41 protein-coding genes, 3 tRNA genes and 1 other RNA gene (1 of these 45 running past the window's edge) are annotated in these 57671 nt (G+C 36.4%); 32 read left to right on the top strand and 13 right to left on the bottom strand.

Features of this window, described 5'->3' with window-relative positions:
• Positions 1–217, top strand: a 217-nt coding sequence (locus tag KO524_RS11295; protein ID WP_219294129.1) for a T9SS type A sorting domain-containing protein, incomplete at its 5' end; no start/stop codon positions are given.
• A 270-nt stretch (positions 218–487) separates the two neighbouring features.
• On the opposite strand, the gene KO524_RS11300 is transcribed toward KO524_RS11295, so the two are convergent.
• Positions 488–1567 (bottom strand): glutaminyl-peptide cyclotransferase, encoded by a 1080-nt coding sequence (locus tag KO524_RS11300; RefSeq protein ID WP_219294131.1) that lies wholly within the window; start codon positions 1565–1567, stop codon positions 488–490.
• An 87-nt stretch (positions 1568–1654) separates the two neighbouring features.
• On the opposite strand from KO524_RS11300, the gene ffs reads away from it, so the two are divergent.
• From ffs to KO524_RS11320, 4 genes are all read left to right on the top strand, one after another.
• Positions 1655–1753, top strand: an RNA gene (gene ffs, locus KO524_RS11305) — signal recognition particle sRNA small type.
• A gap of 248 nt (positions 1754–2001) precedes the next feature.
• The gene (locus KO524_RS11310; protein WP_219294133.1) at positions 2002–7050 is read left to right on the top strand and encodes a translocation/assembly module TamB domain-containing protein; all 5049 of its coding nucleotides are present in this window, start codon (positions 2002–2004) and stop codon (positions 7048–7050) included.
• Positions 7043–9343, top strand: a complete 2301-nt coding sequence (locus KO524_RS11315; protein ID WP_219294135.1) for a BamA/TamA family outer membrane protein — start codon at positions 7043–7045, stop codon at positions 9341–9343. Before KO524_RS11310 ends, KO524_RS11315 begins: the two co-directional genes overlap by 8 nt.
• A 436-nt stretch (positions 9344–9779) precedes the next feature.
• Complete coding sequence (locus KO524_RS11320; protein WP_219294136.1) at positions 9780–11171, top strand: sigma-54 dependent transcriptional regulator; 1392 nt, start codon at positions 9780–9782, stop codon at positions 11169–11171.
• On the opposite strand, the gene KO524_RS11325 is transcribed toward KO524_RS11320, so the two are convergent.
• On the bottom strand, positions 11168–13600 hold the full coding sequence (locus tag KO524_RS11325; protein WP_219294138.1) for an ATP-binding protein: 2433 nt from the start codon (positions 13598–13600) through the stop codon (positions 11168–11170). The genes KO524_RS11320 and KO524_RS11325 overlap by 4 nt on opposite strands.
• A 430-nt stretch (positions 13601–14030) precedes the next feature.
• Between KO524_RS11325 and KO524_RS11330 the strand changes: the two genes are divergently transcribed.
• The gene (locus KO524_RS11330) at positions 14031–14348 is read left to right on the top strand and encodes a hypothetical protein (protein WP_219294140.1); all 318 of its coding nucleotides are present in this window, start codon (positions 14031–14033) and stop codon (positions 14346–14348) included.
• 448 nt (positions 14349–14796) lie between these two features.
• On the opposite strand, the gene KO524_RS11335 is transcribed toward KO524_RS11330, so the two are convergent.
• A complete protein-coding gene (locus KO524_RS11335; protein WP_219294141.1) occupies positions 14797–15669 on the bottom strand; it encodes an SDR family oxidoreductase in 873 nt (290 codons plus the stop codon).
• A 133-nt stretch (positions 15670–15802) separates the two neighbouring features.
• On the opposite strand from KO524_RS11335, the gene KO524_RS11340 reads away from it, so the two are divergent.
• On the top strand, positions 15803–16168 hold the full coding sequence (locus KO524_RS11340; protein WP_219294143.1) for a helix-turn-helix domain-containing protein: 366 nt from the start codon (positions 15803–15805) through the stop codon (positions 16166–16168).
• 162 nt (positions 16169–16330) lie between these two features.
• On the opposite strand, the gene KO524_RS11345 is transcribed toward KO524_RS11340, so the two are convergent.
• Entirely contained in the window at positions 16331–17470 is a 1140-nt protein-coding gene (locus KO524_RS11345) for an acyl-CoA dehydrogenase family protein (protein WP_219294145.1), read from the bottom strand.
• Between the two features lie 101 nt (positions 17471–17571).
• Between KO524_RS11345 and KO524_RS11350 the strand changes: the two genes are divergently transcribed.
• From KO524_RS11350 to KO524_RS11360, 3 genes are all read left to right on the top strand, one after another.
• Positions 17572–18642 carry an anhydro-N-acetylmuramic acid kinase gene (locus KO524_RS11350; protein ID WP_219294147.1) on the top strand — a complete coding sequence of 357 codons (1071 nt, stop codon included), beginning with the start codon at positions 17572–17574 and terminating at the stop codon, positions 18640–18642.
• A gap of 87 nt (positions 18643–18729) precedes the next feature.
• The gene (locus KO524_RS11355; RefSeq protein WP_219294149.1) at positions 18730–19956 is read left to right on the top strand and encodes a Glu/Leu/Phe/Val dehydrogenase dimerization domain-containing protein; all 1227 of its coding nucleotides are present in this window, start codon (positions 18730–18732) and stop codon (positions 19954–19956) included.
• Positions 19957–20025: 69 nt separating this feature from the next.
• Positions 20026–20940 carry an energy transducer TonB gene (locus KO524_RS11360; protein WP_219294151.1) on the top strand — a complete coding sequence of 305 codons (915 nt, stop codon included), beginning with the start codon at positions 20026–20028 and terminating at the stop codon, positions 20938–20940.
• A 331-nt stretch (positions 20941–21271) separates the two neighbouring features.
• On the opposite strand, the gene KO524_RS11365 is transcribed toward KO524_RS11360, so the two are convergent.
• Complete coding sequence (locus KO524_RS11365) at positions 21272–21667, bottom strand: biopolymer transporter ExbD (protein ID WP_219294153.1); 396 nt, start codon at positions 21665–21667, stop codon at positions 21272–21274.
• Positions 21648–22358 carry a MotA/TolQ/ExbB proton channel family protein gene (locus KO524_RS11370; RefSeq protein WP_219294261.1) on the bottom strand — a complete coding sequence of 237 codons (711 nt, stop codon included), beginning with the start codon at positions 22356–22358 and terminating at the stop codon, positions 21648–21650. The genes KO524_RS11365 and KO524_RS11370 overlap by 20 nt, the downstream gene beginning before the upstream one ends.
• A gap of 145 nt (positions 22359–22503) precedes the next feature.
• Here KO524_RS11370 and KO524_RS11375 point away from each other — a divergent pair, with 145 nt between their 5' ends.
• The 10 genes from KO524_RS11375 to KO524_RS11420 all read left to right on the top strand — a co-directional run bounded on the left by KO524_RS11375 (position 22504) and on the right by KO524_RS11420 (position 32984).
• The gene (locus KO524_RS11375) at positions 22504–23721 is read left to right on the top strand and encodes a folylpolyglutamate synthase/dihydrofolate synthase family protein (protein WP_219294155.1); all 1218 of its coding nucleotides are present in this window, start codon (positions 22504–22506) and stop codon (positions 23719–23721) included.
• Between the two features lie 82 nt (positions 23722–23803).
• A tRNA-Val gene (locus tag KO524_RS11380) sits at positions 23804–23878 on the top strand.
• Positions 23879–23951: 73 nt separating this feature from the next.
• Positions 23952–24026: transfer RNA gene (locus KO524_RS11385), tRNA-Val, on the top strand.
• A gap of 67 nt (positions 24027–24093) precedes the next feature.
• Positions 24094–24171: transfer RNA gene (locus tag KO524_RS11390), tRNA-Val, on the top strand.
• A gap of 210 nt (positions 24172–24381) precedes the next feature.
• Positions 24382–24975 (top strand): HPP family protein, encoded by a 594-nt coding sequence (locus KO524_RS11395; RefSeq protein WP_219294157.1) that lies wholly within the window; start codon positions 24382–24384, stop codon positions 24973–24975.
• A gap of 350 nt (positions 24976–25325) precedes the next feature.
• Entirely contained in the window at positions 25326–26912 is a 1587-nt protein-coding gene (locus tag KO524_RS11400) for an ABC-F family ATP-binding cassette domain-containing protein (RefSeq protein ID WP_219294159.1), read from the top strand.
• A gap of 276 nt (positions 26913–27188) precedes the next feature.
• Positions 27189–30230: a T9SS type A sorting domain-containing protein gene (locus KO524_RS11405; RefSeq protein ID WP_219294161.1), complete on the top strand. Its 3042-nt coding sequence runs from the start codon at positions 27189–27191 to the stop codon at positions 30228–30230.
• 59 nt (positions 30231–30289) lie between these two features.
• Positions 30290–31117: a hypothetical protein gene (locus tag KO524_RS11410; protein WP_219294163.1), complete on the top strand. Its 828-nt coding sequence runs from the start codon at positions 30290–30292 to the stop codon at positions 31115–31117.
• Positions 31118–31432: 315 nt separating this feature from the next.
• Positions 31433–32287: a methylated-DNA--[protein]-cysteine S-methyltransferase gene (locus tag KO524_RS11415; RefSeq protein WP_219294165.1), complete on the top strand. Its 855-nt coding sequence runs from the start codon at positions 31433–31435 to the stop codon at positions 32285–32287.
• Positions 32288–32375: 88 nt separating this feature from the next.
• Positions 32376–32984 carry an alpha-ketoglutarate-dependent dioxygenase AlkB gene (locus KO524_RS11420; protein WP_219294167.1) on the top strand — a complete coding sequence of 203 codons (609 nt, stop codon included), beginning with the start codon at positions 32376–32378 and terminating at the stop codon, positions 32982–32984.
• 109 nt (positions 32985–33093) lie between these two features.
• On the opposite strand, the gene KO524_RS11425 is transcribed toward KO524_RS11420, so the two are convergent.
• Positions 33094–33285, bottom strand: coding sequence for a cold-shock protein (locus KO524_RS11425; RefSeq protein WP_219294169.1), 192 nt, complete (start codon positions 33283–33285; stop codon positions 33094–33096).
• Positions 33286–33654: 369 nt separating this feature from the next.
• Between KO524_RS11425 and KO524_RS11430 the strand changes: the two genes are divergently transcribed.
• On the top strand, positions 33655–34047 hold the full coding sequence (locus tag KO524_RS11430) for a heavy-metal-associated domain-containing protein (RefSeq protein WP_219294171.1): 393 nt from the start codon (positions 33655–33657) through the stop codon (positions 34045–34047).
• A gap of 85 nt (positions 34048–34132) precedes the next feature.
• Here KO524_RS11430 and KO524_RS11435 read toward each other — a convergent pair whose 3' ends face one another.
• Complete coding sequence (locus KO524_RS11435) at positions 34133–35065, bottom strand: alpha/beta fold hydrolase (RefSeq protein ID WP_219294173.1); 933 nt, start codon at positions 35063–35065, stop codon at positions 34133–34135.
• A 283-nt stretch (positions 35066–35348) separates the two neighbouring features.
• Between KO524_RS11435 and argS the strand changes: the two genes are divergently transcribed.
• The 5 genes from argS to KO524_RS11460 all read left to right on the top strand — a co-directional run bounded on the left by argS (position 35349) and on the right by KO524_RS11460 (position 42505).
• Complete coding sequence (gene argS, locus KO524_RS11440; protein WP_219294175.1) at positions 35349–37127, top strand: arginine--tRNA ligase; 1779 nt, start codon at positions 35349–35351, stop codon at positions 37125–37127.
• 11 nt (positions 37128–37138) lie between these two features.
• Positions 37139–38617, top strand: coding sequence for a hypothetical protein (locus KO524_RS11445; protein WP_370629735.1), 1479 nt, complete (start codon positions 37139–37141; stop codon positions 38615–38617).
• Positions 38607–40025: a GDSL-type esterase/lipase family protein gene (locus tag KO524_RS11450; RefSeq protein WP_219294177.1), complete on the top strand. Its 1419-nt coding sequence runs from the start codon at positions 38607–38609 to the stop codon at positions 40023–40025. The genes KO524_RS11445 and KO524_RS11450 overlap by 11 nt, the downstream gene beginning before the upstream one ends.
• Positions 40025–41695 carry an MBOAT family protein gene (locus KO524_RS11455; protein ID WP_219294179.1) on the top strand — a complete coding sequence of 557 codons (1671 nt, stop codon included), beginning with the start codon at positions 40025–40027 and terminating at the stop codon, positions 41693–41695. Before KO524_RS11450 ends, KO524_RS11455 begins: the two co-directional genes overlap by 1 nt.
• A gap of 243 nt (positions 41696–41938) precedes the next feature.
• A complete protein-coding gene (locus KO524_RS11460; RefSeq protein ID WP_219294181.1) occupies positions 41939–42505 on the top strand; it encodes a hypothetical protein in 567 nt (188 codons plus the stop codon).
• Between the two features lie 308 nt (positions 42506–42813).
• Here the strand turns inward: KO524_RS11460 and KO524_RS11465 are convergent, their stop codons facing one another.
• Both KO524_RS11465 and KO524_RS11470 read right to left on the bottom strand, forming a co-directional pair.
• Positions 42814–43239 (bottom strand): DUF5684 domain-containing protein, encoded by a 426-nt coding sequence (locus KO524_RS11465; RefSeq protein WP_219294183.1) that lies wholly within the window; start codon positions 43237–43239, stop codon positions 42814–42816.
• Positions 43240–43358: 119 nt separating this feature from the next.
• Positions 43359–45050: an RluA family pseudouridine synthase gene (locus KO524_RS11470; protein WP_219294186.1), complete on the bottom strand. Its 1692-nt coding sequence runs from the start codon at positions 45048–45050 to the stop codon at positions 43359–43361.
• Between the two features lie 307 nt (positions 45051–45357).
• On the opposite strand from KO524_RS11470, the gene ffh reads away from it, so the two are divergent.
• From ffh to KO524_RS11500, 6 genes are all read left to right on the top strand, one after another.
• The gene (gene ffh, locus KO524_RS11475) at positions 45358–46695 is read left to right on the top strand and encodes a signal recognition particle protein (protein WP_219294188.1); all 1338 of its coding nucleotides are present in this window, start codon (positions 45358–45360) and stop codon (positions 46693–46695) included.
• An 83-nt stretch (positions 46696–46778) separates the two neighbouring features.
• Entirely contained in the window at positions 46779–47666 is an 888-nt protein-coding gene (locus KO524_RS11480) for a bifunctional 5,10-methylenetetrahydrofolate dehydrogenase/5,10-methenyltetrahydrofolate cyclohydrolase (RefSeq protein WP_219294190.1), read from the top strand.
• A 97-nt stretch (positions 47667–47763) separates the two neighbouring features.
• Positions 47764–49536, top strand: coding sequence for a DNA mismatch repair protein MutS (locus tag KO524_RS11485; protein WP_219294192.1), 1773 nt, complete (start codon positions 47764–47766; stop codon positions 49534–49536).
• Positions 49537–49653: 117 nt separating this feature from the next.
• Positions 49654–50268, top strand: coding sequence for a hypothetical protein (locus KO524_RS11490; protein ID WP_219294194.1), 615 nt, complete (start codon positions 49654–49656; stop codon positions 50266–50268).
• Positions 50269–50270: 2 nt separating this feature from the next.
• Entirely contained in the window at positions 50271–50561 is a 291-nt protein-coding gene (locus tag KO524_RS11495; RefSeq protein WP_219294196.1) for a transcriptional regulator, read from the top strand.
• 71 nt (positions 50562–50632) lie between these two features.
• Positions 50633–52108: a DUF4173 domain-containing protein gene (locus KO524_RS11500; RefSeq protein ID WP_219294198.1), complete on the top strand. Its 1476-nt coding sequence runs from the start codon at positions 50633–50635 to the stop codon at positions 52106–52108.
• Between the two features lie 53 nt (positions 52109–52161).
• On the opposite strand, the gene KO524_RS11505 is transcribed toward KO524_RS11500, so the two are convergent.
• The 3 genes from KO524_RS11505 to KO524_RS11515 all read right to left on the bottom strand — a co-directional run.
• The gene (locus tag KO524_RS11505; RefSeq protein ID WP_370629736.1) at positions 52162–53862 is read right to left on the bottom strand and encodes an APC family permease; all 1701 of its coding nucleotides are present in this window, start codon (positions 53860–53862) and stop codon (positions 52162–52164) included.
• A 251-nt stretch (positions 53863–54113) separates the two neighbouring features.
• Positions 54114–56516 carry a TonB-dependent receptor gene (locus KO524_RS11510; protein WP_219294202.1) on the bottom strand — a complete coding sequence of 801 codons (2403 nt, stop codon included), beginning with the start codon at positions 56514–56516 and terminating at the stop codon, positions 54114–54116.
• Between the two features lie 374 nt (positions 56517–56890).
• Positions 56891–57671: the final stretch of a TonB-dependent receptor domain-containing protein gene (locus KO524_RS11515; RefSeq protein WP_219294204.1), read on the bottom strand. The gene runs 1244 nt beyond the window's last position; the window shows 781 of its 2025 coding nt (coding positions 1245–2025); its start codon lies off the right edge, out of view — the gene reads right to left on this strand; it ends in the stop codon at positions 56891–56893.

Raw genomic sequence — 57671 nt, forward strand, 5'->3', positions numbered from 1 at the left:
GGTGCTCTATCCGAATCCGACTAGCGATAAAGTATATTGGCAATCGGATAGGTTATGGAAGTATTATGAGGTTTACGACTTGCAAGCGCGTATAGTAGCCAAGGGACATATTCAATTGCAAGAGGTCAGCTTAGGGCATTTAGCTTCCGGACAATATATATTGGCCTTACTGGACTACGACGGACATAAAGTCACTCAAAAGATTTTAGTAAAATAAAATTTTGCAGCTACTCATAACAACAACGTCCAGTTTGGTAGCTCAAGGAGGAATAAAAAGTTACGGAAGCTTATCTTTTTTCTTTGTCAATAGTTGAAAAAATTGCTTTTTGCAGGAGCATAAAAGATTTTAAATTTAAATTTTTTGAAAAAGAAGAATGTTACCCAATTGAATATTGTTGAGCTTTAAAATAATAGAGGCTGTCCTTTTTTGAGACAGCCTCTATTATTAGTTTAATACAGAATCAGTTTCTAATGACTGTAAAAGCATCTAATTCTGAATGATTTCAATCTCAAACATCTTATCCCAGTTTTTCCCAGTAACAAAGAAAGTTTTAGTCTTTGGATTGTATGCAATACCGTTTAAGACATCAAGGTCTGGATGATAAGTTACTTGGGTTTGAAGTTCAGAAAGGTCAACAGCGGCTTCTACTGTACCGTTTTTCGGGTTTATAATGGCGATGGCCCGTTCTCCATAAATATTGGCGTAGATTTTTCCATCAACCCATTCCATTTCATTGATTGCGCCAATTTTAACGTTATTGGTGTAAATGTTGATGTAGTCTAATTCTTTAAAGGTTTTTGGGTCAATTATATAAACGCGCTCTGATCCGTTGCTCATATATAAATTAGTTCCGTCATTGGTAAGTCCCCAACCTTCCATTTTTGCAAAATACGGAATGGTTTGTTCGCGCACTAAGGTCTCTGCATTATAAACATAGGCCTCGTTGTTTTTGTAAGTCAACTGATAAATTTTGTTATTTAATACGGTAGCACCTTCTCCAAAAACAGTTTCTGGTAATTCTACAATTTTTAAGACCTTTCCCGTTTTATAATCCACTTTTCGAATACTCGAAATTCCCTTTTTCCCCGTTCCGTTCCCCGCGCCATTTCCGGTACTCTCTATTAAGATATCGTCCAGGAATTCAAGCCCTTGTGTATAAGCTTTAATATCGTGAGGGTAGGTGTTGATGATTTTATATTGTAAAATTTTGGGAACAACAGACGAAGCCAATTCGATATGGCTGGTTGTTTCTATTGGCGTAGCACCTTGGTAGATGATGGCTTTAATGGTCATACCGCCTAATTTTTCATTTTCTAATGGGAAATTTAAAACTTGATTTTCCTTGGAAGCCCCTATTTTTTTATCATTTAAATAATAAGCTACCGAATCTATAGGGGCATTATTTTTATTGGATATAGACAATTTTAAAGCATCATTGGTGTGATAAACCTGTTTTAACTGACTCGAATCGATACTAAATGTGTTTTCTTCAGATTTTTTTTTGTCCTCACAAGAAAAAAAAGCAGCACTTAAGGATAAGGCAATAAGAAAGTTATGTTTTTTCATTTCAATTTTATATTTTGTACAAGATACAAATCTACTATATAACTTACAAATCACTTGTAAAAATATAAAAAGATTGTATCTTTGCACTGGCAAGTCCTACACGACCAGCTCCTATAGAATCCTCCAGGGTGGGAACGCAGCAAAGGTATGTAGTCGTAGCGGTGCGATGTAGGTCGCTTGCCATCTTTTAATCTTCCTCTTGGGAAGATTTTTTGTTTTATACCGATTTTTGTTTCTAAAAAATGCAATCATATTGGTAATCTCCTTCTAGTTCTTCGGCTGTTTTGTTACTGGTAAAATTGAATAATAGAGTTGCTGGACATTTCGCGAACTTTGAATTTCGAATCTCAGTATACAACTTAAATTAATTATATTAACTATTTGTACAAGGAGCCATTCTTTTTCGCTATTTTTGTTCTTAAAAAGTAGCTATTTTGAAGAAAATATTCGTAAAATCAGCGAAGATCATAGCGTGGATTATGCTCGCTGTTTTCTTGTTGTTTGTCGTGCTTATCATTTTAATACAAATTCCTTCTGTTCAGAATAAAATTAAGGACCAAGCTATTCATTATTTGGAAGGGAAAATAGGAACTAAAGTAGCGTTGCAACGCATTGAGATTGGTTTCCCCAAAAAAATAGTAATCAAAGGACTTTATTTGGAATCGCAACAAAAGGATACTTTGCTGTATGCAGATAATTTAGCGGTGGATATTTCGTTGTTTAAATTGCTAAACAATACTGTAGAACTGAACTCTATTGCATTGGATAATTTTGTTGCTCATGTAAAAAGAGATCAAAACCAGCGCTTTAATTTTGACTATATCATCGATGCTTTTGCCACAGAAGACGATCCTGATAAAGACTCCAAACCCTTTGTGATTTCGCTAGATCGTATCGACTTAAACAAGATATTTGTTACGTTTGACGACCAATATGGGGGCAATGATTTATACTTAAAATTAAATCGATTTTCTACTAGAGTCAAACGATTTGATTTGGAACAGCTGGTTTTTAATATACCAAAAATAGATTTAGATGGCGTTGATGTTCGTTTTAAACGCAGTATTGTTGATCCGCTTGAAGCAGTAGTGGTTCATAAATCAGATTCGATTTCGGAGGGTAAAATGTTGGATTTGCAATTGCGAGATATTAATCTTTCGCATATTGATATAGAATACGACGATGCCGTTTCTCAATTGTATTCTAAAGTCGATTTAAAAACACTAACGCTTATTATAGATAAATTGGATTTCGCCAATCGCGATGTGGTTATTGATGCATTAAATATAAACGATACCAAAGCTGTAGTTCGATTACTAAAATCCAACAAACCTAAAATTGCCACACCGCAGACGCCAGTAGTTGAAACCGTAACTGTTGATGATAATCCTTGGAATTTAGCTTTGGGCGAATTAAAATTACAGGGATTAGCAGTGCAATTCGACGACGAAAATGCTGTAAAGCAATTGCGTGGTATAGACTATAAACACTTAAACTTTTCAAAGTTAAATTTAGAATTACAGGATTTTCAATTTGCACCCAATAATATTTCTGGAGCCATTAAAAGTGCGCAAATACAAGAGCAATGTGGTTTAGAAATTCAAGAAATGCGAACGTATTTTATGTATGGGGCGCAGACGGCTTTTTTAAAAGATCTTTACCTAAAGACCCCGCAAACCCTATTGCAACGCGAAGTAGTTTTAATGTATGAAAACGCAGATAGTTTTACAAATCATTTAGAAGACGTTGTGGTTGACGCCTCATTGGTAGATAGTAAGTTAGGATTTAAAGATGTTTTGTTGTTTGTTCCTGATTTGGATAAACAGCCGTTGTTTAAAAACCATCCTAACGAAGTATTAACCATCGATGCACAAGTAAAAGGTCCTGTGAAAGACTTGGTTATTAACAAGTTTTTTATCAAGGGATTTGGTTCTACTTTTGCACAGGTTACCGGGCGTATTAAAGGCTTACCCGATGTGGAGAAAGCCTATTTTGACCTTGATATTAAAGACTTTCAAACAACGTCCAAAGATTTGTTAAGTATCGTTCCCAAAGGAGTGGTACCCGATAATATAAAATTACCAGCGCTGTTTTCTGTAAAGGGAAATTTTAAAGGCGGAATTAGTAATTTCAATACCAATTTAAAATTAAATTCTAGTTATGGCGCGGTTTCTTTAATAGCGCAACTCGATCAACGTTATAAAAACAAGGAAAAATATAGAGTAGATGCCGTAGTTCAAAATTTTGATATAGGTCGTTTGATTAAAAACGATTCTGTGGGTAAAGTAAGTTTGAATTTTGTAGCATCCGGACAGAGTTTTAACCCTAAAATGGCCAATGCAACCTTGTCTGGTCATTTACTACAGGCTCAATTCAATGGATACAATTATAAGGACTTATTGCTTTCTGGTACAGTAAAAGAGGGGGTTTATCAGCTGCAAACCGAAATGAATGATGCTAACATTCAGTTTGTTCTTAAAGCTAATGGACAATTGGATGAAAAGAAAATGACTCTCGAAATGGATGGTGATTTTGTTAAAGTTGATTTGTTACAGTTGCATCTCACCGATCAACCTATGGCGTTTAAAGGGCTAGTTACGGCTAATTTTTCCGACTTAAATCCCGATAACTTAAACGGTACGCTAAATATAGACGATTTTGCGTTAGCCAACGGAAAAGACGTGTTTGCATTAAATCAAATTTCGCTTGAAGCAATTGCTGACGATACGTCTAATTCCATGGTTTTAAAATCTCAATTGGCTGATGTGTCGGTAACGGGTAAATATCAGTTGACCCAATTGCCTATAGCTTTAAAAAAGACATTTTCTAAATATTTTAATCTGAACCAACAAAGCTATGAGGATTTAAAAACCACGAAGAAAGGCAAAGAAACCGCGGTAATAGGGGATCAAGAAGTCAATTTAAAGATATTGGTGAAAAACGACCCCATATTGACTAAATTCTTACCGGAATTAAAGCGTTTTGACAATATAGTTGCCGATGGGAAATACGTGTCTGCGCAAGACTATATTGCCTTTAGTGCCAATATACCTAATGTGGAATATGGGAAAAATACGGTGTCGAATATCGGTTTTGATTTAAAACCTAAAAATAATGCATTGGCCTATAGTTTCTCTGTAGATAAGATTCAAACCGAAAGCTTTGCTATTAATCAAGTGCTTTTAGATGGAGCTGTGCACGATAACATCTTAACCTATGATTTGGAGGTAAAAGATTCGGAAAACGAGGTTCAATATGGAATAGCTGGAAGTTTAGAAACCTTACCAGATTATTTACAGCTTAAGTTATTACCGGAATCACTTAAACTGAATTATGAAAGTTGGGAAGTAACACCTAATAATCAAATTAGAATAGCAACAGCAGGTATTAATGCGCAAGATTTTGTGTTGTCCAAAGCGGGCAGTAAAATGGAATTACAGTCGCAAACCACGGCCTTTGACTCGCCTTTGGTTGTTAATTTCAACCGTTTCGATATACAGACACTCACGGCTATAGTCAAAAAAGATGTCACTTTTGCTAAAGGATTTATTGATGGTCAAGTAGAATTACGTCATTTAACGAAGGATTTGGTTTTTGTTTCTGATGTTACAGTCACGGAATTGGAGGTAATGGAAGCTAAAGTGGGTGATTTATCGATAGCCGTTAGCAACGAATTGCCTAATCAATACGATGCCAAGGTAGAATTAACTGGGCAAGGGAATCAAATGGCATTGCAAGGGGCATATTATGCCATCGACAAAACGTTTAAACTCGAAATGAAAATTGATCAATTACAAATGGCAACGGTAGAAGGTTTTTCTATGGGAAACATTTCCAATTCGGAAGGGTTTTTATCTGGAGTTTTTGATATAACAGGTACGGCTGCCAAACCGGCTGTTTTGGGGCAATTTAAATTTAATAACGTCAGTATTCATGCAGTTCCATTAAATGCAGATTATAAAAACATCAACGAAACCATAGATTTTACACCTACGGGAATTGTACTGCATCGCTTCGAAATTACGGATGCCGACAATAATAAATTGGCTATTGATGGACGTGTAAATACTAAAAATTACTCGGACTTTAAGTTTGACTTAACCGTGGTTACTAATAATTTTAAAGCGATCAGTTCCACTGAAAAAGACAATGATTTTTATTACGGTAATCTTTATTTAGACGCCAATTTAAAAATTACTGGTGATTTAAATAAACCCGAGGTCATTGGAAAAGTAGCTATTGATAAAAACACCAAGTTTACGGTAGTCATGCCACAGCAAGATCCATCGATTGCCGACCGAGAAGGCATAGTCGAATTTATTGATCAACGCGATCAAAGACTGTTACAAACCATACAAATAGGGAATCAAATTAATGAATCCGATTTGAAGGGAATGGATGTGTCTGTTGATATTCAGGTCGATAAAGAAGCGGAATTAATTTTGGTGATTGATAAAGCCAACGGTGATATGTTGAAATTAAAAGGTGAAGCCGAATTGACGGGAGGTATCGACCCATCAGGTAAAACGACTTTAACGGGTAAATATGAATTTACTGAGGGGTCTTACGAGATGTCTTTTAATTTTTTAAGACGAAAATTTGATATTCAAAAGGGAAGTAATATAATATGGACTGGCGAACCCACCATGGCAACGCTTGATTTAACGGCGATTTATAATGTAAAAACGGCTCCGATTGATTTATTGGAAAGTCAGCTATCTGGATTAACTCCAATGGTTAAGAATACTTATAAACAAAAAATTCTTTTTCAGACATTACTAAAGATGAAGGGGGAGTTACTCAAGCCGGAGATTAGTTTCGACATTACCCTGCCTGAGGATAATAGCTCGGTTTCTTCTGATGTTTTATCTAATACTAAAGCCAAATTGGAACAGTTGCGTTTGCAACCTTCTGAAATGAATAAACAGGTATTTGCCTTATTGCTATTAAGTCGTTTTGTAGGAGAAAATCCATTTGCAAGTGAAGCGGGTGGTATGAGTGCCGAGTCGATGGCCAGACAAAGTGTGAGTAAAATACTATCGGAGCAACTCAATAATTTGGCAGGAGATTTAATTGCTGGAATAGAAATGGATTTTGATTTGCAATCTACCGAAGATTATAGCTCTGGTGAAAAAGAGAATCGAACCGATTTAAATGTAGGTGTTTCCAAAAGAATGTTAGACGATCGATTAAAAGTAACTATAGGTAGTACTTTTGGTTTGGAAGGTTCAGAGCGTCAGAATGAACAATCCACCAATATTGCAGGCGATTTGTCTGTCGAATATATGTTGTCCAAAGACGGGCGTTATATGTTGCGTGCATATCGAAAAAACCAATATCAAGTTGCTTTACAAGGACAGGTGGTTGAAACGGGGGTAGGTTTTATAATAACAATGAGTTATGAGCATTTTAGAGAATTGTTTGAACGAAGTAAAGAGAGAAAAACATTAAGACGTCAAACCAAAGTAGAAAAGCATGAATAAGGTTTATATATTGGTAGGAGGATTGATAGTATTGGTTATGGGATTAAGTTCTTGTAGTAATACGCGTTATCTAAAATCGGGTGAATTGCTCTATGTTGGTGCTTCCATTAAGATTGAAGACGATTCGCTTTCCAAAAGTCAAAAAAAGGAATTACGCAGCAGTTTAGAAGAGTTGGTGCGGCCGAAACCCAATTCCAAAATATTGGGATTACGTCCCAAATTGTATTTCTATAATTTAGCGGGAGAACCAAAAAAAGATAAGGGAATACGACATTGGATACGTAATAAGTTAGGTGAGGCCCCTGTATTGTATGGTAAAGTAGATTTGGACTATAATGAGGCAATAATGTCTAATTATGCCGAAAATCAAGGCTATTTTAATACAAAAGTAAATTCGGATAGCATTGTGAAAAGCAAAAGGGTTGAAGTGGTTTATACCGTAAAGCCCCAAAAGGTATTTAGCATTCGAAATATTACATTTGTATCGGATTCTACTGAAGTACAAAAGGAGATTTACAAGACCAAAAGACGCAGTTTGCTCAAAAAGGGCAAGCCCTTCAATTTGGAGGTGGTTAAAAACGAACGCATCCGTATCGATAGTCGCTTAAAGGAAAAAGGATATTATTATTTTAATCCCGATTATTTGTTGGTACAAGTAGATAGTACCGTGGGTAATAATCAGGTAGATCTTTTTGTCAAGGTAAAAGAAACGACACCTACTGTAGCTAAGAGCCCTTATACCATAGAAAAGGTGGTGGTATATACTGATTATTCTTTAAATGAATCCAATCTAAATGCGAGTGTATGGGATACGATTAAGCCGTATAATGATTTTATTATTGTCGATCCAACAAAACGTTTTCGACCTCAGATTTATGACCGAACCTTGTATTTTAAAAAAGGCGATTTATATAACCGAACCAATCACAATTTATCTTTAAATAGATTGGTGAATTTGGGAACTTTTAAGTTTGTTAAAAATCAATTTGTAATTGCGGATTCCACTAAGCATACTTTAAATTCATTTTATTTTTTAACACCAGACGAACCCAAATCAATTCGTTTGGAATTGTTGGGAAAAACCAATTCTGCCAGTTATACGGGATCTGAAATCAATCTTAATTGGAGGAATCGCAATTTTTTTAAAGGAGCAGAGTTGTTTACCATTTCGGCCTATGGTGGAATGGATTTTCAAATGTCTTCTGCCAATAAAGGATATGATATTTATAAATTTGGTACCGAAGCCAATCTGATTTGGCCACGGATTATTTCGCCCTTTAAATTTCACTCGGCAAGTGGTTATGTTCCGAGAACTAAGGCTACTCTGGGATATGAATTTCAAAACCGAACCAAACTGTATGCTTTACATTCTTTTAAGGGATCGTTTGGGTATTTGTGGAAAGAAGACATTAAAAAAGAACACGAGTTAAATATCATCGACATCAATTATGTAAGTCCAGAGAAGGTTAGTGACTTATATCAGCAAGAAATTGTTGACAATCCTTCGTTACAACATGTTTTGGATAAACAGTTAATATTTGGTCCTAAGTATTCTTATACCTATACCAATACGATGCAGAAGTTTAAAAAGAACACCATTTATTACAAAGGTATATTGGATTTGTCTGCCAACTTAACGGGTTTATTGATGAAAGCCAGTGAAGAAGACGGAGAGCAAAAATCGATATTGGGAGTGCCGTTTAGTCAATATGTAAAAGTTGAAAACGACTTTAGGTATTATCGTCGACTAACGAAAAATTCGCAATTGGCAACAAGGATAGTCGCTGGAATCGGATTTCCATACGGGAACTCCGAACAAATGCCTTATATCAAGCAGTTTTTTGTTGGTGGAACCAATAGTATTCGTGCATTTAGATCGCGTTCATTAGGTCCGGGTAGTTTTAACCCAACGCAGAATACTTCCGGATTTATGCCGGATCAATCAGGCGATATTACCTTGGAGTTGAATGTAGAATACCGAGCAAAGCTTTTTAGTATTGTTCATGGTGCTTTGTTTATGGATGCGGGTAATATTTGGTTATTGCACGAAGATATCGAAAAGCCAGGCGGAAAAATATCAAAGGATTTTTATAAAGAATTGGCTGTTGGTATCGGTGCCGGATTGCGTTTTGATATTTCATTTTTGGTTATTCGAACCGATTTAGCATTTCCGATACGGGTGCCTTATCTTCCTGAAGCCAGTCGATGGACCCTAGATAAGGTTGATTTTGGCGATAGTCAATGGCGAAAAGACAATTTGATTTTTAATATAGCCATCGGTTATCCGTTCTAATTCCCTGTTTTTTGTGGATTTTTTCCACAACTGTAGAAAAATAGTGCCGACTTTTCTCCAATGAATTTGTGTTGTTATTTTAAATAGTTACTTGGTTTTTAGTGTTTTAAGGTTCTTGTAGGGCTTTTTAATTATCTGGCATGATTTTGATAGTATAATTAAGTGTAAAAGTGTTATGAAAATAGTTTTTTGTTAATCGCCTAGTGATGGGTATATTAATTTAAGACATTGCTTTGAAAAAGAAAAATAGAATGAAGTTTGTTACCAACTTAAAAGGTAACGCAAAATCGTTAGTAAGGTGATGAAGAGAAATCTTCATGCAAAGGGAGGCAATAGCCTCCTTTTGTGTTTACTAGGGTTTTTCTTGAATCTATTTGAGGGCTTATGCGATAAAAAACACTAAATTTGTATCTAAAGAAACAAAAATCAGTTTTGTATGAGCCATAAAATTCTTGTGATTGATGACGATATATCCTTTTGTATTATGTTAAAAACCTTTTTGGAGAAAAAAGGTTTTATTGTCACCAATGCATTTAACTCTAAAGAGGCCGAAATCTGTTTTAACAAAGAGAATTTTGACGTAGTATTGACGGATGTACGCTTGCCCGATAGCGATGGAATTGAATTGCTTAAGGCAATTAAACAAAAATCATTTGCGACTCAAGTGATTTTAATGACGGGTTATACGGAAATTAAGACGGCTGTTAATGCGATGAAATTAGGCGCTTTCGATTATGTAGGTAAACCGATTAATCCCGATGAAATACTGTTTACCATTCATCAAGCTTTGGATAAGAAAGCGGCCAAGAAAGTAGCGGTTTCTGAAACGGACACTGTTGTTAATGCACAGTCAAACCACAGCGGACAGGCAACTGAATTTGTTGAAGGAGCCAGTAAAGCTTCTTCGACCTTACACGAATACATCAATCTAGTGGCACCGACCAATATGTCTGTATTGATTATGGGAGAAAGTGGTACTGGAAAGGAAAATATAGCTCATTCAATACATCTAAAGAGCAAACGTGCCCAAAAACCTTATATCGCTGTTGATTGTGGTGCTATTCCGAAAGATTTGGCTTCTAGTGAGTTTTTCGGACATATAAAGGGATCATTTACTGGCGCTATTAATGATAAAATGGGACATTTTGAAGCGGCCAATGGCGGTACTATTTTCTTGGATGAAGTGGGGAATTTATCCTATGAAGTTCAAGTGCAGTTGTTGCGTGCTTTACAAGAGCGCAAAGTGAAACCTGTGGGAAGTAATCATGAAGTAATAGTAGATATCCGCGTTATAGCAGCGACCAATGAGGATTTGCAAAAAGCAGTTAAAGACGGAGAGTTTAGAGAGGATTTGTTTCATCGACTTAACGAATTTGGTATTCAAGCTCCGCGTTTAGCGGAAAGGCGAGAAGATATTTTGATGTTTGCAGATCATTTTTTAAACCAGTCAAATCGCGACTTAGATAAACGTGTTCTCGGTTTTAGTCCGGAAGTAGAAAGTCTGTTTTTGAGTTACGATTGGCCTGGAAATCTTCGCGAGATGAAAAACATTATCAAACGATCGGTTTTGCTTACTAAAGAAGAATGGATCTCAAAAGAAGTTTTGCCCGCGGAGATGTTTGAAGCAAGTGCTATACGTACTCAAAATGCAGTTAATATTGAGAATCAAGAGGAGGATTTACGATTGTTTTCTTCACGTAATGAAGAACAAGCCATTCGTACCGCTTTGGAAAAGGTTAAATTTAATAAAACCAAAGCCGCCCAATTGTTGGGTATTGATAGAAAAACACTTTACAACAAAATAAAATTATATGAAATCGAGCTCTAATGGAGCTCGATTTTTTTTAGTAGTGCTAATACCTTTTCTATTTCTTGATCTAATTGGTCGATATAAGCTTCTAAATCGGCAGCGGTAATATAGTCCAATTGATAATCTTCTATGGGCTCTAGCAACGGAATAACCGTAGTGATTTCCAATTGTCGAAACATCGGAAGCATTTTATGAGCCACGTCACTCAAAGCGTTTTCATCCATTACTTGAGCAGCTTCACGGAGTTCTAACAGGTTTTGTTCAGTGCTATTGACAAAAATCTGTAAAATGTTTTTCATCGCTACTTCATCATCCTGTATAAAGGGCCTTAATCCCGTTAAATTATAAAGTTCTTGGATGTCGTTCGGATGCGTAAACGCGGCGGTAGGAACATCTTGAACCGTGATTCCCCAAATGGATTGCAACATGCGAATCAAGACAGTAATCTGGATCGGTTTTGGATGAGAATTGGTAAAACCTAATTCGATAAAGTCTTCGGCACTTAAATCGCGCTTGCCCGATAGTGCAATAATGGGAATGGATGCAAAAGTAGGGTGGTTTTGCAATAGCGTTATCAATTCAAATCCGTCAACTTTTGGCATTTGAATATCGGTTAAAATCACATCATACCGTTCTTGTTCTAGTGTTTGAATAATCAGTGATGCATCATTTAACACGGTTAGGCCTTTAACTAAAGGGGCAAAAACCTCTTGCATTAATTGCAATTGAAGCGCATCGTCATCGATAATCAATAAACGCTTATCTTTCAAAAAATGAAGATCATTTTCGGAAAGTTCGTTGTCTAATTTGGATATTTTTTTATTGGATGCCTGTATGGGTATACGTAAGGTAAAAGTAGAACCTTGCCCTAAAGTACTCTTAACGCTAATCGTGCCATAAAGCAGTTCTGCTATGCGTTGAGAGATGTTTAGTCCCAATCCTGTACCACCAAATTTTTTCTCAATACCCTCATGAGCTTGTTTAAACTCCTTAAAAATATCGTTGATTTGATCGGGTGCTATTCCAATACCCGAATCGGTGACACTTATTTCGACCCATTCAAATTCGCGAGTAATCGAGATCAATACTGTTCCTTCTTGAGTGAATTTAATGGCATTGGTAATCAAATTGGTCAAAGCTTGTTTAATGCGATACGGGTCAGAAACATAATTCTGATTTAAGGAATCATCGACAACCCATTTTAAAGTAATATTTTTATTAATCGCATTTTGCTGCAAAGGCATACAGGTTGAATCAATAAGCTCTTTAAAGTTGAAAATCTTCTTTTCTATGTTTATTTTGTTGTTTTCCAGTTTAGAGAAGTCAATTAAATCATCGACCAAATTTACGATGTATTGAGATGAATACCGGATGTTTTGAAGATAGGTCCGCTGTTTGTCTGTTAAATCGGTTTTGCTGAGCAATTCGGTAAATCCCAAAACACTACCTAAGGGCGTTTGTATATCGTGAGTAACCGTAGCTAAAAGCATGGTTTTACTGCGTAATAATACCTCTTTTTCGGCATTTAATTTCTCCAGTTCTGTACGGTAGCGCTGTGTTTGATTTAAATCGTTTAGTATAATCCAGCCCAACAATACTACGGTGATTAAAGCCGATGTACCTATCCAAGCGATATTGGTTGTCGCATTACCTATTAACGTACGTGAATCGCTGATTTTCTGATATGAAGCAGTTAATATATTGTGTTCTACACTTTCTAAAATATAGCGCAGCTGGTCGGTTAAATTTTTATTTTCTTGCAGGAGGGAATGTTCTTTTTTAAGGAGTTCCTGCTGAACCACGGTTTCCTTTTTAGCGGCTTGCTCAAAAATACGTTCGACCGCTCGAGCCAACGAATCGGTTAAACCCGGTTGGTTGATTGTGGTTTTTACCGTATCCGATTCCGCCTTCCAAGCCTTAACCATTCTTCCCCAAAGCGATCGTTTCTCTTTTTCTGTGGTGTGTATGATTGGTTTGTTATCCTTTTCAATTTGCTCCTTAGCTTGATGTATTTGATTGATGGCTAAGTCGTAATTTTCAGAACTATTCATCTTTTGCCGAAAAGAGACAATCTCATCAAAACTCTTTTTCTTTTTGTGTAATAGCTGTTGAATAGTATCCAGTTTGAAAATCAATTCGGGTGTTTCTACATCGAGTTTAATCAATTCAATCTGATGGTTAACACTGTCTAATTGTTGATGATATTTTTTGATTTCAGAGGTTTTACCAGTCAAAATAGCACTTCGACTCGAGGCTTCGGAAGAGTATAGATTGTTGATAGCACTACTAATCATAAAGATTTTATTGCTCTCTTCAATCACGCTTTGTTCGGGTAGTGTGATCAATTTCATTTGCCTAAAAATATAAGCTCCGGAAAATAAAGCCGCACCAAACAGTACGATATATACAATTAGAATTTTAAACTTGATGGACTTCGAATTTTTCATAGTATAAAGATATTATTTCTTTTTAAAGTGTCCTCTTTAAAAAGGTTTTAATATAGAAGAGCTCTCGCTAAGTGAGGCGTGCACTTCGAGTTGAAGTAGCCTTTTGAGCTTGTGCGTATTAGTGAAAAAAGAATAACTCTAGGCATGCATTTTAGAATCAAACAGTATCGTTTACCAATTAAATTAGACTTTAAATGATGTTTTTAAATATTTTATAAGTTGGGTTTTGCTTACTGTAGCCATTACTTTTGCGTAAATTTTAGAATATATTTTTATGAGAAAGTTTTTAATATTGTTTTTGGTCGCTGCTTTTGGTGTGAATTCTTGTTCTAGTGATGATGATTCTTCGTAATTAGCGGACAATTTGCTAATTGGAAGTTGGAACATAACAAAATAAATAGCACTGGACGAAAACGGTGAAATCGTAGAAATGGATTATATAGAACTTCCAGAGGTTTGTCCAAATGATGTATTAGAAATTTCGGAAGATAATACACTTAAAATTACAGATTACGAATATGATTTAGCCCTTGCTAAATGCGAGGTTTACAACGAGGCTATAGGGACTTGGAACAGCGCATTAGGTTTTTTGTACCTTTCATTAGGTACTGCATCAGCTAGGAAGTGTGAACTAATGACTTTAAATGCCGATGTTGTGGTATTGGAGTATCCTTTATCAGAGGATATTGCACCGAATTATGAGTTAAATGTGACCAAAATCAGACTCGTTTTGGAAAGAATAAAGTAGAGATAAATAGTGTTTTTTTTTTGTAAACTGGGTTGCATTCTGTGATTTGGTGCAACCCGGTTTTTTGATTTCTATTGGTTATGCGGTTATTTTAAATTAGGGCTCTAAATTGTTTTTGTCAAAAGCATTTAATATATTCCTATAAACAGCTTTTTATCTTTATTTAAATGCCTGTTGCAATTGATGAGAAGGAAGGATGATGGCGGTAAATTATCTTCTGTAAAAAAGGCTTTAAGTGCTGTTTTTTAAACCTTATTTTCCTTGTATTTTATTTGTAATCAGTACTTTTGAATAAGTTATTGTGAAAATAAAATGCAATGGTGGTTATGGGTGAATTGCCGTGATTTTGTTTTTTTTTGTTGACACAATAGATACTTTAGGGTATGTTTTTTGTTTGGTATTCTAGGCTGTATTGAATTTTCAATACGGCCTAGTTTTTTATACCTACTTATTTTTTGATGTAAAAAGCGCTTAAAAATGAAGCAACACTAGTCGGTTCTCTTTGCAGTATTTGTTGGAGTGATGAAGCTGTTTTTTCAAATTCTCCAGCGGCAATACTCGCCATAATTCCAGCAAATAATCCGACTACAGCCTCCGGTAATCCCGCTTCTGTTAATGCGGTTTTATACGAAGCAATGTTCGGCGAAATATAATTGATGTTTTGATTTAATATAGCAGAGAGGATAGTGGCAATTTCTGCGAAGGTAACTGCTTTTGATGGGGTTAAATCCAAGGTTTGATTAACATAAGCCGTTCCACTTAAAACCGTTGCCGCTGCTTCGGCTAATTCGGCTCTAGAAGTAAAGGCAACCTTACCGTTTTCAGCAGGAGCGTAAAGCACTTTTTGCTCTGAAATTGCGGGGCCTATAATATCTGGGAGCATATCCATATACAAACCGTTGCGCAATATAGTATAGTTTAATCCACTTTCTTTAAGTGCGTTTTCTGTAGCCACATAAACCAGCATTAAGGCAGCATTGGGTGAGTCTAGAGCCGTTGACTTAAATTGAAAGCTGGTAAAAACTACATGTTTTACTCCCGCTTCTTTAGCGGCGCGAATAACGTTTTTATGATGGGTATCTCTGTTTTCCATATCGTTAGATGATACAAACAACAAACGTTCTGTGCCTGTAAAGGCTCGAACAAGTGAGGGATAATCACCGTAATCTCCAATGCGAACTTGCGCTCCATCGGCTTCTAAATCGCTTACTTTACTTGCGTTACGAGTTAGAATAGCCAAGGGTTTGTCGGGATTGTTTTTTAAAAAGGTTTGGGCGGCGATGCGGCCAAAATTTCCAGATGTTCCAGTTATTAAATACATATCTTTTTTATTTTGAAATTAATGATTACTTTTGGTAAGTCAAAGATAAAAAGTAAGTTTTTAATAAACAATAAGTTAACTCCAGGTTACTGACTTACGTTAAAGTAACTAATAGTGATAATCAACGGATTAGATGGAAAAAAAAATAAGAGAATTTTCAAATACGGAGCAATGTCCCGTTCGCAATGTATTAGATCGTTTTGGAGATAAATGGTCTATGTTGATTATTTTGCTACTCGGCGAACAGGAAGTAATGCGATTTAACGAAATGCATAAGGCAATTGGCGATATCTCGCAAAAAATGCTGACGGTGTCTGTGCGTAAACTCGAAGCAGATGGGTTGATTTCGAGACAAATATATCCGGTTATTCCACCACGGGTAGAATATCAGTTAACGCCCTTAGGCAGAAGTTTGTTGCCGCTTATGGCGACAATCTCCGATTGGGCCAATAAAAATATGCAACAGATTTTACAGCATAGAGCGCAGTTTGTTTCCTAGAATATGCCGTTAGTGCTATAATGATTAAAAATGGTGTCGTTAATTGAGGTGGGGATATAGCCTTATTTTGGGGCTTCTAACAATTGAATATAAGCGATAGCATAAAAAAAAGCTGTATCAGTTCGATACAGCTTTTTTGATTGATATAATTTAGAGAAATGTTTATTTAGAAATTCCTCTTGAGATAACGATTTTTTGAATCTCCGAAGTTCCTTCGTAGATTTGAGTAATCTTAGCATCGCGCATCATACGCTCTACATGGTATTCTCTTACATATCCGTTTCCACCGTGAATTTGAACTGCTTCAACTGCAGTATCCATAGCTGTTTGTGAAGCAAATAACTTAGCCATAGCTCCAGAAATAGAGATATCTTGACCGTTATCTTTTTCGTAAGCCGCTTTAAAACAAAGCATTCTCGCTGCAGATATATTCGTAGCCATATCAGCCAATTTAAAAGCAATAGCTTGGTGATTGATAATTTCAGTACCAAATGCTTTGCGTTCTTTAGCGTATTTTAAAGACAATTCATAAGCGCCTTGAGCAATTCCTAATGCTTGAGATGCAATACCAATACGCCCACCGTTTAACACATTCATCGCAAAGGCAAATCCGAATCCGTCTTCACCGATTCTGTTTTCTTTAGGAACTTTTACATCGGTAAACATCAAAGAATGTGTATCAGAACCGCGAATACCCATTTTTTGCTCTTTGGCTCCGATTTCAAAACCAGCCCATCCTTTTTCAACGATGAAGGCATTGATTCCCTTGTGTTTTTTCTCTGGATGTGTATGTGCGATAACGATATACGTTGAGGCTGTACTTCCGTTGGTAATCCAGTTTTTAGTTCCGTTTAAGATATAGTGATCTCCCATATCTACCGCAGTTGTTTTTTGAGAAGTCGCATCCGAACCCGCTTCCGGCTCAGACAAACAAAAAGCACCAATCACTTGACCGGAAGCCAATGGGGTTAGATATTTTTGTTTTTGTTCTTCATTACAATATTTTTCAAGTCCAGCACAAACCAAAGAGTTGTTTACAGACATAACTACAGCAGCTGATGCATCTACTTTGGCAATTTCTTCCATAGCCAAAATGTAAGCAACACTGTCCAATCCGCTACCCCCGTATTTAGGGTCAACCATCATTCCTAGGAAACCCAGTTCCCCCATTTTTTTAACTTGTTCAGTCGGAAAGATTTGATTTTCATCTCTTTCGATTACACCTGGTAGCAATTCTGTTTGAGCAAAATCACGCGCAGCTTGCTGAATCATCAAATGCTCTTCTGATAATTTAAAATCCATTTAATTCGTTTTTTATTGAAAGTATTATTTGTGTCCTTTATAAGCTTTCAAATATACTTTATAATTATCAATTCTTCAAGAGGAATTACTATTTTTAACCTATGCTAAAAAATAAATATACGGTTATCGGTACGATGTCTGGGACTTCTTTGGATGGTATTGATTTGTGCTATGTAGTCTTTGATTATCAGGATAATAAATGGAATAGCGAAATCATACATTGTGAAACTATTGCCTATTCCACAGCTTGGGAAGACCGACTTAGACAAGCGGTTTTTGCCTCTGAAGAGGATGTTAAAGCGCTTAATGTGGAATACACCGAGTTATTAGTTGTGGTTTACAATGACTTTATGCTTCGAAATAACATCAAAAGTGTCGATGCGATTTGTTCCCACGGGCACACTATATTTCATCGCCCGGAATTGGGATATACTTTGCAAATCGGGAATTTAGCCAATCTAGCAACGGGAACCCGACAGCGCGTAGTTTGTGATTTTAGAATACAAGACGTGAAGTTAGGAGGGCAAGGAGCACCATTAGTTCCACTTGGAGACGCCTTGTTGTTTGCCGATTATGATGCGTGTTTAAACTTGGGTGGTTTTGCTAATATGTCTTATACCGATACAGTAGGAACGCGCCTGGCCTTCGATATCGTTGCGGTTAACACCGTTTTAAATCACTATGCCAACAAATTGGGCAGGAGTTACGACGATGGCGGATTAATTGCGCGAAGCGGAACGGTCAATAGTGCTTTGCTGAAGCAATTAAATCTCTTGCCATTTTATGATTTGCCTGCGCCCAAATCCTTGGGTATAGAAATGGTTAATGCACTTTTATTGCCAATTATAGACTCGTTTTCTTGTACCGTTGAAGAAGTGCTTTGTACATATGTAGAACACATTGCTTTTCAAATAGCACGCTCTATACCAGAATTTTGCAAAAATATATTGGTTACTGGTGGTGGAGCTTACCACTCTTTTTTGATGGAGCGACTTCGTTTTTATAAACCCGATTTAGCTATTGTCGTTCCAGATTCGCAATTGATAAATTATAAGGAAGCTTTAGTATTTGCTCTTTTAGGGGTGTTAAGACTCGAGAATCAGGTTAATGTTTTGGCCAGTGTAACCGGAGCATTCGAAAATCACTCATCAGGAGTAGTGTTTAATCCATAAAATGGAATTATTAGTCTATTTGGATTGGAAAGTATTTGGTTTTGGGGTTATATTTGTGCGAACTAATCAAAAACTAAAATTTTTTAAATGAAAGATTTATTAAAGAAATTCGAGGATAAAGAACCAGAGATTGTATTTCATTGGCAAGATGCAGAAACGGAAGCAGAAGGCTGGGCCGTAATTAACTCTTTGCGCGGTGGTGCAGCTGGTGGAGGTACTCGTATGAGAAAAGGTTTAGATAAAAATGAAGTGCTGTCTTTGGCTAAAACGATGGAAGTAAAGTTCTCTGTTTCTGGACCAGCCATAGGTGGAGCAAAATCTGGAATTAACTTTGACCCAAATGATCCTCGTAAAAAAGGCGTTTTGGAACGTTGGTATAAAGCGGTTTTTCCGTTGTTAAAAAATTATTACGGTACTGGAGGTGATATGAACGTGGACGAAATTCACGAAGTAATTCCAATGACGGAGGCTTGTGGTCTTTGGCATCCACAGGAAGGTGTTTTTAACGGACATTTTAAACCTACTGAAGCAGAGAAAATTACAAGAATTGGACAATTGCGTCAAGGTGTTGTAAAAGATGTAGAAAGTGAAGTTTACTCTCCACAAGTAAACAAGAGATATAAAGTAGCTGATTTGATTACTGGATTTGGTGTTGCAGAAGCGGTTTTGCATTATTACACGATTTACGGTGGATCTGTTGTTGGAAAACGCGCTATCATCCAAGGATTTGGAAATGTAGGTTCGGCAGCAGCTTATTATTTAGCTAAAATGGGAGCTAAAGTAGTGGGTATTATCGACCGTGATGGAGGTATTATCAATGAAAACGGATTCTCATTTGAAGAAATTAAAACCTTATACATCAACAAAAAAGGAAATACTTTAGTAGCAGATAACATGATTCCTTTTGAGGAAATTAATGCTAAAATATGGAGCATAGGTGCAGAGATTTTTACGCCTTGCGCTGCTTCAAGATTGGTGACTAAAGACCAATTGGATCAAATGATTGGAAACGGATTAGAGGTAATTTCTTGTGGAGCAAATGTACCGTTTGCAGATAAAGAAATTTTCTTTGGACCTATTATGGAAATGGTAGATAGTAAAATCAGTTTAATTCCAGATTTTATTTCAAATTGTGGTATGGCTCGTGTATTTGCGTATTTGATGAGTTCTAAAGTAGATTTGACCGATGAGGCTATTTTTGAAGATGCTTCTGCTATTATTGGTAAGGCTTTAAAAGCGGCACACCAACGCAATAGTTCTAAGCAAAATATCAGTGCTACTGCCTTTGAAATTGCCTTAAAACAATTGGTATAGTATTAGTAGTATATACTTGACTTATTTTCAGTATTTTTGTTGTAATTATCCCGTATAGCTATCCTTTTTATGAACATGAAATTAACATCTGAAGAAAAAAAATCAATGGGGATCACTTTGGCGATCTGTACTTTATTGTTTTTGATTTTATTTTTGATTCGTTTTATTTCTCCTGCTGCAGTAGAAAATTTTGCAGGCGGTGGAGGTGGCGGAGGTGTGACTGTGAATTTTGGAGATAGTGATTTGGGATCGGGTGCTGATTTTACTAGTGAAGTGCTTCAAGTTACCGATAACAACAAAACACAACAAGCTGTAGTTGTTCCCGATGAAGAAAACATCATTACACGCGAAAATTCTTTAGAAGAAACCGCAGTCATTCCGAAAAGGGAAACCGCAGTAAAAAACAAACCAAAGGAAGAAGTTAAGAAAGAAGTTGTGGTAAAACCAGTGGTAGAAAAGCCTAAGGTTTCCAAAACGACTGATGATGCTTTGGCCAATTTGCTTAACGGGTCTAAAAAAGGCGGAGATGGTGATGATAAAACAGCAGGTAACAAAGGTAAGGCTGACGGTAGTTTGACTTCGGGAGGTTATTATGGATCAGGCGGCTCCGGTGGTGGTACTGGAGGTGGTAACGGCACGGGTTCGGGTACGGGTAGCGGAAGCGGTACAGGTAGCGGCTCAGGCGGTGGATCCGGGAGTGGTTCTGGCGGAGGTATCGGATATTCTTTAGGGGGTAGAAAAGCCTTGGTAAAACCACAACCAAAATACACGTGTAACGAAGTTGGGAAGGTAGTTGTAGAAGTCGTAGTAGATAAAAATGGGGTAACCACTTCAGCAGTAGCAGGAGTAAAGGGAACAACAAATAACTCGCGTTGTCTTTTAGATCAAGCCAAAATAGCGGCACTCAATACCAAATGGGAAGCTAGTGCAAATGCGCCAGACAAGCAGATTGGCAATATAATTTACAATTTTAGTCTAAATTAAAGAAAGTATTTAACTAATAGATATAAAAAAGCGGAAGTCCATATGGACTTCCGCTTTTTTATTATCAACCCGACTATATGTCTATATGTCTATTTGCCTATTCGCCTATTCGCCTATTTGCCTATTTGCCTATTTGCCTATTTGCCTATTTGCCTATTTGCCTATATGTCTATTCGCATATCAGCATATCAGCATATCAGCGTATCAGCGTATCAGCGTATCAGCGTATCAGCGTATCAGCGTATCAGCGTATCAGCGTATCAGCGTATCAGCGTATCAGCGTATCAGCGTATCAGCAAAAAAAAGAGGCCATCAAGCCTCTTTTTTTAATTTATTTACCACTTGTGGCAATAACGAATTTCAGATTGTTTTTTACGCCTATTTGCAAGACATCTACGAGGTCTTGTACTTGGAGGTTGTATGGAATGCGAACCACTACAGTTTGGTCTGCTTCTGTACCTATTTTAGTTAATAAAGTAGCTTCGAGCTCTTCAAAGGCAACTTCTTGTTTGTCTAGGAAAAACTTTTTGTCTTCGGTTACCGACAAACTGATTAATTGCTTGTTGGTTTTTTCATTAGCTGCTGCTTTAGGCAGGGTCATTTTAATAACATTAGGATTGGCTAATGTGGAAATGATTAAGAAGAACAACAGCAAGAAGAACATGATATCGCTCAAAGATGAGGTGGCTACTTCTGCTTGAAATCGTTTATTTCTTTTGATCGCCATTGGGTCTTTGGATTATGTTAACAAATTCTAATACGTTTTTTTGAACGGTCAATGAAAAATTGTCAATCATACCGTTTAGTAAATGGTAACCGGCATAGGCTATAATACCAACGATTAAACCGGCTCCACTACTGATCATTTTTTCGTATAATCCACCAGAAATATTACCGATACTGATGTTTTCAGTTACGGAGATACTATAGAAAATTTTGATAACTCCCGAAATGGTTCCCACAAAACCTAAAGTGGGAGCAATACCGGCAATAAGTCCCAAATGGCCTAATTTTTTTTCCATTTGACCAATTTCGATATTGGCAACTTTCTCCATATTAGACTCTATTTCAGAAATAGGTCGCCCAATGGTTAAAACACCTTCTTTTAAAACACGAGCAGCTGCGGCTCCATTTCGATCTGCTGCCGAAGCGGCTAATTCAAGATTTCCAGAGTTTAAATGAGTACGTACATCTTGAATCAGATGGGCATCAGATTTTGCTGTTTTTTTAATATATAAATAACGTTCTATGATAACATAGATAGTGTAAATCAATAAAAAGATAATGGGAATTAAAAACACCCCTCCCTTTAAAATAAAGTCCAAAACAGAAATCTCTTTTTCGCCAGAAATTCCTTGAATCATGGCTCCTGTAGCCTGGCTAATGGTGTCGTTTTGAGCTTGTAAAAAAAATAGCATCATAAATAATGTAGTTCTAGTGTTTATTGTGAAAAATGTCTCAATTTTGCAATAAAGATAATTTTCTATATTTTAATATACTAAGAAAAATTAGAAAATATTTTAGAACACTGAAAGTAAAGTATATAACTTAATAATGGCATTGATGAGCTATCAAGAAACCCTGGATTGGATGTTTTCTCAACTCCCTATGTATCAGAGACAAGGCGCCTCTGCTTATAAAAAAGATTTGACTAATACGTTGAAATTAGTTGAACATTTAGGGCACCCGGAAAAGGGGCTAAAAATGATTCACGTTGCGGGTACCAATGGTAAAGGGTCCACATCGTCGATGATTGCGTCTGTGTTACAAGAAGCAGGGTATAAAGTAGGTTTGTATACGTCACCCCATTTAAAGGATTTTCGCGAGCGGATTCGCATTAATGGCATAGAAATATCAGCAGCGTTTGTTTGTGAATTTATAGCGAATAACAAAACTTTTTTTGAAGAAAATGATCTGAGCTTTTTTGAAATGACGGTGGGTATGGCCTTCGAATATTTTCAACAACAAGCCGTGGATGTAGCGGTTATTGAAGTCGGTATGGGAGGGCGATTGGATTCTACCAATATCATTACGCCTTTGGTTTCTGTAATAACGAATATAGGAATGGATCACACAGCTTTTTTAGGTAACAGCTTGGCTGAAATCGCTTATGAAAAGGCTGGTATTATAAAAGCAGGTATACCTGTGGTCATTGGTGAGTATGATTCTGAAACGCAACCGGTATTTTTAAAACGCGCTATGGAGCTGCATGCCCCTATTTTTTTCGCATCCGATTTAATGAAAAAGAGCACCCATACAGCCGATTTAACTGGGGCTTATCAAATGCACAATATTCGAACGGCCAGACAAGTCCTAGCTATTCTACGCGATTATTTTGATATTAGCGCCGACAATGAAAGAAATGGCTTGTTAAAAACCACTAGTAATACCGGTTTAGAAGGACGTTGGCAAATTTTACAACAGCATCCGTTGGTTATTGCAGATACAGCGCATAACAGCCATGCTTTAAAAATTGTTTTAAAACAATTAGCTGAAGCTCAAAAAGAGCAATTGTTTTTTGTTTTGGGTGTGGTGGATGATAAAGATTTGAGTAGTATTTTACCTTTGTTTCCCCAAAATGCAAAATATTTTTTCTGCAAACCCCAAGTGCCTCGTGGATTGGCAGCAGCTGAATTGGCGGTAAAGGCGGCCGAATTTGGGTTGAATGGCGAGGTTTGTGATTCTGTATCAGCTGCTTATCAAAAAGCATTGAAAACAGCACAACCGCAAGATTTGATTTACATAGGTGGTAGTACGTTTGTGGTTGCAGAAATTTTATAAAAAAAATCAATAAAAGCTTTCAGAATCCAAATACAGTTGTATATTTGCACCCGTAATCAAGTAAAGGATTACAGCTTTTAAAGGGCGATTAGCTCAGTTGGTTCAGAGCATCTCGTTTACACCGAGAGGGTCGGGGGTTCGAATCCCTCATCGCCCACAACCTTTAAAAGATAACAACTCACGTTGGTTGTTATAGAATAGTATTCCGAAGAATATTTTTAAAGTACTTCGGGCGATTAGCTCAGTTGGTTCAGAGCATCTCGTTTACACCGAGAGGGTCGGGGGTTCGAATCCCTCATCGCCCACATATTGAAATGCTTTTTAACGATGAATCATCGTTAAAATTAAAACCGAATACTTTTATAGTAATTCGGGCGATTAGCTCAGTTGGTTCAGAGCATCTCGTTTACACCGAGAGGGTCGGGGGTTCGAATCCCTCATCGCCCACCATTAAGGACAAAGAAATTTTATTTCTTTGTCCTTTTTTTGTTATAATCTATTTAAACATACGACGGGTTGGATTTTTTAAATTGATTTTTTGCATACAGTGGCTAGTCTAAATCAGGATATTCATATATAGGTAAGTTATATTTTAACGGTTAAAATCTAAAACACGCAAATGTTCCGATTATCTTTGTGTTTTTAGTGTATTCCCCAATTATGAAAAAGAATATCAAACGAACGGCTCGAATTACGCGTTATGTCATTTATAAAGAAACCTTGGTCGATTCTAAAGAGCATTTTTGGTCTTTTGTCGGTGCTTTTGTCGGTATAGGGGTTATTGCTTATATACAGAGTTTTTGGTTTACTCAATTGGAAAATGTGTTTTTAATCGGTTCTTTTGGCGCCTCATCGGTGCTTATTTATGGGGCTATAGACAGTCCGTTAGCTCAACCTCGAAATTTGATTGGAGGACATGTGGTGTCTGCCATTATTGGTGTTACGGTGGCTAAGTTATTTCCGGACATGATTTATATCGCAGCGCCATTGGCGGTGTCTCTATCTATAGTGGGCATGCAAATGACTAAAACCATACATCCCCCAGGAGGCGCTACGGCACTTATAGCTGTAGCCGATACTGGCGCGGTAAAAAGCTTGGGATATTATTATGTTTTTTCACCGGTTTTAACTGGGGCGTTGATCTTGTTTTTGGTGGCATTGGTTTTTAATAATATGACTTCAAACAGGAGTTATCCCAAACATTCCAAGTTTTTTTCAAAAAGAAAAACCAAAAGCCTTTTTAAAAAGACTTAGAGCAATTTTTTCGCTGACTATCCTACTTTTTATGCCAAACTTTTATGGAGTCGTTTTTGGATTAAGAAGTGAGGTGTTTAGCAGTAAGCTCTTAGAGTTATAAAGCCGTGGGAAGTTGGTGTTGTTAGGGTTTATGCGTATTCTAAGTTTTGAATGAAATCCAGACAGTTGAGTTAGCATTCGGACGATGCATAACTTTGCATAATTCGTTTATTATTATAATTTATTGATTATCTTTGCATTCTAATCAAAATACAATTTCATGTTGTAAATCATTTCTTTCGGAAAATAAACGGCACTAGCGATTTCGCTGGACACTGTTATTATTCATTCTTTACAAGAGAGAAATCATGATTAATCTACAAGATATCACTTATATACATTTCAATAGAGATGTATTGTTTTCGGACATCAGTTTTACAATCAATCAACACGATAAAATCAGTTTGGTTGGTAATAATGGAATTGGAAAATCAACCCTTTTACGAATTTTAGCTGGCGATTTACTTCCTGAAACAGGGCAGTTAATCTTAGGGGCGTTACCTTATTATGTACCCCAACATTTCGGACAATTTGATGGCGACACTGTGGCTAAGGCATTGTGTATAGCTGATAAAATTCAAGCTTTGGAAGCTATACTTCGAGGTGAAACCACTGAAGATAATTTTAACCGACTTGACGAGGATTGGACTATTGAAGAACGTACTAAAGAAGCACTTGACTTTTGGCTTTTGAATGGTATTGATCTCCATCAAAAGATGGAAACCTTAAGCGGTGGTCAGAAAACTCGCGTTTTTCTGGCTGGAATACGAATTCATCAACCTAAAATCGTGTTGCTAGATGAGCCCAGTAATCATTTGGATGCCCAAAGTAGAGCTTTGGTGTACAATTATATAGAAACGACACGCGACACGTTAATCGTAGTGAGTCATGATCGTATTTTGCTGAACAAAATCAATAAAGTGTTTGAATTGACTAAACGCGGTATGGTTGTTTATGGTGGTAATTATGATTTTTATGCTGTTCAAAAGCAACGGGAACTAGAGGCTGTAAGTCATGATGTTGCGAGTAAAGAGAAGGCTTTACGCAAAGTCAAAGCGGTAGAAAGAGCATCTATGGAACGTCAGCAAAAATTGGATGCTCGAGGAAAAAAGAAACAAGAAAAAGCGGGTATTTCTACAATTATGATGAAAACCCTTAAAAACAAGGCAGAGAAATCTACTTCCAAAATAAAGGGAGTTCATACTGATAAACGCGAGACCATTTCGCAAGAATTGAGGGTTTTGAGAGAGGAATTACCAGAATTAGCTGCTATGAAAATTGATTTCAAGCATTCCGATTTGCATTATGGAAAAGTATTGATTCGGGCAACAGCGATTAATTTTGCCTACGCATCACAAGAACTGTGGAAACTGCCTTTAAGTTTTTTGGTTAACAGCGGAGAACGTTGGGCAATAAGGGGAGTCAATGCATCGGGAAAATCAACCTTAATCAAATTAATTTTGGGTACTTTGATTCCGACAACCGGAGTCTTGACGAAATCACTTATCCATACGATTTATATCGATCAAGACTATTCCTTAATTCGTGCCGAACTGAGCGTGTATGAACAAGCACAGCTATTTAATACTGGACTATGGCCAGAGCATCAAGTGAACATGCGATTGAATCGCTTTTTGTTTGCTGCGGAAGATTGGGGTAAATCCTGTGCTGTTTTAAGCGGAGGTGAAAAAATGCGTTTACTGCTTTGTGCTATAACCCTAAGCGGGAAGTCGCCAGATTTAATCGTTTTGGATGAACCAACCAATAACTTGGATATTCAAAATCTAGAAATTCTTACTCAAGCCATTGAGGATTACCGCGGTACTCTAATAGTGGTAAGTCACGATAGTTTTTTTCTGAATCAATTGCAGATTGAGCATTTTATTGACTTGTAGATTTTAATGGATACAGCTGATAAGCCCTTTAAAATGGTGTTTAAAATGTTAATTAACATATTTTGGTTATGAAAATATTAAATATTTTTTGATTTATTTAACTTATGTGTATATATTTATTATTATTAACTTAAAATCAATGATTAGTGAATGGAAGTTTTATTCCTGCCTTGTACTTTTAGTATAATTTAGAAAAGTACTCTAGCTTTTTTATAAAGGACTTATTCCTTTATTATTATATTTTTTCTGTTCCTTTCATTGTATAAATACTATATCATGAAAAAACTATTATTTAACAAGAGTCGCATTGTAGGAGTTGTGGCTGACAACAAAGAAGCTACAGAGGCGCAGCGTGATGAAAATTATTTTAGAGACAGCAATGTTTTTAGAGGAAAAGTAGAAGGAAGTGATTCCAATTTTTCCCTTTTAAAAATTGAAATTAGGAGAAAGTGGCTACTCACTTTAATTGTAGTTGTATGTAATCTGTTTGTGGTTTCTGCACAATTGCATCAAACAACTGTTCCGGCGTCGGAAAAATTCAAGTTGGATCAGAAAATTTATGAAGGTTTAGAGGTGAAAAAATTTCCAGAACTAAATAGGGAAAGATTGAAATCTGAAGATGCTAAAGACTTAGAAATGAATGTGCCACCTCGCTTTGGTTATCGTCATCTAACGGACATGAATACAAAGAATTCAGGTAAATGGATGGAACTTCCAAACGGTGATAAACTTTGGTTGTTAAAAATTTCAATTCCCAATGCTCTATCAATTAACTTATTATATGACAAATTCTGGCTACCAGAAAAAGGGATGTTATTTTTGTACAATGAGGATAAAACGACCAAGCTAGGTGCTTTTACTGCTGCTAATAATAAAGGAAAAGCAGAAGAAGTGCGTGGGTTTGCTACGGATTTGATTTATGGGAATACGGTTATCTTAGAGTATTATCAACCTAAAGAAGTTGTAGAGGAACCGGTTATTTCTATACAATACGTAGTAGAGGGTTATCGCTATATTAAAAATTCACTCAGCAATTCAGGAGGTTGTCAAGTCAATGTGAATTGTCCGGAGGGGGCAGGTTGGCAACTGGAAAAGAATGCCGTTGCTTTAATTGTAGTTAACGGATATAGATATTGTACCGGGGCCTTGATGCGAAATACAGCAGACAATAATAGAGCTCTATTTTTAACAGCCGATCATTGTTTGGGAGGTTGGGCTAATAATGTTAAGCACGACGCAATGAGTAATAAGTTTTTAGATCATTGGACGTTCTGGTGGCAATATGAAAGTCCTAATTGTAGTAATCCAGCAATTGAGCCAGTACGGAAGAGTACGTCGGGAGCAGTTGTTTTAGCCAATGCTGGAAGTACTGATTTTGCTTTGTTAGAATTAAATGAAAATCCATCACAGTTAACGAATAGTAGCGTTGCTTATTTGGGATGGGAGCGTTTGAATCCAAAAAGCGGTGGTGTTGGTATACATCATCCCAGTGGTGATATAAAAAAAATTGCCACTTTTACTATGACGCCCAAATCAACAGCTTATTCAAATACTAATGTAAATCAGGCTGCAAATCATTGGATGGTTAACTGGGTGAGCACGGCCACCAACCATGGTGTAACAGAAGGCGGGTCTTCGGGCTCTCCCTTGTTGAATAGTAATAAGAGAGTAATTGGACAATTACATGGCGGTTCTGCGAGTTGTACTCAAAAGGAAGCGCCGGATTGGTATGGTAAGTTTTCTTTGTCTTGGGACGGAAATAGACCAGAAAGAAGATTAAAAGACTGGTTGGATCCTTTACAGTATAATGTGATGTACTTAGATAGTAGTTCAGGACTTGGAGGCGATTTTCACATCCGAAATTCAGTGTTCGATAGTGGTGTGGAGCCCGATGCAAATACGCCTGCGAATGAATTGTATATAAGTCCGGATATTTGGGTGCGTAATTTTAATGATAATGGTTTGGTGCATCAAAATGCTACACATCATCCGTATCAGTTAAATTATGTATATGTTCGTGTAAAAAATAGAGGAACAGTAGTTACAAGTGCAAACAGTTTAGTACAGTTACATTGGTCAAAAGCTAGTACTGCTTCAACTTGGCCAAAATTTTGGAACGGAAGTTATTGGTTTAATGGTGTTCCTACGGGAGGAGTTATAGGTGTAAATGAAATTCCGATACTTCAGCCGGGAGAAGAAACCATTCTTAAATTTCCATGGAGGGTGCCGAATCCTAATAATTATGTGGTTATGGATTCGCAACAACCTGGGCATTTTTGCTTAATTGCGAGGGTGTTGTCTGAAGAGGATCCGATGACGTTTATGGAAACTTCTGATGTTGTTGAAAATGTTCAAAACAACAACAATATCGCGTGGAAAAATCTAAGTGTAGTCGATATTACTCCGGAGGGTTACAATGGTGCTTCAGTGTTGGTTGGTAATCCTTTTGATGGAAAAAGAGTTTATAGTTTAGATTTCCTTGTAGGTAGGGGCGAAGTTAACCAAACTCTTTTTAGAGAAGCTGAAATTACCGCTACATTAGACCCTGTATTGTATCGTGCATGGGAACGAGGAGGAAGAAGAGGTCAGCAGATAGAAAGGGTAGAAAGGGAAAATACAATTAGGATTGCTGGACCGGAAGCCAGACTCGATAATGTTGTTTTCTATCCAGACGAGTTTGGTGTGTTGAGTCTGACTTTTAACTTTTTAACCGGAACATATACAGATCAAAGGCAATATCACTATAATGTCGTTCAAATTGATGCGGATAATCATAAAGTGATTGGCGGAGAGGGTTTTGTAATTAATAAAACCTCTCGACAAATATTTAGGGCTAATGCTGGCGCAGTTAATAGCGTTAGAGCCGGTGAGGTAGTAAGTATAAGTGCTGCAGATATCGGTGAAGAAGCCGCTTACCGTTGGTATGATGATCAAGGGGAGTTAGTAAGTAGTTCTAAGGAGTTCTTGATGAATATAGAAAAACCGACGCGACTACAACTGGAAGTAACGGCATTGGCCGATGGTTTTAAAGATTATGACTTTATTAATATTGATTTGAAACCAAGTACTTTGGGGATAATTACTCCTAATCCCGCTTCTACTTCGGTCGAAATAGAATACGATGTTCGCTCAGATAAAGCTGCTTATATAGAGCTTATTCCTATTTATGAGGCTAGTGGAAATGGAAAAAAGTTTTCGTTGGATACGCACAACAATAAAATTACTATAAATATTTCAGCTTTTACTAAAGGGGTTTATAGTGTGGTGCTTTATAGTGATGGGGAACGTATAGATGTCAAGAAATTAATCATTCAATAAGACATTCGATTAAAATTCAATAAGACACTCGGTTAAAAAGTAGATTAAAAATAGACTAAATGAAAAAACTATTATATCTCGCGGGCTTTCTTCTAGGAATGGCAGCCTGTAACAAAGAGGACGTCGAACAAGATGCGTTTTCTTATAGAACCTTAGAGGTTTTTAGTAGTACTGAAGTCAATAATACTAAAATAGGAGATGCTAAGGTGTTAAGTACCTGGCAGGAACTAGAATCCTTCGCAGGCAAAGAGGTTGCTGATTTCTATAAGAGGAACAGTGGTATTATTAACTTTGATGAACAACAGGTTATACTGTCTAAAATGATGTTTTATCGAGAACCTTTGGTAACTCAAACCTTAGTGTTAAATGGCCGTCAATTAAATTATTCACTAGAAATCGGTAAGGGGAAAAATAGTATTCCTGCTGGTGTTTTTTGGGTTGGAGTGGTCTATCAAAAATTGAAAAAGCTTGAATTAAAAGCTAAAATTGAAATTTTAGAACCTAGTATTACACCTTATGGATATTGGGTGTTGGAAAAAATCGCAGATTTAAATACTTTAGAAATGCGTTTGCCTAAAGATGGTAATGGTATGCCAACCGATCAGCCATATTATCGTTTGAAGCTAGAAGAATCAGGTAAATTAGAGGGGAAAAATTTGACCAATACATTAAATGGGAATTTTGAGTTATACCGCCCCTTACATCTGATAGATATAGATGAAAGCAGATTAGTGACGACTGAGGTCTTCGAGCCAATTTTAGGTGATGGATATCTATATCATGAAAAACTTGCGGGAAGTTTGTTGTATACTGTAGAGGATGGAAAACTCTATTTGTTTTACGACAACGCTACCAAATGTTTTATTTTTAAAAGATTTGAAATTTGAGAAGATTTAAATTGGTCTCGTTATGGGGTAGATTATTTACTTGAAAAGTGAGGATAAAACTTTAAGTAACGAATTCCAATAGACAGTACAGGAGGCCGCTATGCATAGCATAAAACTGTAGTGGAATAGGTGTTGGCTATGTTTGTTGCTAGTTGCTTTTATTCCTTAGAGGTAAAAAACCAATAGTAACTGACGAGCGTAAATTTTGTAAAAAAGGAGTAAAGATTTTTTCTTTACTCCTTTTTAAATAAAGCAAGAATTGGATTTTATATTTGTAGAAGTAATAGCATCTTTACTGCAACTAAAATGGTGGTTATGAAAGAGCAAAAAAAGATTCAATACGACCGAATTGCAGAGGTGATTGAGCATATACAAAATAATTTTAAACAACAACCCTCTTTAGAACAATTGGCTGCAGTAGTTCATTTAAGTCCGTTTCATTTTCAGAGGCTGTTTACCGAATGGGCGGGAACCAGTCCTAAGAAATTTTTGCAATACATCAGTATCGGCTATGCAAAACAATTGCTTATGGAGAATCGTGATATAAGTCTTGCTGAGATGGCTTTTCAAACGGGATTATCAAGCAGTAGTAGATTGCATGATTTGTTTGTTAAGATTGAAGGGATGACGCCGGCCGAATTTAAAAATGGAGGCGAAAACCTGATGATTAATTATGATATAGTGGAAAGTCCTTTTGGAATGTTGATTTTAGCGTCAACTTCCAAGGGAATCTGTCACATGGCTTTTGAAGTCGATAAAAATCAAGCTATTGCCCAGTTGGTCAATCGGTTTCCCAATGCTGTATTGGAGCAAAAATCAGACGAGATACAGCAAACCGCATTAAAGTTTTTTCAGAGCGATTCTACGAAATTATGTGAGGTTAAATTGCATTTAAAAGGTACGGATTTTCAATTAAAAGTGTGGGAGAGTTTATTAAAAATCCCCATGGGCCAACTGACTACTTATGGTGATATAGCCAAGGAAATTGGAAAGCCTTCCGCTTTTAGAGCAGTTGGAACGGCGATTGGTAAAAACCCCATTGCTTTTTTAATTCCCTGTCATCGGGTAATCCAGGCTTCGGGACAATTAGGTGGTTATATGTGGGGGATTAATCGTAAAACCGCTATTATCGGTTGGGAAGGGGCGAAGGCTGCTTCACAAGATGAATGAACTTGAAAAAAATAAAGCGACAAAGTTGGTAGTTTGATGCTAAATCGCTAACTTATGGTAGAGACCTATAACGTTAAAAACCTGAAAAATGGATCTTTTTGATAATCGACTTGACGAAAATATCAACTTGCTGCCCGCTGATGGAGAGGTTTACTATTTTGGAACCTTGTTCGATAAACAGCAAGCGGATTTGTATTTGTATAAATTGTTAAATGGCATCGAATGGCGCCATGATGAGGCTATTATCTTTGGTAAAAAAATTACTACCAAACGCAAAGTGGCCTGGTACGGTGATTTGCCTTTTGAATATACCTATTCGAATACGACTAAGCGAGCTTTACCGTGGAATAGCGATTTACTTGTATTAAAAGCTATTGTAGAAGAGAGAACAGGGGAAACTTATAATTCCTGTCTATTGAATTTGTATCACAACGGTAACGAGGGTATGGCGTGGCATAGTGATGGAGAAAAAGATCTCAAAAAGAATGGCGCTATAGCGTCCTTGAGTTTTGGCGCAGTTAGAAAATTCGCGTTTAAACATAAACGCAGTTTGGAAAAGGTGGAGCGTATCTTAGAGCATAGCAGTCTTTTGGTGATGAAGGGCACTACGCAAACACATTGGTTACATCGTTTACCTCCAACAAAATTAATACATACAGCTCGGGTAAATCTTACGTTTAGAACTATTGAAGAGTGAGCAGTAATCAGGAGGAAGAAGTAATTAAATCTGTTGAGTTAAATTTACTGTAAAAAAAAACACCTAATCATGGATTAGGTGTTAATTTACGTTGTATCTATATAGTATGTTAAGCTAAGACTACGTTTACTGCGTTAAGACCTCTACGACCTTCTTCTACGTCATAACGAACTGCATCGTTCTCACGAATATTATCCATTAGACCTGTAGCGTGAACAAATATTTCGCTATCACCATTGTTTGGTGTAATAAATCCGAAACCTTTGTCTTCATTGAAAAATTTTACTGTACCTTCTTGCATTACTTTTGTGTTATTTAATTCCTGCAAATATAGAATGAATATTTAATATCTACAAGTAAATGCTAAAAAAATTTTTAATAAAATTTTATATTTTTTTGCAATAATGGCTGTAAGGCTAGTAAAATAGGCGTTTTTTTATAAAAAAATAATTGTAAAAATCCTGTAATATTGGTATTGGAGAATACAGATCTGATAAAGGATATCGGGATTTGTTGTTATAAATGGAATGATTGCTAGTGATGATTTACATATAATAGCGCCAATAAAAGTAAAAATCCTGTTTAGGAAACAGCGAAAAAACTTCTATTATATAAAAAGTTTTTGTTAGATTAGCAGCTTTAACAAGTAATCACTATAAAAAATTTATATATGTGGGGCATCAGTAAGATAAAATTCAGTAATGTGTTCTATTTGTCTTTTTTGTTTTTTGGGTTATCTACCGCGAGTAATGCTCAGAGCTCAAAAAGCAATGAGAAAGCAATCATAAAAACAGCTATTTATTGTGAACATTGTAAAGAATGTGAAACATGTGGACAAACTTTTAAAAGTACCTTATATAAACTGAGTGGTGTTCGACAATTTGATATTAATCAAGAAGCCAATACCATTACGGTTTATTATAGTCCAAAGAAAGTAAGTCTGGACCAAATTAGACAAGCGATTTCTAAAATGGGTTATGATGCAGATGATGTTAAGGCAGATCCGGAAGTATATGCTAAATTGGATGACTGTTGTAAAGATAAGGCAACAGAAAAAGTGTAGTTGATAGAAATTTAATAACATATTTCTAAAAGAAAAATCCCCTAGTATTATAGTGATACAAGGGGATTTTTTATTCGATGCATACCTAATTGGTTTCAGGCAAAATACGTTCTATAAGTGTGGATTGAATTTTATCGGGTTCGGTATTAAATATGGTATGACCCGAGTTGGTAAACCAGAAAAAATCTTTTTTAGGAGCTTTAATCCAGTTGTAATAGTCCTCTACTATATAATGTGATTGCTGTTGATCGCCATTACCTTCAAAAAAATAAATGGGACAGTGAAATTCTTGTTGCTGATTAAATCGATTATTTTGTACTGAAGCTAACCAAGTCGGAAACCAAACGTCTAACCAACGGTAATAGGTGGGTTTGAAATTATCTTCTTTTGCAAATTCAACACCATTGTGTATAAAAAGCCATTTTTGGGCATAAAATAAATCATCTGGAGTTTTATAAGGTACCTTAACGTGGGATAGCTCTTCTTGAGCTTCGGCATTTGCATTTTCTTTTGCCCAGTTGTTTAGCATGTCTATAGTAAGGCGAGCATTTTTGTCTTGATCGATTAGGCCGCTAATACAAATATACGCATACAGTTGTTCGGGATTTTTAGATGCGATGTCAAAACCGAGTATAGAACCCCAGGAATGGGAAGCCAAATACAATTTAGGTTTGTTGAAGTTCTTTAGTAGATAAGATACCATCTCATGCGCATCAGACTGAAGTAGGGCTGTTGTCAATGGTTCTGGTGAAACATTGGCTATAAGGGTACTTCCGGTCTGACGTTGATCCCATTGTACTACGAGAAAATGTTTTTGTAAATTTTGAGTAAACGACTCAGAAACAGGTATCAACGATGTACCTGGACCACCGTGTAAAAATAACAATATCGGATTGTTGATGTCGCTCCCTTTGATGTCGATAGTTTGCAATATACCGCCGATCAGCACTTGCTCTTGTTTGTGTATGGCTTCAATATCTTGAGGTTGAGCATTTGCAGTAAAAAACGCAAAGTACATGAAGTAGCGGTATATAGTTTTACTAGGCATATTTACGTAGATTGATGAATTATAAGTAGGTAGTACAATATTAGTTGAATTAAGTTTACCATAAAGCTGAGGGTAAAAATATTTATAGTATTTTAATTTTGTCATTTGTATTTATACTTTAACGCTGAATTAATTTTAAAACAGTAATTTTTCATGGAATAGCAAGCATACGGACTTGGCTGTAATTATATCCCTATAAAAGTTAAAAAATACTGAAATAACAATTATCTTTGTTCCTTAAAATAAATAAGCAATGACATTAAATCAGATTCTAATTCCTCAAATCGAAAACGCAGTACAATCACTATATGGAGTCACTGTGGATAAAATTGAATTTCAAGGTACGAGAAAGGAGTTTGAAGGAGACACAACAGTGGTAATTTTCCCTTTCTTAAAGTTGATTAAAGGAAATCCTGTTGAAATTGGAACAAAAATTGGCGAATATTTAGTAGCAAATACCGGCGTGATTTCGCGGTTCAATGTGGTTTCAGGTTTCTTGAATTTAGTAGTTACAGATGCTTTTTACTTGAATTTTTTCAATGAAATAAAAGACGTTGAACGTTTTGGATTTCAAACAGTCGTAGCAGATGAGAAAGCGATTTTGGTGGAATATTGTTCGCCAAATACCAACAAGCCTTTGCATTTAGGTCATGTTAGAAATAATTTATTGGGATATTCCGTTGCTGAGATTTTGAAAGCTTCAGGAAAAAAGGTTTATAAGACACAAATCATAAACGATAGAGGAATCCATATTTGTAAGTCTATGTTGGCTTGGCAGAAATTTGGAGAAGGACAAACACCTGCTAGCACCGGTCTCAAAGGAGATAAGTTAGTTGGTAATTTTTATGTGATATTTGACAAGGTTTATAAAGAGCAAATAGCTGAATTGATACAGGCTGGACGTTCGGAAGAGGAAGCTAAAAAAGAAGCACCCATTATTTTAGAAGCCCAACAAATGTTATTGGATTGGGAAGCTGGTAAACCCGAAGTTATCGCTTTATGGAAAGAGATGAATCAGTGGGTTTATGATGGTTTCGCTATTACATTTAAAAACTTAGGTGTTGATTTTGATAAAAACTATTACGAGAGTAATACGTATTTATTGGGCAAAGATGTGGTGGAAAACGGTTTAAAAGACGGTGTGTTTTTTAGAAAAGAAGACGGTTCTGTCTGGATTGATTTAACTGCGGAAGGCTTGGATGAAAAGTTGGTATTACGCGGAGACGGTACTTCGGTATATATGACCCAAGATATTGGTACGGCTATTCAACGTGTTAAAGACTTTAATGATATTGGCGGTATGGTATATACCGTAGGAAACGAACAGGATTACCACTTTAAAGTATTGTTCTTAATACTTAAAAAATTGGGATTTGACTGGGCGGAAAGTCTTCATCACTTGTCTTATGGTATGGTTGATTTGCCTTCCGGTAAGATGAAAAGTAGAGAAGGAACCGTAGTCGATGCAGATGATTTGATGTTAGAAATGACCGATACGGCAAAACAAATCTCGGAAGAGTTAGGGAAATTAGACGGTTATACCGAAGAGGAAAAAGAAAGCTTGTATAAAACCATTGGATTGGGAGCTTTGAAATATTATATTTTAAAAGTTGATCCTAAAAAACGCATCTTGTTTAATCCAGAGGAATCGGTTGATTTCGCGGGTAATACGGGGCCGTTTATTCAATATACTTACGCGCGTATCCAATCGATTGTAAGAAAGGCAAATTTTGATTATTCCTATACCGTAACAGGAATTGCTTTAGATAGCAAGGAAAAAGAATTGCTAAAACTGATGGAATCCTATGCTGAAGTAATTGAAAACGCAGGAAAATCTCACAGCCCTGCATTGTTAGCCAACTATATATACGAACTTGTTAGAGAATACAATTCTTTTTATCAAACCGTACCTATTTTAGGTGAAGAGGTTCAAGATTTAAAAGTTTTTAGAGTACAATTGTCTCAGAAAGTGGGAACAATTATAAAAAGCGGTTTTTCTCTATTGGGAATTGCTGTACCAGACCGTATGTAACTTTTATTAGTGTGAAGATATCTAAATCGTATGCATTTCAATCTTTCGCCATTGTAATAATGGCGACTGGTTTTTTCTTGGTATTTAAAACCTATTTACCGAAGAAAATATTTAAAGAAACGGAAGTTAACAACAAACATATTGTAGTAGATAGTTTACTATTAGAAGCTATTCAAGAAGAAAAAGAAGCTCATAATAACAAGCAATCAAATATAGAAACGGATAGTTTATCAGGAGAAAATCTTGATGGAATGCCGTTTTCAGATGAACCGGCATCTAGCTTTAGAGGCTTGGTATATTTGCAAGCTTTCTATGAAAAATTATACCAACTAGAAATTGAGCAGAAAGGTAAAGTGAGGATTGCTTACTATGGCGATTCGATGACAGATGGAGACATGATTGTCCAGGATTTGCGCAGAAGTTTCCAAAATAAATACGGAGGTGATGGCGTTGGTTTTGTAGCGATAACTTCAGAATCTGCTGGGTCTAGAAGTTCGGTGTCGCATCAATTTTCTCCAAACTGGAAGGTACAATCGTACTTAAATGTGAAAAATCCCCTAAGACCTTTTGGTATAAATGGGCATGTGTTTTTTGCGAAAGACACTGTCAACAGTACTTGGGTTCGGTATAAATCGTCAACGGTTGCACACTTGGATTTTCTAAATAAACCCACTTTGTTTTATGGACGATCAAACAATTCGAGAGCACAATTACGGATGATTGTTGGGAAGGATACTGTGTATAAGAAGTTGAATCCGGTTAATGAGCTCAATACATTGACCTTATCAGAAGGCAATTTAAAGGGGTTTAAAGCCGATTTTATACATGCAGATTCCATTCCAATATACGGAGTTAATTTTGATAACCAGCAAGGAGTGCATATCGATAATTTCTCTAATAGAGGTAATTCAGGTTTGCCATTGACTACGTTTAAGCCGAGTATTATGAATCAATTTCAGCAAAAATTAGGCTATCAGCTGATTATTTTGCACTATGGAACCAATGTACTGAATTACGGTTCATACAATTACAGTTGGTATGAGCGTCAAATGACTAGGGTAGTTGATAATTTGAGAAATTGTTTTCCGGGTGTTTCGATTTTAGTAATTTCGACAGCAGATAAGGCAACCAAGTATGATTTGACGATGCAAACAGACTCGGCTGTTGTTCCGTTAGTAAATGCACAGCGAAAATACGCGATTTCCAATCAAGCCGGATTTGTCAATTTATATCAATTGATGGGTGGAGATGGTTCTATGGTCAAATGGGTTGATGAAGTACCTGCTAAGGCAAATAAGGATTATACGCATTTTAATCATAGGGGAGCAAGAGATATTTCCAATATGATTTTTAAACAAATAGAAGAGGGTTACGACACTTATAAAAAAGGTAAAACAGTTGCACCACAAACCGTTGAGCCTACAGTAGTCAAACCTAAACCTAAAGATACTGTGAAAATAAAAAGAAAAGTAAGTTTAGATGTTCATTAAAAAGTTATTAGTACTGTCGGTATTGATCGGTTGTAAATGGGGTTGGGCTCAAAATCAAACTGCATCGGCGCTTACTGAAGTAGCCGATAGTTTGGCTGTGTCAAAATATGCCGAGAATGAGATTTTGAATACCGAGGTACTCGAGCCTTTTTTTCAAAAGTTAAACGACTTAAAGAAAAATCAAAGTGGGAAAATAAATATTGTACACATTGGTGATTCCCATATTCAGGCAGATTTGTTTACAGGTAAAATCAGGGAACGCTTACAAACCGAATTCGGTAATGGTGGTTTGGGTTTTTCGTTTCCTTATAAATTGGCTAAAACCAATGGCAACAGTTTTGTTCAGTATTCTTCAAATATAGAATGGAATAGTTATCGGAATATTTATCCACTAAACGGTTCGTTAGTAGGTTTAAGTGGTATCGCATTAGCTGCTAAAAAAGATGATTTTGTAATCGAAATCACTATGCGTGATGCGCGTTTTCAATTTACTAAAATGAAAATTTTCACTCCTGGGAACGAAAACATGTTTGATGTTGCTACAGCTTCCAAAACGATTATGGTGGAGCAAAAAGTGCCACAAAAAATCAACCATAGAATTAAGAAAGGGGAGGCTATAGGTAGTATTGCTAAAAAGTATGGCGTTACTCTCGAGCAAATTAAAAAAGCAAACAGTCTAAAAGGTAATTTGATTCAGGCGGGAAAAGTACTGTATATTCCTTCTAATTTGATAGAAACCAAAGCGATTGCTCGTTCGGAATTTATTCCTTTGGAAACCGTAGCTAAAAAACAATACCGGGAATTTATCAATTCTGAAGAGCTTTCCAAGATCTATTTGTTGCCTAGTAAAAAAGCGGAAACCTACAACTTAAATGGTTTGGTATTTGAAAATGAACAAGCTGGAATCATATATCACAGTATAGGAGTAAATGGGGCAAAGTTTTCGGATTACAATAAGTACAAATTGTTTTTCGAACAAATTAAGGGACTTGCTCCGGATTTAGTTGTCATTTCATTGGGTACGAACGAAGCGTTTGACAAAATGGGTACAGCCAATTATCAGGAACAAATGAACTTCTTTATTGACCAGATTAAAAAGGATAATCCACGGGCTAGCATCTTAATCACAACACCTCCACCTTCTTTGTTTCAAAAGAAAATTCCCAATAGTTATTCTGAGGGATATGCCGATTCTATTTTGGAAGATGCCGTAGCGCAGCAGTATGCTGTTTGGGATGTATTTCACATATTGGGTGGTATCAATAGCGTTAATGAAAATTATGACAAGGGTTTGGTTTCAAGAGATTATGTCCATTATTCCAAATCGGGTTACGAATACAAAGGTGAATTATTTGCAAACGCACTACTTGAAGCTTTTAAAAATTTTAAAATTTCTCATAAGAATTAATGTCTATACTCGATTTTAGTTTGCCTGTCCTCACGATGGCTGATGTCATCAAATGGTTTTCTTTTAATCCAAAAGAGCCACTATTGTTTAATTCGGGTTTATTCCTCGGAATGTTCCTCGTATTCTATTTGGTTTATATAGGTATTAGAAAAACCTTTCATTTACGATTAATCTACGTCGTTTTATTTTCGCTCTTTTTTTATTATAAATCGAGTGGTATGTTTTTTTTATTGCTGGTAGGTTCTTCGATTATAGATTATTATTTAGCGAATATTATTTATCGTGAAAAGAGTCTGGTAAAGAAAAAGACCTTGCTCACAATCAGTGTTTTGGTTAACTTAGGGATGCTGGGGTATTTTAAATATACCAATTTTATTTTAGACGGGTTTAATCTCGCTTCAGGAAGTAGTTATCATCTTAATGATATTATCTTACCGGTGGGAATTTCGTTCTTCACCTTCCAATCCATCAGTTATATCATCGAGGTTTATAGAAAGGAAATTGAGCCTACTAAGAGTTTTGTAGATTATTTATTCTTTATTTCCTTTTTTCCACAATTGGTTGCTGGACCTATTGTACGGGCAAAGGACTTTATTCCTCAAATCTATCAACGCCTTCATATTTCAAGAGAATACGTCAACGAAGGACTGTTTTTAATCATCGGTGGTTTACTTAAAAAGGCAGTGATTTCCGATTATATCTCTGTGAATTTTGTTGATCGTGTTTTTGATTCACCAAACAGTTATACCGCATTTGAGAATTTGATGGCTACTTACGGTTATGCGATTCAGATCTATTGTGATTTCTCGGGTTATTCCGATATGGCCATCGGTATTGCCTTACTATTGGGATATCGTTTACCAATCAACTTTGACGTACCCTATCAATCGGCATCGATTACAGAGTTTTGGAGACGATGGCATATCTCGTTGTCAACTTGGTTAAAGGACTTCTTGTATATCTCAATAGGAGGAAATAGAAAGGGAACTTTTGCAGGTTTTTTGTTTCCAGGATTGTTTTTTGTTGGAATCCTTGGATGGGGTATCTATTACTATGAAGAAACGATCGTTCCCTTGGGAATTGCAATAACCTCGGTAATTGTTTTTGTATTAACGATATTATTATCAAAGAATAAAGAGCGCACACTATTTACCAATTTCAACCTTTTTACTACCATGTTGTTAGGAGGTCTTTGGCATGGAGCAAGTATGCGTTTCATTATCTGGGGTGCCCTTCACGGAATTGCTCTGGCTATTCACAAAACGATTGACGAACTGTTCCCGTCCAAAAAGGGAACTAGAGTTGTGAATAGTTTGGGTCTTTGGAATATCGTATCAGTGCTATTAACCTTTCACTTCGTCGCATTTTGTTGGATTTTCTTTAGAGCAAAAGATTTTGACACAGCGTTAAATGTTATCTATAATATCGGAAACCTAACTTGGGATTTAGAACAATGGCAAACAATTATCATCAGTTATAAAAATGTATTTTTATTAATAGCAATTGGCTTTGTATGGCATTTTATACCAAAAAGTTGGATGGGCAGTGTGCGTTCATTGTTTGACAAAATGCCGATGTTGATAAAGGCAGCTGTGTTAGGATTTATTTTCTGGGTTGTTTTTGCTACGGCAGCTGCGGGGCCGCAACCTTTTATATATTTTCAGTTTTAATTCGTGTTTATTTGCTGTTCAATCGGCTGCTCATAAGTTCATTGAAAATTCTATTATTTTAGAACAACAGTTTAAATGTGTTGGTAAGGCATTGTTTCCTTTGCTTACGGGTATGAATTAACTTAATTTAACACTTGGGATTAGTGTTTTTATTTATATCTTCGGAACCGATTTGTAGTCAAGCTGAATACGAACGATTGTATTTGGGTATTGCTGCAGCATTTTAATAAAAATAAAACACCGATGAAAACAAAAATTACGCTGTTGTTGCTAGTTGTAACAATGACAAATGTCTTTGCTCAAAAAGTAAAATCTGGAAGCTTTGATTTTTTAAAAGGTCAAACGGAAATTAATGTCCTATTTGATTATGCTGACTTAACTGTTGGTAAGAAAAAAATATCGGAAGCAGAATATCTTAAAAAAAGAGCTGCCGATGTAAAAGAGAAGAATCCTAATGAAGATTTTTACAAAGTTTGGGAAGAATACAAAGAGGAAAAATTTCCGAATAAATTTTTTGCTAGCATTAATAAAAGCAGTAAGATTAAATTTTCAAAAAATCCAAAAGCAAAGTATACACTGATTGTTAAGTCAGAATGGTTAAATCCTGGAGTACCTGGTATGACGAATTCACTGCTAAACTCTCGCTTGGTTTTTGTAGAAACTGAAAATCAAAATAAGCAGTTGTTGATTATAGACATTACTAAAGCTAAAGGAAAAAGTATGACAATGAATAGAAATTCAATCATGTCTGAAAGTTATGCTATGACCGGTAAGAAGTTGGGGAATTTTTTGAGTAAAAAAGTAAAATAACTTTAAATATAAATGGTTGTCTCCTAGCTGGAGGTAGCCATTTTTTACAACACTTTGTTTAAAAATCAAGTTGTTTTATTGGTTTTTAAAAGGCATGTTTAGATATTTGAAATAGTTATAAAATAACAAGAGGCTATCCTTTTGAGATAGCCTCTTGTTTTAGAGTTGCGTTTGTTGGAGTCTGTGCTGATGTAAATCTCAGCCAAATAAACTTTTATAAATCTTATTTTTTTGACTGACCCAATCCTTCTATGTGCTTTTTAGTCAATAACTACAAAGGGATTTGCAAATCTCTAGTTTACGTTCGTTTAAACGCGATCAGTTGATGATGGATTAGTACCCTCTGCACCTGCTGGACCTATGTATTTTGCATCTCCAAAACCTAAAATTGGTAAGAAAATAAAGGGTAATAGTATTATACCCACAGTAAAACCTTCTGTTTTTCCGAAACTCTTACTAAGTAGATTGTAAGTCCATATCATAAAAATTATGTTCACTCCTGGAATTAGGAATAAGAAAATCCACCAAAGTGGCTTTCCGATAATTTCCAATAAAACTATAATATTGTATATAGGTATTATAGCTGCCCAGCCCGGTTTTCCTGCTTTCGCAAATATTTTCCATTGGGCAGCGACAATCAGTATGATTACCGCTAAATAGATTATAAAACCAATCATTCCAATTCCAGCTGCTCCTGCAGCAATGGCGTCATTCGTGTAAATTTCCTCGTTCATAAAACTTGAATTTAAATTAATAAAATTTTAAGTATAAAATTAATGCAAAAATAAGTTAAATCATATAAAAATAGTAGTAAATAATATTTATAAAAAGCATTTTAAGGTATAATATCATTCTAAAAAGGGTGTTTTGCTTCGAATATCATTTTTTGTAGGTTGGTCGGATGTGTTAATTCTAGAGATTCAGCATGTAGAAATAATCGAGTGGATTTTTGACCGTATAAGTCGTCACCAAGGATAGCACAGCCCAATCCTAAGTTGTGTGCCGCATGTACACGTAATTGATGCGTTCGACCGGTTATAGGCCAAAAGTGTACTAAAGTATGTTGTTTTCGTCGTTCAATAACCTGCCATTGGGTTTGAGCGGGTTTACCGTATTCATAACAGACAAGTTGTCGCGGGCGATCATCGAGGTCCACACGAAGGGGTAGCTCTATTTCTCCCTTGTCGTCCTTGGGAAAGCCATTTAATAAGGCTACATAGCGTTTTTTTACGCTACGATTAATGAATTGGGCTTGTAAATGTTGATGAGCTTCTTTGGTTTTGGCTATAACTAATATGCCTGAAGTAGCCATGTCTAAGCGATGAATAATCAGTGGCCCCGTTGCTTTGGGATAGCGCTCTTTCATACGTTGGTAAACGGAATCTTGGATATATATTCCAGGTACGGACAAAAACTCTGCGGGTTTGTTAATAACGACCATGTCGGCATCTTCATAGATAATTTCTAGGTCGACACCTAAAGCAGGATTAACGAGTAGCGGATTATCGTCAACGGTTAATCCTTGCAGCATATAATTTAAAATCGGTTCGCACTTACCGCGGCAAGCCGGGTAAAAGTATCCGTGTTTTCGGATTTCGGATTTGGGAGAAGGACCCCACCAAAATTCAGCCATTGCTATGGGCTCTAAATGATTTTGATAAGCGTATTGTAATAAACGCGGAGCAGCACAATCGCCAGCTGCGGCAGGAGGTTGTAATAGTGCCGTTTCTTTAAAAATAGTTAGTACATCTTTGCGTTGACTAAGTGCATTTAAAAATTGATATTGTTCAAACAAACGATTTTGTAAAGCATGGGATTTATTTTTCCGAAAATCTCTTAATTTGCAAATCGTACTTTCAAAAGTATTTAAAGCTGCAAAATGTTGATCCAATCGAATGTTCCATTCTTCTACTAAAACGTTTAATTCGTGCTTGTCTCTTAAACTTTGTTTGATTAAATCGGCATTGTATTCTTGATATACTAAGCTGTCTGTTGAAGCTTCAAGTAGAATCCGTTGTTTTTTACGTTCCTTTTTCTGTTTTTTCAGGACTTCTTTTTTAGCTAGAATCGATTGTTTTGCCTGCTGTTCCAATATAACGTATTCGTCTTTTAATTGTAAAAAACGCCCGTCTTGTTCTAGGGTTTCAATCTGAAAATTAATAGCATTAATCTCTTTTTCTCCTTCGAGAAAAAAACTATCAGGAGCAAACAAATCAAATATTGGTGGCACAAATCGCGATTGTTGTTTGCCGCTGGGAAGTTTGCCGGAATAGGCTGTTAAATAACCCAATTGGTTTTGCTTATTTCGAACAACGAGCACTCCAAACATTTTTCCAACAACTGTTTCTTCCTCACTTTTGAAAATGCCCAGTTCAGGAGCCCATTCCCTATTCAGAAATTGCTGCAATTCTGCTGCGGCTATTTTGGCTAAAGCATGCGGTTCGTAGTAAAAGGGGAAGGTGAATTTTTGAGGTAATTCTATAGTAGAAATATCAGCAGTAAACGCCTCCCATTTTAAATCGGAATCGGACGGATTAAAAGTCATAATGCGGTTTTATAATAAACAAAAATACAACCAATTTTGAATAAAATCGATTTCATTGCGGTAAACCCCGTATATAGGATATTATTATAAATAAATAACCTCTGTGAGATTTAGTCAATTGGCTGTCATTAAAACAACTTATGCGATTCAACGCGAATAGACTAATCTGCGAATAATCGTATAGACGAAGACACAAACAGGCAAATTCTAAAATATTATCATTTTAGCGTAAACTTTAATGATTTAGGCGTTTGCGCCTTTAGTAGTTTATATTATCTTTGTCGATTCAGTATTAAACGATACAATCATGTTTGACAATTTAAGTGATAAATTAGATAAAGCCTTTCATATACTTAAAGGGCACGGAAAAATTACAGAAGTAAACGTTGCCGATACCTTAAAAGAAGTGCGTAGAGCATTATTGGATGCCGATGTCAATTTTAAAATTGCCAAGGACTTTACCAGTAGAGTTAAGGACAAAGCCTTAGGACAAGATGTATTGACCACCCTACAACCGGGGCAGTTGATGATTAAAATCGTTAAGGATGAGTTGATTGAATTGATGGGTGGTGATGTTGCGGGGATTAACCTTTCGGCTTCGCCTTCTATTATTTTAATGTCGGGTTTACAGGGATCTGGAAAAACTACTTTTTCGGGGAAATTAGCTAATTTTCTAAAGACAAAGAAGAATAAAAAACCCTTATTGGTGGCTTGTGATATTTACAGACCAGCGGCCATCAATCAGTTGCAAGTTGTTGGAGAGCAAATTGGTGTAGAAGTCTATACCGAAGAGGGTAATAAAAATGCGGTAGAGATTGCTCAAAACGCAATCAAATATGCGAAATCAAATGGTTTTAATGTCGTTATCGTCGATACGGCAGGACGTTTGGCTGTTGATGAGCAAATGATGACCGAGATTGCCAACGTACATCAAGCTATTCAACCACAAGAAACCTTGTTTGTTGTAGATGCAATGACGGGACAAGATGCGGTTAACACGGCAAAAGCCTTTAACGACCGCTTAAATTTTGATGGGGTAATCCTTACTAAATTGGATGGAGATACTCGTGGAGGAGCTGCAATTTCGATTAAATCGGTAGTTAATAAGCCAATTAAGTTTATTGGTACTGGAGAAAAGATGGATGCAATAGATGTATTCTATCCAGATCGTATGGCCGACCGTATTTTGGGAATGGGTGATGTTATTTCCTTAGTAGAGCGTGCACAGGCGCAATACGATGAGGAAGAAGCGAGAAAAATCCAAAAGAAAATCGCTAAAAATGAATTTGGTTTTGACGATTTCCTTTCTCAAATTCAGCAAGTAAAGAAAATGGGTAATATGAAGGACTTGGTAGGTATGATACCGGGAGTAGGTAAGGCGTTAAAAGATGTGGACATCGAAGACGATGCCTTTAAACACATCGAGGCTATTATCCATTCGATGACTCCAGAAGAACGTACCAAGCCGGTTTTGTTAGACGCCAAAAGAAAAGCGCGTATTGCCAAAGGGTCTGGAACAGATATTCAACAAGTCAATCAGTTGTTAAAGCAATTTGACCAGATGAGTAAAATGATGAAGATGATGCAAGGAGCTAAAGGAAAAAACCTGATGCGCATGATGGGCAACTTAAAAGGAATGCAATAATATATACTAATTAAGGTTTAAGGTTCGCCACGAAGTTTAGACCTTATTTATTTTGAGAAAACAACACATAACATTTTATATCAATGCAACTACTAGACGGTAATAAGGTATCTAACGATATCAAAGATGAAATTGCAGCCGAAGTTTCGAAAATGGTGGAAAAAGGGGAGAAGGTTCCTCATTTAGCCGCTGTGATTGTAGGAAACGATGGAGCTAGTTTAACTTATGTAGGAAGTAAAGTTAAGGCGTGTGAACGCGTTGGATTTGAATCTACTATGGTGCGTATGTCGGGAACTACTTCTGAGGTCGAACTGTTGGCTAAAATTCAAGAATTGAATGAAAACGACGATATAGACGGTTTTATCATTCAATTGCCTTTGCCTCCGCAAATCGATACCCAAAAAGTTTTAATGGCGGTTGATCCTAGTAAAGATGTCGATGGATTTCATCCGGAGAATTTTGGAAAAATGGCATTGGATATGACTACTTTCATTCCTGCAACTCCGTTTGGAATTTTGGAATTATTAGAGCGCTATAATGTAGATACTCAAGGTAAACATACGGTGGTTATTGGTCGTTCCCACATTGTTGGTCGTCCGATGAGTATATTGATGGGGAGAAAGGGATTTCCAGGAAACTCCACAGTAACTTTAACACATAGCCATACGAAAAACATTACACAGATTACTTCACAAGCAGATATTATCATTTCAGCATTAGGAGTTCCCAATTTCTTAAAAGCCGAAATGGTCAAAGACGATGTAGTTATTATCGACGTAGGTATTACACGTGTACCAGACGAAAATGCTCCTCGTGGATATAGAATTACCGGCGATGTCGATTTTGAAAACGTTAGTAAAAAAGCGTCTTTTATAACTCCAGTTCCCGGAGGAGTAGGCCCGATGACCATTTCAATGTTGTTGAAAAACACACTTTTGGCTAGAGAGCGACGTGCGTTGATGAAACAATAAACAAAAAATCAAATTCAATATATGAAAAACCATCCTTAATTCTTTGAGGATGGTTTTTTTTAGATGTAATTTGTAGTTGTTAACCAAGAATATATCCATGGATTTATATCAAAAATTTTTCGATCAGTTTGCTGCTAAGTTTCACCTTTTAAGAAAAAAGTATCGCATTGTTGGTACTGTTAGACTCGTCGTGGTACTTGCGATAATCTATTTGTTTTATAAATTTTTACGTACCGAACAATCGAGTTATCTATGGATGGTTTTAGGATTGGTCGTGTTTTTTGTTATACTGATGCGAATTCACATGAGTATGTCGTGGAAAATGCGTTACCAACAAGCCCTGATGGAACTCAATGAGGAAGAAATAGCCTTTATAAAAGAGGATAAGACCGCATTCGATGATGGTAAGGAGTTTTTAGAAACACAACACCCTTATACTTACGATTTAGATATATTTGGATCCAAATCGCTCTTTCAGTTTCTTAATAGAACCCGTTCTCATATAGGGAAATTACAATTAGCAAATCTCTTAAACAAGGTTTTACCGGCTAATGAAATATTGGAAAATCAGGAAGCGGTTAAAGAGTTATCTACTCAAATTGAGTGGCGACAAGATATTAGTGCTTTGTCGAAAATGGCCCCGATTCAAAGTAAAGAATACGAGCGAATTAAAATGTGGGCAAATAGCAATACGGAAACCTTGTCGACTTGGCGTAGTATTTTGTCGTTTGTTGTGCCGGTCATGCTGTTGATTTCAATTCTCGGTACTTGGCTGTTGGAACAGCAGTTTTGGGGGTATTTGGTTTCATTACTTTTTACGGTCAATCTGATTTTGGCTACTTCGAAAACTCGGGATATACAGAAGGAAATCATTGGTGCAGATAAGATACACGAAACCATAAATAACTACAGTACGATTATAAGGAAAATAGAGAAAAGCGAATTTAAAGGCGCTAAGTTACGGCGTTATATTGAGGTTTTTAGTAATGGTGATCGAAAAGCCAGCCGCGAACTAAAAGAGTTGTCCGATTATTTTGAAAAGATAAACACCATTGCTAACGTCTTTGTGATGGTCGTTTTTAACGGTTTTTTCCAATATCATATTCACGTCTTACAAGGCTTGCTGAAATGGAAAAAGCAACATGCGGGTTTCGTTCCAATTTGGTTAGATGCTATTGGAGAAATAGAAGCATTAAATGCCTTAGCTAATTATTCGTATAACAATAGAGGTTATTGCTTTCCGAGTGTAAACACGGAGGCAAAGATGACTTTTAAGGACTTAGGACATCCGTTAATCAATGCGTCTAAACGCGTAACTAACGATATTGATTTTTCGAATCAACGCTTTGTTATATTGACTGGATCCAATATGTCCGGAAAGAGTACTTTTTTGAGAACCGTTGGGATCAATTTGGTATTAGCGGGAATAGGTGCACCAATTTGCAGCTCCAAAGCCAGTTTCTTTCCGATGCCAATTTTCGTTTCTATGCGTTTGGAAGACTCTCTAAGCGATAGCGAGTCTTATTTCTATGCAGAGGTTAAAAGATTGAAATTGATTGTGGAATCGGTCAAAGAACAACCGTGTTTTGTATTGTTAGACGAAATCTTACGCGGAACCAACTCTGACGACAAACAGTCTGGAACCATAGGAGTTATATTAAAATTGATTAACGACCAGACTTTTGGAATGATTGCAACGCACGACTTAGAGGTTTGTGAAATTACTAAGGATCATCCGACGATTTTGACTAATAAATGTTTTGAAGTGGAAATGCATGACGACGAACTCTTCTTTGACTATAAAATACACGACGGTATTTGCAAAAATAAAAATGCCACCTTTATCATGAAAAAAATGGGAATTATTTAATTCCCATTTTTTTTGTCGTTAATTTATCATCTAAATAGTTGTGTATTTAAAAATTTCAAATAACTTTGCAGCACAAAGTATAGCTATCACAGTCTTTAACCTTAAATGCTATTTAATATGAAAAACAACACTATGGATGATCTGGCGCATATCCGCGAGATGATGGAACGCTCATCTCGATTTATCTCGCTCAGTGGTTTGTCTGGAATTGTTGCTGGTTGTTTAGGTTTAGTAGGTGCATTCGGGGCTTATCTCTTAATGCAACGGTCGGGATTGGACTATTTTGAAAAGGGTGTGCAAACATATAGTAGTAGTTTGACGGTAGAATTGTTGATTTTAGCCGTGTCAGTTTTGTTGCTTGCCGTTTTGTTTGGGATTTATTTCACTGTGAAAAAAAGTCGCCGCTTGGATTTACCTATTTGGACTGCTACCACCAAGAAAATGATCTTTAGTTTGGGTGTTCCCTTGGTAGCAGGTGCTGTTTTTTGTGGAGCCATGCTGTTTCAGAATCATTTTGATTTAATCGCACCTTCTTTGTTGATTTTCTATGGACTAGCTTTGATTAACGTAGAAAAGTATACTTATGCGGATGTGCGATTTTTGGGTATTCTAGAATTGAGTTTAGGTTTAGTTGCTCTGTTTAATTTAGGGTTAGGTTTAGTATTTTGGGCTATAGGTTTTGGAGTTTTACATGTGTTGTACGGTATTATTCTCTATAAAAAGTACAATTAGTCATGGGAATTATCGACGGTTTAAATAAAGATTTTGAGAGCAGGGTTCGACTCGGTATGCTATCTATTTTGATGGTCAACGACTGGGTGGATTTTAACGAAATGAAACAACTCTTAAAAGTAACTGACGGTAATTTGGCAAGCCATTCCAATGCCCTAGAGAAAAAGGAGTATCTAGAAGTTAAAAAAGAGTTTATTGGTAAAAAACCGAGAACCTCTTACAAAGCAACTGCACTGGGAAAGCAAGTGTTTAAAAAGCATTTAGAGGCTTTAGAAAAATTAATGAGACCTTAACAGGCTTATTTTTTTACCCTTTTGCTTTGTATTGCAAAGTACTTTTGAAATAATAATTAAAAAATTGAGAAATGAAAAAACAAATTTTAATCGGGTTGTCTGTATTGTTGTTTATCTTTTTGTTCTACAAACAGGGTTTGGGAATTAATGTTGCGGTGTTTGCTATAGCTTTATTGGGGTTTACGGTAAATAAGTTCCCTGCAATTTATCAATCCGCTAGGGGAAAATTTTTAATAAGTGCTGTAGTGTTGACATCATTTTCTTTTGCCTGGTTACCTGATTTTAGTAGTTTTTTCGCATTGATGGTGTCGTTGACGTTATTGCGTATGTATGCAGAGGACGCTCGCTTAAATTGGATGTTTGCACCTGCTGTTTTTATCGTAAATAGCTTTTCGGTTATATACAGGGTTTTTCTGCGAAACCTCTGGATAGAGGGAGATTTTAAAGTTAAAAATCAGTATGCTTTAAAGCTGCTGATGTATATGGTAATTCCGTTGATTTTCATAAGTGGTTTTGTAGTTATTTACACGAGTAATAGCGATTATTTATCTCATATAGTTTCGTCTGTTCACTGGGAATTTGATGTTTGGTCCTTGTTGGTTTATGTAGTGTTGGGAATTTGCATTTCATTTGTGTATTGGGACTGTTGGATTTTAGAGACGATTAAGTCCAATAACTCCAAGTGGAAGCCAACATTTGATAGGGGCAGTAAGGATAAAATTCAAAATATGTTCTCGTCAGTTGATTTGGATCTAGAGCGTAGGAGTGGTGAAATAACCTTGTTATTGTTAAATGTTTTTCTTGCAGTTTTCTTAGTGTTTTATAATTACGAACAATTTTTTGACCCATTTGTTGAAGGTAATTTAAGTGCTCAGACGCATCAACGCGTCAATTCACTTATTTTATCGATTGTTATGGCAATTGGATTATTGTTGCTGTATTTTAAGGGTGGTTTTAATTTTGATGTAAAAGCAAAACGGTTGAGAAGGCTTGCCTTTACTTGGATTGTATTGAACACAATCATGGTAGTAAGCACTTGCATTAAAAATTTGGAGTACGTTGTGGCATGGGGATTGACGTATAAACGATTAGGCGTTTTTGTGTTTTTAATGCTGTGTGTGATAGGACTGCTTTTTACTTATTCGAAAATAAAGGATAAGAAGACTAATTTTTATTTAGTGGATCGGATGTGTATCGTATTTTTTGTTTGCTTGCTAGTTTGTGGAGTTTTCAATTGGAGTGCACTTATTACGCGTTACAATTTGATGACCGATAAAATTGATTGGAATTATTTAAAAGAAATTGATTCGGGTAATGAATTTTTATTGTTGGACTATGCACAACAAAAGAATATCGACACTGGGCAGTATGGGATTGATATTAAGAATTTAATATATAGTGTAACTCAGCAACAGCGAAAAGACGTCCGATCGATGGGCCTATATTACCAAACTGTCGATTTGGTGACAACCTATCGCGAGCCGATTAATGCTGATATAGATCAAGAGGAATCATCGGCTGTTACCGACGATAGACCTATCGAATAAGCCATTTTTATAGCTAAAGTAAAGCCCTGCTGTTAGAGCAGGGCTTTGTGTTTTTAAGAAGTTGATTGTTCGGAAGAAGCCGCTTGTGATCGGCGAAGCCCGCTGTGCTTATAACCATAAAAGATATAAACGACCATGCCAATGGCAAACCATACCAAAAACCAAAACCAGTTGTTGTGTGTCATTCCCGTTAGTAAATACATACAAGAGGCGAGTCCCAACAACGGTATAAGGGATAATTTTTTAAAAAATGTCAATATACTTAGCCCAAATAAAACCACTAAATAAATACTCATTGAAAGTCGGAATTCGCCCTCTTTTGGATCTCCCCATTGCAAGATGGTTTTAAAAAATTCGGGATACAAATAATAGAAGGTGACTACGGCTATGATACACAACCATGGAAACACGTATTTGGCATTGACAAAGGGAATTTTAAATTGTCCTTTTTCCTTTTTGGGTTGTGGGTAAAATAAAATTCCACCACAAACTATGCAAAATGCAAAGATGGTTCCTATACTGGTAAAGTCGAGAATAAACGATTTCTCAGTAAAAAAAATAGGTATGGCTACGATAATACCGGTTACTATGGTCGCAAACGATGGGGTTTTGTATTTGGGATGTATGGTTTGAAATTTTTTAGGCAACAAACCGTCTTTACTCATCACATACCAAATACGCGGTTGACCCATTTGATAAACGAGTAAAACCGTGGTTATCGCAATAACACCAACGATGGAAATGATGAATTCCATCCAGATTAAATTGGCGTTGCTGCTGTTAAAAATAAAAGAAAGGGGATCGCCAATACCGTCAAAAGCGCGGTAATCGACCATACCTGTCAATACCAACACCAAAAGCACATAGACCGTGGTACAAACTACTAAGGTAATCATCATGGCTCGCGGTAAATCGCGTTTGGGGTCTTTACACTCTTCAGAGAGCACACTAAGCGCATCAAAACCTACATAGGCAAAGAAAACGCCACTTACGGCTGCCATAACACCCGAAAAACCGTTAGGCATCATCGATCGTACGTTAGTTTCAGCATTGAGCGGTGTCCAATTGGACAAGTCGATATAAAAGGAACCGACTATGATAATGAGCACTATGGCGATGAGTTTTATCAATACAAAAACATTGTTGAGATTTCGACTTTCCTTGATACCGATGTAACAAACATAGGTGATGAATAGATTGATACACAATGCCGGAACGTCTACGATTATTTTGAGATTTCCCAACATGGGTGCGTGTTCCCAAGCATTGATTAATCGTTCGTTTAAGGTGCCGCTTAAAATACCTTTTTGGGCTTCAAAGTAACTCGTGGATAAAAATTCGGGTATATGGATACCGAGGTTCTTCATCAAGGACGTAAAATAGTTGGACCAAGAGAAGGAAACAAAAACATTTCCAAAACTGTATTCCATAATTAGTGTCCAACCGATAATCCAAGCGACTATCTCTCCAAAGGAAGCATAGGCATAGGTATAAGCACTACCAGCAGTAGGTATTCTACTGGCAAATTCGGCATAACACATGGCGGTAAAACAGCAGGCAAAACCACAAATGATATAAAGAAAAATTACACCAGGTCCTCCAGCAAAAATCGCTTCGCCCAAACTGCTAAAACTACCAGCTCCAATAATCGAAGCAATTCCGAGAAAAACAATATCACCCAAGCCCAAAACTTTCTTTAATTCACTAGGTGCGGCTGCGGCATTATAATCTTTTCTTGTTAGCAAATTTTTAATTAGGCTCATGAGTATCTTTTAGTGTAAGTAAATCTTTGTAGTGAAAAATGGATAAGCAAGTTGCAAATATAGTCATGCAGTGAAAGATATAAAACTATTTTTAATTTTATAAAGGTGTAAAGTAAAAAACAGTTGGAAGATTTAGGACAGTTACTAATAAAAAAAACCTCCCAGGATTGGGAGGTTTAATTGAAATAAAGTTTTTTTTATAAAAGAACCCGTATATATAAACGTTCGACTTTCTTTATAAATTAGAATTTATAAGTCAATTGAGCCGCAAAATTTCTAGGGTCGATTTCGTTGATATAACCTCCTCTAAAGTAAGAAGTGTATCCCAAGGCTTCACCTAAGTTATTTCCGAATACGCGTAAAGTAGCATTTTTATAAGTATAGCTAACTTGAGCATTAAGGGTAATATAAGAAGGCATATCAAAAGGTTTGATTCCCGGTTTAGTACCATGACTATCTGTTACCATAGAATATTCGTTTACCGGTCTTTCTCCGATGTAATAAGCTCCAAAACCGATACCTAATCCTTTAAGAGTTCCTTGTGAAACTTGGTAATTTGCCCAAGCGTTTACCGTGTGTTTGGCTGCGTTAGACGGAGCAGAACCCTCAACATAAGCAGGGCTGTTTTTGTATTGAGCATCTAAATAAGCATATCCTAAAATTACTTGTAAGTCGTTGGTAATTTTACCTGTAATATCAACCTCAAATCCGGTTCTCTTTAAATCTCCTGCTAAAATATAAGTTGATTCAGGAACACCGTTTTTGTAAACTTGTGCAGCTAAGTTTTCATTGTTAAGGATAAAATACGTAAAGTTAAAGCCTAATCGCTCATTCATCCAATCCGATTTAAATCCGAATTCGATTTGTTTGGTTTTAGAAGTTCCTACTGTACCACCTTCTTCCAATTTGTTGTTAGAACTACGGTTGCTACTAGTTGTTGTGTAGGATCCGAATACATTGATGTTTTTGGTAGGTGATAGGATTAATCCATATAAAGGATCCCAAGCATCTGCGGTTTTGTCCTTGTTTGTATTACCGTTTAGGCGGCTGTATCTAAGTCCTAACATCGCTTTGATATAAGGGGTGATTTCAATAAAGTCTTGTGCCATTACACCGATTGTTGGTGTATTCGTTGTTATGCTTCCTTTACCTACAAAATAATATCCGTCAGGTAAATCATTGGAGATTGGTCCAGAAACATTAATTTCATCAACCGAATTGTTCGCTTCTAAATTGTCTTTTCTATTAGCATTGAACGTTCCAAATCCTTCAGTTATAAGGGTGTTTTGTCTATAGTCAAATCCCACTTGAAAAGTGTGTTTTAATACACCAGTTTGTATGTCTTTTCCAACTAAATCAATTTGGAGTACGGAATTTTTGTCGTTCGTAAATGTTTTAGCCAATCCACGTTGTCTAATAAACGGGTCTCCAACTTTGGCGCTAAATCCGCTAATAGTAGAAGCTTCATTATCGGTTTTGCTAATGGAGTTCATCGAAGCAATACGCAAGCTTAGGTTGTCGGTTAATTCTCTCTGAAAACGAGCAGAATAGTTAAAAGCATCTACATTGTTTCGATCGCTTTTAAAACCTAAAAACTTGTTATGAGGCATTTCATATAATTTATTTACGTCAATTTCACCTAAATTAATGGTTCCTCTATCTGGAGTAACGGATGCACCCAAATAATCCATTTCTACGTTTAAAGTACTTTTGTTGTCTATTTTCCATTCAAGAGAAGGATTAAAATAAATTTTTTCTTTTTCGGTATTTACTCTAAAACCGTCGGCTTTTTCATAAGCGGCGTTTACACGTAGGGAAACCGTTTCTTTTTTGTCTAAAATTTGTTCAAAATCTACTGTCGGACGAATCTGATTCCAGCTTCCACCTCTAAATCCAACTTCGGTTTGATTGCGGAAATTAGGGGTTTTAGTAACTACGTTAATCACACCACCAGCACTTCCTAGTCCATCGCCAAAACCTTGACCTACAGCAGCAGACCCACGAATTACTTGTACACTTTCAACACCTTGCATATCTGTAACAGCAGATGCGGTTCTAAAATCAGAATCCATCATCACACCGTTTCTTAAAACCGGAGTTCCTCTGAATCCACGGATAGTCATACTTTCCTTTACACCACCATAACTACTGAACATGGTTACACCCGCAACGTTTTTCGCTGCATCGGTGATTGTCAAGGCTCCTTGTTCCTTAATTATCGCATCGGATACGATGCTGATAGATTGAACCTGATCTTTTATTTTTAACGGTAAGCGGGTTAAATTCTGTACTTTTCGCTGATTTTTATTATCGTTAGTGAAAAGCTCAATAGTATTTAACTCGTTGTCCGAATTTTTTAAGCTGAAATTGATATTTTGGTCGTCTTTTGTTACGGTCACGTTTTGTGCAATACTTACATAACCAATCAATTGTATTTTAACGAGTTGTACGCCTGGTTTAAGATTTCTTAAAGTAAACTCCCCGCGCTCATTGGTTTGAGTGGATTGTTTGGCAGACTCAATAAAAACGGTCGCAAATGCAACGGGTTTATTATTCTCGTCGTTTACACGACCTTTTAACTTCGAATTTTGGGCATAACCAAAACTTAAAGAAAACAACATTAAAAAAGTTAATACAGCTTTCATAGCAATTATTTATTTAGACTTAATTTAAACAATTGCAAAAATAAGTAATTTTATTATATATAATCAATATGAATAGAGGGGATTGTAAAAAATGTAATTGTTTCCTATTCTTTATGATAAAACTGATATTTATGTTTATTTGTAGATTTAAAATTGATGAATAATTATTTTTTTGTTAAAGTTACAGTCCTAATAAAAAAGGCTGGGGTTGTGTTTTTGTGTGAAATTCGTTTGTTAGTCCTAAGTAAACGCACTTATTTAGACTAATTCGTCTTTTGGGGTGTCTTGTACTCAAAAGTTAAGGTGTTTTTCTTTAACAAAAAACCTCATGTCAAAACCGCTGTTTGACATGAGGCTGGTAGCAATGATTTTTTTTAAAAATGAAAAAGGGCACCCATTTGGTATCTTCTACCATCTAATCTAAAAGTGTGGTCTTCTCGAGTGATTTCTTTGTTGAGTAGATTGTATGCACCGGCTGTGATGGAAAGCTGTTTGGTTACTTTCCACGCACTCCCCAAGTCTAATAATACATAACTCGGAACAGTGTTGTTGGCGCTCGATCTACCCCAAGAAACGGGTGTTTTATCTTGAAAATTCATTCGGGTCCACAATTGCACAACTTTGGAAGGATCCCATTCTAAGGTTGAAATAATGATGTGTTTTGGTGAATTGAGAACAGCATATCCCTTTCCATCTCCGGAGGTTATTTCACTTTGTGTAAAAGTATAGGCGTTTTTGATTCTAAAATCATTGGTGAAGTTCCAGTTGAGTGTTAATTCCATTCCTAACATTTTGGCTCCATCTAAATTGATGCGCTCTTCGATAAAACGATACGGATTTCCTTGGAATTCCAAATTTCCATCAGGGAGTACTGCATATTTATTACCGTGCTCTGCAACGTTTTTGGCATCGATTCTAAAGGTTGATAGTTTATCGTAAAAACGCGTATGGTAAAAGGTTATACTAGTAGATAGACCTTTGCTGTTTTCCCACATAGCGGTAATTTCTTGATTAAAAGAAGTTTCGGGTTTTAAATCTGAATTACCTATAATCACACCCGGGATAGGTTGTGAACCGCCACCTGTAATTTGTCCCCAAGCTTCGCTACTTTGTCGCAGACCCGGCGCTTTGTAACCCGAGGCGACTCCTCCCTTT

The sequence above is a fragment of the Flavobacterium sp. NKUCC04_CG genome, from assembly GCF_019345525.1.
Lineage (GTDB): Bacteria > Bacteroidota > Bacteroidia > Flavobacteriales > Flavobacteriaceae > Flavobacterium.

Coding starts and splice junctions, on each gene's coding strand:
- KO524_RS11300 (WP_219294131.1), bottom strand. CDS start 1,567: ATGAAAAAACATAACTTTCTTATTGCCTTATCCTTAAGTGCTGCTTTT.
- KO524_RS11315 (WP_219294135.1), top strand. CDS start 7,043: ATGAATAAGGTTTATATATTGGTAGGAGGATTGATAGTATTGGTTATG.
- KO524_RS11320 (WP_219294136.1), top strand. CDS start 9,780: ATGAGCCATAAAATTCTTGTGATTGATGACGATATATCCTTTTGTATT.
- KO524_RS11325 (WP_219294138.1), bottom strand. CDS start 13,600: ATGAAAAATTCGAAGTCCATCAAGTTTAAAATTCTAATTGTATATATC.
- KO524_RS11330 (WP_219294140.1), top strand. CDS start 14,031: ATGGATTATATAGAACTTCCAGAGGTTTGTCCAAATGATGTATTAGAA.
- KO524_RS11335 (WP_219294141.1), bottom strand. CDS start 15,669: ATGTATTTAATAACTGGAACATCTGGAAATTTTGGCCGCATCGCCGCC.
- KO524_RS11340 (WP_219294143.1), top strand. CDS start 15,803: ATGGAAAAAAAAATAAGAGAATTTTCAAATACGGAGCAATGTCCCGTT.
- KO524_RS11345 (WP_219294145.1), bottom strand. CDS start 17,470: ATGGATTTTAAATTATCAGAAGAGCATTTGATGATTCAGCAAGCTGCG.
- KO524_RS11350 (WP_219294147.1), top strand. CDS start 17,572: ATGCTAAAAAATAAATATACGGTTATCGGTACGATGTCTGGGACTTCT.
- KO524_RS11355 (WP_219294149.1), top strand. CDS start 18,730: ATGAAAGATTTATTAAAGAAATTCGAGGATAAAGAACCAGAGATTGTA.
- KO524_RS11360 (WP_219294151.1), top strand. CDS start 20,026: ATGAACATGAAATTAACATCTGAAGAAAAAAAATCAATGGGGATCACT.
- KO524_RS11365 (WP_219294153.1), bottom strand. CDS start 21,667: ATGGCGATCAAAAGAAATAAACGATTTCAAGCAGAAGTAGCCACCTCA.
- KO524_RS11370 (WP_219294261.1), bottom strand. CDS start 22,358: ATGCTATTTTTTTTACAAGCTCAAAACGACACCATTAGCCAGGCTACA.
- KO524_RS11375 (WP_219294155.1), top strand. CDS start 22,504: ATGAGCTATCAAGAAACCCTGGATTGGATGTTTTCTCAACTCCCTATG.
- KO524_RS11395 (WP_219294157.1), top strand. CDS start 24,382: ATGAAAAAGAATATCAAACGAACGGCTCGAATTACGCGTTATGTCATT.
- KO524_RS11400 (WP_219294159.1), top strand. CDS start 25,326: ATGATTAATCTACAAGATATCACTTATATACATTTCAATAGAGATGTA.
- KO524_RS11405 (WP_219294161.1), top strand. CDS start 27,189: ATGAAAAAACTATTATTTAACAAGAGTCGCATTGTAGGAGTTGTGGCT.
- KO524_RS11410 (WP_219294163.1), top strand. CDS start 30,290: ATGAAAAAACTATTATATCTCGCGGGCTTTCTTCTAGGAATGGCAGCC.
- KO524_RS11415 (WP_219294165.1), top strand. CDS start 31,433: ATGAAAGAGCAAAAAAAGATTCAATACGACCGAATTGCAGAGGTGATT.
- KO524_RS11420 (WP_219294167.1), top strand. CDS start 32,376: ATGGATCTTTTTGATAATCGACTTGACGAAAATATCAACTTGCTGCCC.
- KO524_RS11425 (WP_219294169.1), bottom strand. CDS start 33,285: ATGCAAGAAGGTACAGTAAAATTTTTCAATGAAGACAAAGGTTTCGGA.
- KO524_RS11430 (WP_219294171.1), top strand. CDS start 33,655: ATGTGGGGCATCAGTAAGATAAAATTCAGTAATGTGTTCTATTTGTCT.
- KO524_RS11435 (WP_219294173.1), bottom strand. CDS start 35,065: ATGTACTTTGCGTTTTTTACTGCAAATGCTCAACCTCAAGATATTGAA.
- argS (WP_219294175.1), top strand. CDS start 35,349: ATGACATTAAATCAGATTCTAATTCCTCAAATCGAAAACGCAGTACAA.
- KO524_RS11450 (WP_219294177.1), top strand. CDS start 38,607: ATGTTCATTAAAAAGTTATTAGTACTGTCGGTATTGATCGGTTGTAAA.
- KO524_RS11455 (WP_219294179.1), top strand. CDS start 40,025: ATGTCTATACTCGATTTTAGTTTGCCTGTCCTCACGATGGCTGATGTC.
- KO524_RS11460 (WP_219294181.1), top strand. CDS start 41,939: ATGAAAACAAAAATTACGCTGTTGTTGCTAGTTGTAACAATGACAAAT.
- KO524_RS11465 (WP_219294183.1), bottom strand. CDS start 43,239: ATGAACGAGGAAATTTACACGAATGACGCCATTGCTGCAGGAGCAGCT.
- KO524_RS11470 (WP_219294186.1), bottom strand. CDS start 45,050: ATGACTTTTAATCCGTCCGATTCCGATTTAAAATGGGAGGCGTTTACT.
- ffh (WP_219294188.1), top strand. CDS start 45,358: ATGTTTGACAATTTAAGTGATAAATTAGATAAAGCCTTTCATATACTT.
- KO524_RS11480 (WP_219294190.1), top strand. CDS start 46,779: ATGCAACTACTAGACGGTAATAAGGTATCTAACGATATCAAAGATGAA.
- KO524_RS11485 (WP_219294192.1), top strand. CDS start 47,764: ATGGATTTATATCAAAAATTTTTCGATCAGTTTGCTGCTAAGTTTCAC.
- KO524_RS11490 (WP_219294194.1), top strand. CDS start 49,654: ATGAAAAACAACACTATGGATGATCTGGCGCATATCCGCGAGATGATG.
- KO524_RS11495 (WP_219294196.1), top strand. CDS start 50,271: ATGGGAATTATCGACGGTTTAAATAAAGATTTTGAGAGCAGGGTTCGA.
- KO524_RS11500 (WP_219294198.1), top strand. CDS start 50,633: ATGAAAAAACAAATTTTAATCGGGTTGTCTGTATTGTTGTTTATCTTT.
- KO524_RS11510 (WP_219294202.1), bottom strand. CDS start 56,516: ATGAAAGCTGTATTAACTTTTTTAATGTTGTTTTCTTTAAGTTTTGGT.